Here is a 46,685-nt window from a genome sequence, read left to right as displayed (position 1 = left end):
GCAATATATAGGTTTCAATTCCTTATAGGTATTCTATAAACCAATTTTATTATCAACTACGGTATTTTTCAAATGCATGTTTCAATTCCTTATAGGTATTCTATAAACTTAAAATGTATGAGATAAGTAAGGATAATGAGTTTGAGTTTCAATTCCTTATAGGTATTCTATAAACCATAACAGAAGTTAAAAAATTAAGCAGAGATGAATGTTTCAATTCCTTATAGGTATTCTATAAACCCAATTCAATGTATATATCCTTAGTACCAGTTTCTTGTTTCAATTCCTTATAGGTATTCTATAAACATGTTATAATAAGTACATAAGATAAAGAAAGGAAGGTTTCAATTCCTTATAGGTATTCTATAAACGGATGGAGACACAGCAGGAAACTTACTCAACAAGATGTTTCAATTCCTTATAGGTATTCTATAAACCCTTCCAACTCCCATTATATCAGGGCTTGCTATTTTGTCAATTTGTTACCCTTGTGTTAACAAAACCTGCAAGTCCTCTAGCTGGCTCATTATAAATTTCGTTGACCTCCCGGTGTCTTTGCACTACTGGAGGTCGACGAAAGATTATAATGTCCTTATTCGCTTTTCAACCCTCTTATAAATTCAACGCTCAAGCTTGTTTTTTCATTCAAAGTTTCTGCTTCCATTTTATCTCCAACATGGTCATTTTACCGTAACCTTTACTACCTTCGTGATAAATAAAACATAACCAGCGAAAAAATATATATTCCAGCTATTATCGCAACTATTGAAATATACCGCCATTTTCTTATAGCAATTACTCCTATAAACTCCCTTATAAAAGCACTGGGAACATAATAAAAGGCTGTCTTTGACCCAATGCCTTTTGTCCTCTTAATTTTGACCTTTCTAGCAAGAATACTTGCCCTAAAGACATGATAATTGTTAGTAACAAAAATACTATTCTTCTTTCCCCCATATTGCTCCATAATAGCTTTAGAAAACAAGAGATTTTCAAAAGTATTTCTTGATTTGTTCTCCATAAGTATATCTTCTTTGGGACATCCTTTTGAAATTAGATAGTCTGCCATTGCCTCTGCTTCAGAAATCTCTTCACCCTTTCCTTGTCCTCCAGAAACTATTATCTTAGCACGTTTTCCTTTCTTTTTCACCTGTCTATTGTAAAAATCAAGCCCCTTGTCCAATCTGCTGGCTAAAAGCGGAGAGACTTGATCTCCTCTTAAGAGTCCTGCACCGAGAATAATTATAAAATCTTTGTTATACCTTGTTGGCAGATACCTGTATACCACAGCTGAAATCAAAAAGTTAAACATAAGAAACAGTACAAACATAGTTATCATAAAACATGTGGTTAAACCAGTTATAATAAAACTGACTTGAGGATACACCGTGGATATCACAGCACAAACAATAATTAGTACAATCATTCCAATTATCCCTGCACCCATAAGTAAGGAGAGCATATTTGATAATCGCCTTTTTTCACGCCGCATCATTACCATTCCATTGTGAATCATATAAACTATAAAAGCTACAAAGGCAAGAAAAATCAACAGCATGGTTACTAAAAGAATCCATCCCGATACACTCCGCGGCAACATAAATACAATTGCTAAATAATAGATTGAAAAACTCATAAAAAATAAAAAGCCATTAATAATTCTGCTAGGATTCTGTATTTCCGATAAAATGAATAGTATTAAAAAAAAGCTTCCAAAAATTAAAGTATAATTCATAGTATTTTCCCATCCCGTCCCATAAGCATTAATAGTGAACCTTACCTGCAAAATTCTATTATCAAACTTTGCAATGGCATATCAGTAATTTGCATTCACACATTTATTTTATCATCCTAAACCTGTAACAGTAAAACATTATTATTTTTTACCCAATTATACCTCAATGTATAATCTCTCAGTTAAGCAATATATAGGTTGGAGACATTCGAAAGATTCCATAACTCTCCATATGCTAAAAGGCACTTTATCTTTCAAAGATTAAGTGCCTTTTTTCAATGTAATTCCTTGTAGGTGTTCTATAAACAATCATTTAACAATGCTTATCATATTGGAGACACTGGTTTTAATTCCTTGTAGGTATTCTATAAACTTGCCTCCTAGCCTTGCCAAGCCATCTATATTAGCACGTTTTAATTCCTTGTAGGTATTCTATAAACCTTCCAACTCCCATTATATCAGGGCTCGCGATTTTGTGATTTTGTTACCATTGTGTTAACAAAACTTTCAAGTCCTCTATCTGCCCCATTATTAATTTCGTCGACCTCCCGGTGTTTTTACACTACTGGAGGTCGACGAAAAAATATTTTATAAGGCTATATTTATTTTTCAGTTGGCAAATCAATTTCAAGTACATTGCAAACTTTTTCTATTCTCTTATAATCTTTATTTACTTTTTTCCCACATTTCCATTTATTATTATCCTTAAGATATTTCATCAAATATTTAGCCAATTTTTTTCTTTCTTCATCACCTAATATATCAATATTTTGATTAAATAACTCCATTATTGCTTGGTTCTTTTCTAATTTTCCATTTATTTTTTCTATATAATAAATATCTTTTTCTAATTCAGTCATGCCTTTCATAAGTTTATCAATCTTCTTTTTTTCTTCAAGCTTCGCTAACATTTCTATATCTTTTCTCAATGTATTCTCCAATTCTACCCTACCTACATTGAAATATCCATAGCCTACCGATGTTTTAGCGCCTAACCCTTGAAGTTCCAAAGCATCAGATAAATTTTTAACTAAAAAATACGCAAATTCATAGCTACATTCTCTTTTCATAATATCAATATTTCTTTCAATACCTATGGTAATTTTAAATTTTGCTTCTTTCACTACGGGAAATTTAACTAAATCAACTTTATCAGTATCTAACGGAAACTTGCATTTATCACTGTAATAATCTGCATGATGTTTTGCTATTATGTCATCTTGTATAGCATATTTTTGTTCAGGGAAAGCATCTAAAAATATCACTTTACCTTGATTAGTTTCATCGCCAAATATTCTTTTAACTTTATCATTATCTAGAGATCCAATTTCTTGTTCTAGATAATTTCTGAAGGTTCCCTTAATGGCTTGGGCTGGTATAAATGGAATTCCATATATATTATGTAGAGTAATATTAGCTTCATGAACTGAAGGTTCACCAAGACCTATTACCATTTTATCATTTACTTCACATTCAAAATTAATCCAAAAATATCTTTCCCAAAGACTACCTTTAATACTTTCAATGTTTTCATTTGCTTTTCTGCAGAGTTCTTGTTCCTTCTTACTTGCTGTATATTTAACGTTTTTTTCTTCATCAATATTCTTTGCAGCTTTTATGTTCTTAAATTTATCTCTTAAAAGTTTATAATTTCCATCTTGACCAACATTTTTCTTTAATCTGTTTACATAACTTCTTATAAGGGTATCAATAGAGTTTTTTGAATTATTATCACTCATATCTATTCCTCTCCCTCAATCATTCCATCAGCAAATCTTTTTATCCATCCAAATAATACAATCATCTCTCTTGTCACCAGAACATATTCTCTTTGGGATAATGAAGTTATTTTTTCTATAAACATGCTATTATCTATTTCCTGCTTTCCATCAAATATTCTAGTAAGCTTATAATTATTCGTACACCAATTTCTCATTTGTTCTAAGACTTTTCCATGTTCATTATTAGTTCCTTTAGAGAAAACAAATGCAAGCGTAAGTATAAGACCATTCCTTTGAATCAATGCAGACATTTTTTTCACTAAAGTTTTATATTTTTTCTGATTGGCCTTTTCTATAGAATTTACACATGACATAGCATATTGAGCCACATCTAGGTTTGTGTTCTTAATACTATTCATTCTCAGTCACCTCTTTATGATTTAGTAATTTAACAAAACCCTTTCCTATTGTAGCATCTCCACCTGCCTGGAATACCTCACCAACATTGCTATTGAAATAATCCATGACTTCACTTGCTGTCTTCTTATTAGCTTCATCAAATGAATCTGACCCTAGTGCTATAAAATATAGAACAGATTCTGAAGGCAGATACTCTTCTGTAAAAAGTCCAGTTTTTTCAGCAACACCGGTTTTTACATCTATCTTATTTCTGGTTATTATTTCTGTATACATTGAAACTAAATCAATATAATCCTTATCTGAAAGCAGTACAACTCTGTTAATATCTATACCTTTTAATTTATTTTCAAGAATAATTTTAATTCCATCTTTAACCTCATTGTCAGTGTTGTCAATATCAAACACATATTCCTCCAAAATCTGTTGTTGTTCTCCTTTAAAATCTTTAAATTGCCCATCTGCAACATCTATAAATCTTAGAAAATCTGATTCTTCTTCTATTTCTCCATCTGTCATTTTTAAATCTTCTATCCATCTCTGAATAACATATTTGCAGGTTATTAGTTTAAATATATCTGTTCCAGATTTTATGGGAAATAGCAATAACCTTGCATCTGTAAAACCAATAAGACTTGCATGATCATCTCCGTTTTCTGGACCAAATATTGAGTACATATCTTTTCTGATTTTTTCATCATTTTTGCAATTCAATTTGTCATATAAATGATGTTTTATTGATCCTTTTAAACTTGAAGCTTCTATCTTTGGTATATTTGAATGTTTTTCTCTCTGTATTGGCATATCCACAATTTCAAGTCCATCACCTGCACCTGCATGCAAAGGTGTTAACGCTTTAATATATACTATTTTTTTTTCTTTATACATTATTATTCTCCTTACATTTATTTTAATTATTTATATCTAATAATTTCTTTAATCTATCCTCAATTTTATCAATTGGCCAAACCTCAATTTCTGCGCTTTTAGCTGCTCTTACAGCTTGCTTTTGAGTTTGTAAAATAGACTCTTCTTTCAGTATTTCACCTTCATTTAATGGCGATAATACTATAGGCATTCCAAAAACTCCTGATAACCTATATGTTGTATAATTATGGCTCTTTGCATTGTTTCCTGTCATTCCACCTGATTTGCATTCAAAATTTATCAATTTCCCAGTTTTCGTTAGAAGAGCAATATCGAGCTCATCTACCATAAAGTTATAATCTTTGTCTTTTTTATCTTTAAATTCAGTTTTCAAACTTGACTGCATTTGAACTATTCTTTCATCGCTTTTTATAATATCAAAAATTTTATGAGACATAACTTTCTCAAATATATATCCAGCTGGAAACCCTTTATTAAGTTCCTCAGAATTATAAATGTCATATGGCTTTTCTGATTTTAGCAAACTGGTTTTTAATTCTGTTTTATTATTTTCTAGCATACAAAACAACTCTCTTATCTTCCTACATCTTTCATCTTTAGTTTGCAACTGATTTGTCTTTATCACATCTTCCCAAAAGCCACCTTTCTTCAAACCTTCAGTATCCATTTCATCTTTTATAATCTCATATAATTTTTGGTAATAATTATGTTCTTTCAAAAAATCAGTATTTGTGCTCAAGTTTTCTGCTTCAGCAACTTTATATATATGTGACCTGTCTAATCCGGCAGTGTTAAATCCTACAAGATGTAATGCAGTTTCAAATGTAAGCTCTTTATCAGCATAAGATCTGTCACATGTTATAAATTTACCTTTGTTATCATTTTCAATCAACTTCTCATTGTTTCCATCAATATACAGCAGTCTATCATTATTTCTTCTCTTTACAAAATCATATATTGCAAGGCAAATTAATCTTTGTCCACCAGTAATATGCCAATATATAGGTTCATTATTATCGCTATTATTTTTGTGTATACTACTGCTAATTCTATTTTTTATTGTGCTTAAATTATAAATTTCCTTATCTTCAAGTTTTATATCATTTATTTCTAAACTTAATGACTTCAATTCATCCTTCAACCATGTATCCCATTGAAAATTATCTATGTTATCACTCATTTTCCTTCTAGCATCTTCAGAAAATGTTATATTAAAAATTCTTTCCGGTTTTAATGCCCTTATAACAAGATAATTTGTTATCTGATTTAATGTAGAACATATAACTAAATTCTTAACCTTCGATTCTGCCATTTAAACTTCCTCCAATACTACATATCTATTAAATCCCTTAGCGTCATGAAATTCTTTTTTTAGTTTCATAGGTGTCTCAACTTCAAGTAAGGCTACGGTTCCAGCACTATACCCCTTGTACATTTTTCTTACGCTCCCTTTACCATTGTTTTTCATATCATATCCTCCAATATATATTGGCTTATCTGTTGCAAGTCCTAGAACTTTTACCTTGTTCTCAAAAATCTCTTCTATACCTTTTTCAAAAATCACTTCACTTATAAACAACACTTTAACTATACTTTTTTCATGCATTTCATATTCTCTGTTAAATTTTTCTACAGAATCATTCTTAACTTTTATGTATCTTGCTGCTTTGCTTTCTCCTCCCAGCTTTAAATATCCAGATGTCAAATCTTTTATAGTCATTCCATACTTCTGCTTAAGATAATTCATATTAATTTTATATTCAACAATATAAGTCCAATCATTATTTACAAATTCTGTTTGTTCTATTCTATACAAGCACTTATCCTGTGCTGTTCGTTTCAAAGTCTCAATTTTTAATCCAATTTTTTTATTCTTAACAAATATATCCCCCTCATCTATTAAATTAATAATAAAACTTTGATGCTTTGCATATGCATGAAACACGTCATCAACATTTATGTACTTTTTATCTGCTTTTTTATAATCTCTATCGACAGGCGATTGCAATATTTTATCAAGTGTTATAGATTTAAATTTTGCATCTCTCACCTCAAAATCACCAAATAAAACATTGCTATTAGAATTTACAAACAAATCCTTAGGTGCTTTTATATATGCCTTTTCAATTTTTTCATTATATAAATACACATTACCAATATTTAGAATATTTTGATGGTCATAATTTCCTTTTTCAAAAAACAATTTTCTAAATTCATTATTTTCACTTAATAATACACTATAAATGGCACCAAAAAAAACTGATGGATACGGAGTATTCTTACTACAAATATAATTATTTATCCCTTTACCGTAAGCACTTCCATCCCTAAAAAAGGTGTTATCGCATGGTTTTATACTTAATAATTCCATTACTACACCCCCTTCTCAAAATGGAAATTCAAACTGCACAATTTTTCATAAAGCTTAAAGGTATTTAATATATTTAGGAAATCTATAGTTATATGATTAGACCTATTTTCTGTATAATTTTCTAAATATAACTTATTAAGTAGTTCTATCATTCCGTTAATATAATGCACTCTATTTTCCTCTGAATTTCTTCCTTTTATACTTCTTCCAAGGAGTCTTTTCATTTCACATTTCATAATAGTTTTCAACGACAGTAAATTTTCAAAAGAAATATCTGTATAATTAAATTTTGAAAACTCTGTCTCATACCAATTTATATATGAGAATGATCCGTCTTCTTCAATATTCTCGTACTCTTTAACAAGGCTGTAAAATAGTTTAACTGTATTTCTCCTTAAATAGCAAACTATCTCTTTTCCATCATTTATAATATAGTTAAAGCTCACACCATTTTTATTATCTGCTTCCCTATTAAACCTAGTCTTAACACGCTCCAATTCTTCTCTACTTCTTTGTATAGAGTATCCTAACGGGTTATTGCACTTAGCTATAGTTGCACTTATTGAATATGATATTTTTCTAGTAATATCAAAATATTTTTTCATTTTATTCCATACTAATTCTTCGAATATTTTATCTATATTATCTAGCGCATACATTATTTCTTCAGTAGGTAATATTATGAGACTATCATCCCCACCTGAGTATACAACCTGACATTCAGACTTTTCAAAAAAACTCCTTAACTCTAGACCAAATTCAATCAAAAATGCCGAAAGCTTCTTCTGAAAGTTTTTCAATTCGTCTGTATCTTTATTCTTGAGAAATTCCCCCCTTATCCATTTTCCCAAATCATCTACATCTAGTTGCATAAGACAATACTCATAATCTGGAATTTTGATATCGTTTTTTTCATTATAGACTTTTTCTAATTCCTTTTTTATTAATATCAGCTTTGATTCAATCTTTTCATCTTTTCCTTTAAACTTTTTAATTAAATTACTCAACTGATTTACATCATAATATCTGTCTACTTCTTCAAAGCTTACTTTATTTACTTGTTTGAATACATCTAATAATTCAGAATTTATTTCCTGTAAAAACTTCTCATTGTTTTTCTTCCATACATTTATTGAAATAGAATAAATGGAGCTACTAAATTTCTGGTTTAATTTTTTATCTAAATATTCTCTTTTAAACAAACATGTTGGGCATAAATTCTCATCTTCTGCTACTCCTTTTTTTCTTTTAATATCATCAGTTAATCTAACAATATTTCTTTTACCACATATTGAACATTTTTTTCCTCCCTCCTGGCAGCTTTGAGTAAACATATATGTATTCTTCAGGCTTCTCATCAATCTTTCAAGTTTCAAATATGTACTATGATAGTTATCAACTGCAAAATCTTTTATTCCCCAAAACAAATAGAAATCATCTTTAAATTGCTTTACCAATTTCTCATTACCCTGAGCAAGTTTATTATAGACACTTTCTTCTATATTTTTCATATCTATTACGTTTTCAGCTTCAAACACCATATAATTCGAACAGTCTCCTGTGGCATCAATATCTAAGACATCATAGTTAGGATATATGAGCCTCGCCTCCGCATCCTTTTCCTTAATAAACTTAATTATATTTTTCATAATATCCGACATTATTTTGCTACTAACATATAGATCACTTAACTTTCTAGATTCTTTTATATACGCCTGTATAGGTCCCACTGTGACTCCAATCAAACAACTCATTTCGTTTTTCCTTTCACAATTTCTATTAATTTTTCAATATATGCTTGTACATACTTCTCGTTATATACTCTTACATTTTCCTTCTGAGTTTTATCTAAACTTTTCATAATATAATCATAATTAAGTTCCTTTATAACCATACACTTTTCTCTTGCATATTCAGAAAAAGAAACACAAACTGGAAACGCAAACCTTTGGTTTTCGCCTTTATAAGACTTCACTGTATCTCTTTCTCTAATTTTTTTATCTGCATAAAAACCAAAATCATCTTTAAGCCTGTCATGTGTCAATTGAGATATTTCTTTCAACAAAACCTTGTAATTACTTCCGTCATTGAAGGGAATTACCTGTATAGCTTTTATGTATGGATATTTCAATCCTTCACCTTTTCTCTTCAACTTTCCTTTAACTGCATTAAATTCAAATATATCTTCATTATTTAATTGTAATAAAATCTCTAGTGTCGATTTTTCCAATAAGTTATAAGCTTCCTTCTCACATTTAACATCGGTAACTGTAAATGAACCAAATCCTTTCCTTGAACGGCCTCCAAGCCCACCTAGGATTGATGCTTGAATTAAAAGCTTTATGTAAAAATACATATCAATATTATCTTTACATGTCATAAGTAGTTTTACTATGGATTCTTCTTTTACACAGGGCCTCTTCGACCTATCTTTTTCCTCTGTTTTATGTGGTAACATATACTCTGATATCTCATCAATTTTTATCTCTTTTATCCTAAAACTTATAGGTGATTTTATACCTCTACTATCAACCTCTGGAATCTTTAATATAGTTCCAAACGTTTTTCCTTCTTCAACTTTCATACTTTGTAAATCTTTAAAGCAGCCTAATTCTCTAAATGTGCTTCTTATAAGCGATTTCAATTCAGTTATCCTAAATTCTACATTTTCCTTTTCCTTACTTAGCTTCTTATCCCTATTTCCATAGCTAAACATCGGAGTTATTATTTTTATTTCTATTTCTGCTTTCTTCAAACTTTTCATCGCCACCTTTTAATTGTTACCAACTATTTTTTATTAACAAATCCTAAATTTAAATGCACTATATACTAGGTAATGCCCTAATTTTATATTTCTACAATTTTATTACCATTCCTCTAAAAATTTACACGATATTGTATCTTTTAAAAACAGATAAAAAAATAAGCACTTCATTACAAAATGCTTAAGATTTTTCCATTTTTTAAATCGGGTTAATACCCAACATTCTTTTAAAGCTATTATAGTTTTACCGATAGGTAGTCTATAACCCTTGGTTACTCTGTTTGATATCATGACTTCTTACTAGTTTGATTCATTATAGGTATTCTATAAACCCTTTCAACTCCCATTATATCAGAGCTTGCCGTTTTGTCAATTTGTTACCCTTGTGTTAACAAAACCTTCTCTGATTGAAATATGATATGTCTTATTGTACCAAAGATGATTATGTCCCAAATATAGAATATGTAGTATAATAAAACCTCATTAGTAGGAGATGGGGTGGACATAATTAGAAAGGTAGTTTTAAGAATGAACGAAGAGATGAAGTTTAGAGTGATAAAGAAGTTAGTCGAGAATAATGGTAACAAGTAGAGAGTAGCAATAGAGGAAGAAAGCCAGCTATAGCACTTGATGACACAGTCAAACAAGACATTGTCGATTTATATAGAACTAAATATGAAGATTCAAATCTTACACATTTCTCAGAACTCTTAGAAGAATTTGAAGGAATAAAGGTTTCAGCAACCACTATACGTTCCATCCTTATGAAGGAATTCATCCTGTCACCTAAGGCAAACCGCTCTTCTAAGAAGGCTTTACACAAGAAGTTAGAAGCTATGAAAAAGGATACTAGATCAAAAAAAGAAGCCACGATTATTCAGAGTGCTATTCTTGATATTGATGATGCCCATCCTAGACGCCCTAGATCAGCTTATTTTGGTGAGATGCTTCAGATGGATGCTTCTCTTCATCTTTGGTTTGGACAGGATAAATCTCAGCTTCATATTGCTGTTGATGATGCTACAGGTACAATTGCTGGTGCTTATTTTGATACTCAGGAAACGCTTAATGGCTATTATAACGTACTTTATCAGGTACTAACCAATCACGGAATTCCTTATATGTTCTACACTGATAGGCGTACTGTTTTTGAGTATAAACAAAAAAAATCTCCTTCTGTCGAAGAAGATACTTTTACTCAATTTGGATATGCGTGTAACCAGTTAGGTATTGAGATTAAAACCAGCAGCATTCCACAAGCCAAAGGACGTGTGGAACGCTTGTTTCAAACCTTACAATCACGACTACCTATCGAATTGCGTCTTGCCGGTATAAGCTCAATTGAACAGGCAAATGAATTTTTAAACTCCTACATAAAAAAATTCAATGCTCAATTTGCTTTACCTGTTGATAATATCAAATCTGTGTTTGAAAAGCAATCCAATTTGAAAAAAATTAACTTAACTCTTGCAGTGCTTGCTAGCAGAAAAGTAGATAACGGATGCTGCATAAAATATAACAAACAGTATTACCTGCCTGTGGATACTAACGGTTACCCTGTGTACTATCATAAAGGCACCTCTGGTGTAGTAATTAAGGCATTTAATAATGAACTGTATTTTTGTGTGAATGAAAAAGTTTATGCGCTTGAACTTCTTCCGAACCATGCTCCTTCATCAAAGAACTTTGACTTGGTTGAGGCTCCAAAGGAGCCAAAGAAACGTTACATACCACCAATGAGTCATCCGTGGAAACAAGCTTCATTTGAGCAGTATTGTAATCAGCAAGTTCACCATAAAAATGAAATCACAGCTTAAAATTCTTATTGTTTTTCTAGCTTAGAAATTAATTTGATTCTAAGGTTTGTTTTCCATGCCTTAAAATTTAGGTTTCAATGTAATAAAGCACCAGCAAAAACTGGTGCTAATGTTTAACGTTTTTCGGGACATTTTCAAAAATGGTTTACATAGCTAATCACACCATAATATTCCACTACGTATTCATCTATAATCATGATAACATATTCATGTAAAATATTTAATATCCACAGAAGGATGGCTGTGGAGGTTTTGAACGTTTTGTCTTCGCCACTGGGCACCTTAACCATGCTCGCTCTCACTCGCAAGTTGCCCGTAAAAGTCCATTTAGGACTTTTACCTTCTGTGCTATTAGTGAAGTCCATCATAGCTAAGAAGGTGGTATTGTATTGATTATACTATTTGTAAAGTTATTAAAATACATAGCAATCATATATATTGTTAGGTTAGTCTTAACTCACAATCTATTTATAGATCATTTAAAAATTAGTGTAAAGCTGTTAGGACTTGATATAGAAGTTTCAAGCAAAGAAAAAAGCACCACATCCAGCAAAGATTAAGTACATTTTTCTATAACCCTAAAAAAACATTCTAGGTTATACTTAGTGTTACCAGCACTAAGCATTTCTTATTTTTATTATATCAAATTTTTTATAAAAATAGACATCAATTTTTTGATGCAATTCCTCATAGGTATTCTATAAACACACAGCTCGGTAATATATCCAATTTACAAGAGTCGAGTTTCAATTCCTCATAGGTATTCTATAAACAAAACCATAGATTTCATAGAAAGAATGTTGACTAGGTTTCAATTCCTTATAGGTATTCTATAAACTGATATGGCAACAAAATATAATGATGATGTTCTGAGTTTCAATTCCTTATAGGTATTCTATAAACCAGAACTTAGAAAGGCGTTAGGATTATGAAAAGGAGTTTCAATTCCTTATAGGTATTCTATAAACTACAACGGAACACTGGAACTCTTCTCTGCTAGACTCGTTTCAATTCCTTATAGGTATTCTATAAACATACTTTATATGCGATAATGTATATGATTTATATAGGTTTCAATTCCTTATAGGTATTCTATAAACAGAAAAAAAGAAAAAAATAACCGGTACAATGGCTAAGTTTCAATTCCTTATAGGTATTCTATAAACCAAAATATAGAGATTTGTTAGAATCATATGTATTTGAGTTTCAATTCCTTATAGGTATTCTATAAACTAGTTTAATTGAGTATTTATATGATTATTATTGAATGTTTCAATTCCTTATAGGTATTCTATAAACATCCATCTATCGGTACGCCCTAACTCATGAAGTTCTTGTTTCAATTCCTTATAGGTATTCTATAAACCTAAAGCACACCTATATTGCGTTGCAGGCTTTTTTAGTTTCAATTCCTTATAGGTATTCTATAAACTATCAATATCACTTGTACGTTCTATACCGTAGTTTGGTTTCAATTCCTTATAGGTATTCTATAAACTAACACCAATTCATAACTCGTCTCCTTCCTAATGCAAGTTTCAATTCCTTATAGGTATTCTATAAACCGGAGGCTTTCAAACCGAATGATCGTATTGCACTTGGTTTCAATTCCTTATAGGTATTCTATAAACTAGAGGAAGTGATAGCATGAATAAATACGTTAAAGATAGTTTCAATTCCTTATAGGTATTCTATAAACTGGTCGTAATATCTGCCATTTGCGTATTAATATCAGGTTTCAATTCCTTATAGGTATTCTATAAACTCTCACCTCGTTCTCTGAAATACTCTTGCACAGCTTGGTTTCAATTCCTTATAGGTATTCTATAAACGAGAACCCTTTTTCATCTATATAAACGAAATGCTGTAGTTTCAATTCCTTATAGGTATTCTATAAACATTTTGTTCTTAGCGTAGTAGACTGCTTCCATTTCATGTTTCAATTCCTTATAGGTATTCTATAAACTATCAATCTGGCGGAGAAGGAAAAAACGTGGTTTTGTTTCAATTCCTTATAGGTATTCTATAAACCCAAACAAAGCTTCTTTATCCGTATAGCCATTGTAGTTTCAATTCCTTATAGGTATTCTATAAACTACAGCAACGAACATATGTGACTTTATAGTATTCGCGTTTCAATTCCTTATAGGTATTCTATAAACATCTAAAAAGAACTATTGGACTGAGCACTATTATAGTTTCAATTCCTTATAGGTATTCTATAAACCATTAAATATCGAGAGATTGGCAGAGCGTTGTAAATAGTTTCAATTCCTTATAGGTATTCTATAAACCAAAATCAAAGCACCAGCTATAGACAGCAAATGTGAGTTTCAATTCCTTATAGGTATTCTATAAACGATGTACCTAAGAATTTCAATGTGTCTGATGGTATTTGTTTCAATTCCTTATAGGTATTCTATAAACTTCATATCCACAATAAGGGCAAATAAGATTGTTTTCGGTTTCAATTCCTTATAGGTATTCTATAAACCAATCTCATTAGCACTTATTTTATTTCTTTTTAAAGGTTTCAATTCCTTATAGGTATTCTATAAACCACCAGCCTTATAGAAGATATCATACAATCGGTTGGTTTCAATTCCTTATAGGTATTCTATAAACCAAGCTTCTTTCTCTTTCCCCAATAAGCAAGCATTGTTTCAATTCCTTATAGGTATTCTATAAACCCTACGGAAGTAAACTTAATGTCGGAACTCAGAGAAGAGTTTCAATTCCTTATAGGTATTCTATAAACGCTGCATATCCGACTACTTTTCCACTGCCCTCGATAGGTTTCAATTCCTTATAGGTATTCTATAAACGAAAGTCTCAATAGGTTCAGAGCTGTAGCAATGGAGTTTCAATTCCTTATAGGTATTCTATAAACAATATCAAGTAAGGCTATGAAAGAAGCTCACAAGTGTTTCAATTCCTTATAGGTATTCTATAAACGCTATTTCTCTGGTTATCTTCGTTTTAACTTTTTAAGGTTTCAATTCCTTATAGGTATTCTATAAACTTGCGAGATAGTGCAGGAGCATGGCAAGGAGGAAGGTTTCAATTCCTTATAGGTATTCTATAAACAAGATAATTAACAATGCAATCCTTATGGATGATGAGTTTCAATTCCTTATAGGTATTCTATAAACAAGCAGTGAATATGACAGAGTTGCAGATGTTTTTTGTTTCAATTCCTTATAGGTATTCTATAAACCTTTCTTTGCTTTCAGAATCTTTTTTGCTCCAATACTGTTTCAATTCCTTATAGGTATTCTATAAACACAGAATACCCAAAGATACACCCAGCTCAAAAGCCAGGTTTCAATTCCTTATAGGTATTCTATAAACAAAAATATTGAAAGGTTGGCAGAGTACTGCAAGTAGTTTCAATTCCTTATAGGTATTCTATAAACTATCAATCTGGCGGAGAAGGAAAAAACGTGGTTTGGTTTCAATTCCTTATAGGTATTCTATAAACACTCCTCCGATAATCCCAATTTGTCATTGAATACAGTGTTTCAATTCCTTATAGGTATTCTATAAACCAGAAAGTCTCAATAGGTTCAGAGCTGTAGCAATGGAGTTTCAATTCCTTATAGGTATTCTATAAACCCTTCCAACTCCCATTATATCAGGGCTTATTATTTTGTCAATTTGTTACTGTTGTGTTAACAAAACCTGCAAGCCCTCTATCTGTCCCATTATTAATTTCGTCGACCTCCCGGTGTTTTTACACTACTGGAGGTCGACGAAAAAAATAAATTCTTAATTTTTCAGTTTTCAGGCTATCCCCTAGGAAATCTCCTTCCATTGACTGATAAGCCATTTACCATTAGTATGGATAAGAATAAGCTTGCTAGTGGTCCTAGCTCCTCCAGCTTCTTCTCCTTCCAGTGTAACTTTCACAGATTTATTAACATAACTTTTGCTTTTTACTGTTGCTTTACTTAAATCCACGATACCAATTTCAGGATCGCCAACGCCTAGATAGTAATTACCTTTATACAAAACAATCATGTCCTGCAAAATTTTATTCTTAAGCTCTTTAGTAAAATAACTGTCAAGATGAGTTTCTTTTTCTACATAAGCTTTAACAGCTTTTTCGCTTTTAAGCTTTACAGGTAATTTCCCATAATCTATTCCGTTGACCTTTATTATTTTATCCTGATATGGACTGCCTAATCCATATAGCTTGCGAAAAGCAGTATATGCCTTAGCACTTATTTCCACTATTTTTTTGTTAGAAATAGTTGCTGTTTTTGATTTTGTTGAAGCAGATGCCGTGTATCCAAATACAGATGTAAAAAATAATAGTGTTACAACAAAACTCAATATGCTCTTTCTGATTTTTAAATGTTTCATATATAACTCGCTTCCTTTAAAAATAATTTGTAGTATCACCTTCATATAAGTATAGCATTGTACACAAATATATGTACCGCTGACTTATGTCCAACGAACTTTCCTCAATTAAATATACGAAGCGTATTAGATATAGTTTTAAATTACATTAAAGCCGTATAAACACTATAAATTCATTTTATTTGTATAATTCGTAAGTGGTTGAATCACCCTTCATCGATGCAATAGTAGCTGTCCCTTTTGTAAAGTATAGAACTGCAAAGATTCCATCATCGATGTTATACATGTTCTTAAGAAATGGATTGCTTTCAAGTGCAGCTTCTTTTGCTTCACGTCTATCATCATTTGCTAACTCTCCAGTAAGACGAATCCATTGGCCCTTCTTGTTCATGCCAGAGATTTCAACTTTAGGATTTGCAATCATCTGTTTAAAGCATTTCTTTGTATTATTAGTTACAATATATAATTTTCCTTCGTATTCAAAAACAGCACCGAAAGGTCTTACTCTTGGTTGATCGCCCTCCGTAGTTGCTATATAGAAAGTTCCTGCTTCTTTTAAGAATTCTAAAGTTTCCTTCATTATATGTTGCTCCTTCCATGTACACATGTTAAAATTTTAATATATATCAATAATAGCATGTGTAATTAAAAATACAAGTACGATTATTTCGCAATGTAAGTATCCTAAAAGATACTATAGAAAGGATATGAAGTATTGGATAACAAAAGTTTATTTGGTAAATGCCCGTATTTTACAGCTCAGAAGGTTTTTTCAGGGAAGTGGTCCATACTCATAATGTATCATTTAAGTGATGGCACCTTGAGATATGGCGAACTTATGCGAAGGATGGAAGGGATTACCCAGGCAACGCTGACGAAACAGCTGAGAATGCTTGAAGAATATGGATTAGTCAGCCGAAAAGTATATTCAGAGATTCCACCTAAAGTCGAATATTCTCTTTCGGAATTAGGCAGAGATTTTCAGCCTGTTTTAGAGCAATTCAAAATATGGGGGGATAAGTACATCACTTCCCTGAAGGATAAGAAATCTCCAGAAGAATAGCATATAAAAAATTCAGCCTTATCAGCTGAATTTTTTATATTTCTCTACTATTTAACTACTCAAACACTACCTTCAAATAATTCTTCTTTCCTCTTTTCAGCATCACATATCCATCTCGAAGATCTCCTTCATTAACTATCTTGTTAAAATTTTGTACCTTTTCATTGTTTATACAGATTCCTCCTTGAGCGATAAGTCTCCTAGCTTCTGATTTTGAAGATATAAAACCACTTTCAGTAAGAAGATCAATTATATTTATGCCCTCAGCTATAAACTTTTTATCAAGTTCTTTCTTTGGCATATCCTCCTTGACTGCTCCAGTTTTAAATAGACCTTTTGCTGCCTCTGCTGCTTTGTTTGCTTCCTCTTCTCCATGAACAAGTTTTGTAATCTCATAAGCCATAAGTCTCTTAGCAGCAATTATGTCATCTTTGCAAAGAGTTAATATCTGCTCCAAAGGTACCCTTGTAAATAACCTTAATAGCGTTTCTGTATCCTCGTCTTTTACATTATAGAAGTACTGGTAAAAATCAAAGACGGTAGTCTTTTCTCTGGCAACCCATAAAGTACCGTTTTCCGTTTTCCCCATCTTTTTGCCTTCCTTTGTCATAAGCAATGGGCAGGTTAATCCAAATATCTTATCTACCTCATCATCATTTTGAAAGTTCATTTTTCTAAGAAGATTTACTCCTGCTACAATGTTTCCCCATTGGTCACTGCCGCCTATCTGCAGCTTACAGCCGTATTTTTTATTTAGGTATACAAAGTCATAAGACTGCATCAGCATGTAGCCCATCTCAAGGAAGGTTAAGCCTCCTTCTTTTAATCTGTTAGTGTAAATTTCTGAAGAAAGCATTTTGTTCACATTAAAGTGAATACCAATATCTCTCATAAAATCAACGAAACTATAATCATGCATCCATTCATCGTTACTTAAAATTATAGCTGGATTATCCCCATCTGTCTTTATAAACCTTTTTGCTAGAGCCTTAACCTCTTCTACATTATGCTGCACTTGTTCCTTACTAAGCATCTTTCTCATGTCACTTTTCCCTGTAGGATCGCCTATGAGCGCAGTAGCTCCGCCTACCACAAGTATTCCCTTATGGCCTGAATCCTGAAGATACCTGAACATCATAAGTGCAAAGAAATGTCCTATATGCAAACTGTCAGCGGTTGGATCTATACCTAAATAGAAGGTTATAGGTTCCCCGTTCAGTGCTTCCCTTATCATATCTTCATGAGTAGCTTGGTAGACATATCCTCTTTCCTTCAATATTTCAAATAGATTACCTGACATTTTAATCACCTCTTAATATAATATTTTTTATCATATTTCTCAGACAAGTTATCTGTTCAATATGTAATTAAACGCAACAAAAAAGCTTTCATCCTAATCAAGGACGAAAGCATAACTCACGTGTTACCACCTATTTTCATTGCCGTCTCACAACGACAAACTCACTAAGTATCGCAGCTGCAACTTTCTGCATCTGGTAATACCTTGCATTATAACCTATGCAACGAAGGGAAATCGCCTACTCGCTGTACGCTTTTGGGACTCAGCTCTAAGATGTATTCAAACCATTTCGTTTTGCTCCTCTCACCACCCGGAAACTCTCTGTAAAACTACGTTGGCTCTACTCCTTCTCTTCAACGCTTTTTTATGATTATATTATATTGTATGCATACACTTTAATTTTATATAACAATTTTTATTTTGTCAAATATTAAAAATATTATAGTTCTTGACATGTATATTGAGCGATGATATATATAATAATCAGGAACTATCTAAGGTAGCCGGAGAAGAAGATAGAAAAAAGATTTATAAAATAACCAGCAATGGAATGGAACTTTTAAAGTCTGAATACAAAAGGCTCCATGAGCTTTATAAAAATGGCACAAATATTTTGGAGGAGATAAAATGAGCGAAATTAAAATTCACAAATTCTGGTGGATGTGGCAGCATAAAAAAATTGAACGTTGGCTTGAAGAGAAGGAATTAAATGGAAAAAAGCTTACAAGAACAGATTATATGGGTAGTGTTTTTTATTTTGAAGAATGTGAACCTCAGAAGGTAACTTATTGCATAGATTATGCTAACAAAGTTACTGAACAATATACACAGTTTGTGTCTGAAGCTGGTTGGCAGCTGTTTGAATTGGGTTTTGGATGGGTAGTTCTAAGAAGAGAATATGCAGCAAAAAAGCCTGAGTTTTTTACGGACTATCATTCGGCTATTCGCAGGAATAAAAACTTCATGTCAGTCTTTGTGATATTATTTTATTTTCTTGTTATTCAGCTGCCTGGTGATATCAGATATTTATTTGAAGCTAATAGCGTTTTGTTTTCTATCATCAGATTTGTCATCTTCATGATTACCCTTACTTTAGCTTCTATTCTAGGTATAGCAACTGCTCAATTTCTAGGTACTAATATAGTTCTTGCAAGAAAGAAAAGAATATAATAAATATTTTAGTAATGGAGCTTAGCGGATAGGACTTATATTTACCGTTGCAATAACTTCTATTTTTGCTATGATGCTTATCCCATTCATAGGGATTAACATAGCTCTTACCAAAAATAGAAAAATGCAAAACAAATAAATTCCTATGAACTTTTGTTTTACAAAATTGTTGTTACAAAATCAGAACGGCTAGTCCAGTTTCTTATGCAAACTAAACTAGTCGTTTTCAGAAATATATGTGCGACTTTTTTTACAGTGCATTGAAAAAATCCTTTAGCTCCTGATTCATTTCCTTTGACAGGTAAGTATATCTTATCCCTTCAACAGCTCCTTGTAAAGCATAGAGCTTGTGAAGACAGCAAGTATCGTCTCTCATCTTGAGCCTGATAAAAGCCTCTTTACTTCCCATTTTTCTCAGCGCCTCAGGTGTATCTACACCTGCATCAACAAGCAGCTTCGCAAGCACATTTCCGATATTAGGCAGATCAGATAGCGTACTCATTTTATCCTACCCTCTTTGTATAATCAGTTATTCCTAATCTATTGCCAAATGGATCTTCAAATTCTGCTACCATTCCAGTAAAAATCTCGAAGGGCTTTGATAGAAATTTGACACCATTTCCTTTTAATCTCTCGTATTCCTTCTTAACATTCTCAACTTCAAACCATATAGTTGGTTTTATCTCAGGAAACATCTTTTCATCCTTCAATATAATTGCAGGCTCCTCTTCTCCAACCTTAAAAGCAATCATGCCTTTGCTGGAAAAATCAAATTTTACCGGCAATCCAACAACATTTTCGTAATACATTTTTGCAGCCTTTAAATCCTTTACTCCAAGAAAAAAATTATCGTAATTTTTCATATTACCTGCCACTCCAAGCTGGCAGTTTAGCCATCATTGCTTTTGCGGCAGCTTCAGCAGCATTTTCATCAAGTCCCTGTGTTTTTATTATAAATCCAGTCATACCTTTTAATTTCTCTTCATAGGATTGCATTGTTCCATCAGGTCTAGCACAAAATTTGCAGTAATCCTTAGAAGTATCTCCCTGAGCAAAATCCTCTATATTTTTCATTGGCATTCCACAAGCTATACATTGTTTCATAATAACTTCCTCCTCAATTTTATTTAGAAATAAGTTTTATATAATGATTAATTAATTCTTCTCCGTATCTATCTAATACAGAGCCATCATGAGAAAACAAGTCTCCATTAGTAATATAATAATGAATAAGTCCTACCCATGTATTATACAGAAGATGTAACGGAATATCTCGAATGGTACCCTTCTTGATTTCCCTTTCTGCAGCTATTCCCATATGAAAGGATATGGTCGACTGAATCATTATATATGTAGCATTAGCAGCCTCCGGCAGCATTGTTCTTTCAATTACAAGCCTAGTATAAAATTGTTCAAATTCCATTAATCCATTAAGATGTGCATGTAAAATATCCACAAGGCTTGAATTTGTATCAACAAGTTCATGAAGTTTTCCACAAATCCTGTTATCAAATGCTTCTATAACAGAACATATGAGTTCTTCCTGAGTAGAGAAATGTGCAAATACAGTTCCGTGAGAAACGCCGGCTTCTTTTGCTACATCGGAAGTACGAGTTGCCAATATTCCCTTTTCCCCAAAAAGTTTCATTGCTGTTTCTATCAGCTTGTTTCTTGTTAATTTTTTCTGTAATTCTCTTTTTGTCTCCGCCATGTTCTCTTCTCCTTAATTGACTCTTTACTCAATGACTATATGCTCATTATACAATTCATTGAGTGAAGAGTCAATAAATTATATAAAAAAATTTTTCTGTTTATAAAAAATAGAATGTTAAATTCCATTCCATTCATTAAAAAACTCTGCTAAATAATCCTCCATAAATTTATGTCTCTTCTCTGCTATCTTTCTGCCAGTCTCTGTATTTATCAAATCCTTAAGCAGCAGTAGCTTCTCATAAAAGTGGTTTATACTAGTACCTTTGTTGTTTTTATATTGATCAAAATTTTCAAAATGGCAAGCTTTTATTTCAGGATCATATATTTCTCTTCCTTTATGTCCCCCGTAGGCAAATGTCCTAGCAATTCCTATAGCTCCAATAGCATCAAGTCTATCTGCATCCTGGACAACCTTACCTTCCATGGTAGACTGTGTTGAATCTACAGCCCCGCCTTTAAATGACATTGTTGAGATTATCGTGGTAACCTTGTTAATTTCCTCGTCGGGCACACTTAAACTGCTGAGCCATTCTGAAGCCAGCTCTTCTCCCATGTCTTCACCCTTTTCATTAAGCTTCCAGTCACCAATATCATGAAGGAGCGCTGCAAGCTCTACTACAAACATATCTGCATTCTCTTTTTCTGCTATGTATTTTGCAGTTTTATGTACTCTATATACATGGTACCAATCATGTCCGCTGGACTCACCATACATTTTATTCTTCACGTATTCTAATGTTTTTTCTATTATTATCTTTTTATTCATGCCTCCACATCCTTTCTAACAAACCCTGGAGCTATGTTTTACAAAAGTGTTGTTTGAGGACAAGCTCTCACTAACAACACTTATGTAAAACAATAATCACACTCTCCCAACAACATTTATGTAAAACAAACTAACAGCCATATTCTTATATAAACATAACACACACATAGAAGCTCGTCTTGCACAATATTTACCTATAACAAAACTTTACCATAAAATTTATAAGTTATACACATGCTATATTATATTTGTCATATTTATGTGCTATACTCTACGTAATAAAAAATTAAAGGAGGAATAGCTGCCATGGCGATAGCCTGCAATGACATAAATATTTTAGTAGTTGACGATGAACAAAGCATATTGGATTTTATCCAAATGGGACTTGAAGCTGAAGGGTTTAAAGTATATACTGCGTTAGATGGAATCAGCGCTGTAGAACTCGCTACAGAAATTAATCCGCCAATAGTAATACTTGATATAATGCTTCCTGATATGAATGGTTTTGAGGTCTGCCGGGAAATTAAAAGATATGTTAACACTTCCATTATCATGCTTACAGCAAAAGACGAGATTGATGATAAAGTTTTGGGATTAAATACTGGAGCAGATGATTATATGGTGAAACCTTTTAGTTTCAAGGAACTTCTAGCCAGAATAAACGCCAGACTCAGAAGCAGTTATTCTCTTAGATATAATGTTCAGTATATTGGAATTTTCAAAATAGATGATAGTACTCATGAAATATCTATGGATGAAAAATTGCTGGCACTTTCGCCCACTGAATATAATCTGCTCAGATATCTTCTTATAAATAATGGTATAGTCTTAAGCAAACAAAGCATCTTAGATAACGTGTGGGAAGATGACTTTGAAGGAGATGAAAACATCGTTGAAGTATATATTAGATATCTTAGAGATAAAATAGGTGATAAATCTCATTCCATAATTAAAACTATAAGAGGCGCAGGCTATAAGGTGGTATTATGATGAAATTGTTTAACAAAAGATATAGTTCTATAAGCTTAAAGTGGAAAATCCTTCGCAGGCTTCTTATTGCACTGCTGCTGCTTTTTATATTTGTTGGTGTTTCACAGCATTTTAGCATGAAATCCTATCTCATAAGATCTCAGGTACAGCTTCTACAATCAAAGCTTCATTCATTAGATGAAAAACAATCCAAACATGATAATGATGATGATAACAACGAATTAAATGAAATTTATAAAAAAATAATATCAAAGGTTGTGGATAATTCAACCGGAGCAGCAATAATTGATTCTGAAGGAAATGTTATATTTAAACAAAATAACATTTCAAGAGAATATAATTATAACGTACCTGTACTTTCATCAGAAGATTATAAAAAAATGATGGTTTTAGCAGTAAAGCCAAAGTTTTATACAATAATAAAAGATAATGAAGGTTACAGTCATGCAGTAATATGGTCAAATTTTAGAATTTCAGGTTCAGAAACAATTTTACTTCAGCTAAATGCCCCTCTGGGTCCTGTAACTAGAATTTTATATAGACAGACACTAATGTTTGTCCTAATTGCCATTACTGCAGTCTTTATATTTATGCTATTGAGCAGTTCTATTTTTAAGCATACTTTAGCACCATTATATGCTATGACGGATACAGTAGCCAAAATAGATATAGGCGAATTATCACTTAGGCTTCCAGAGAAAACACATATTAAAGAAACAGATAAGCTCTCATCCTCTTTTAACGGGATGCTGGAAAGGTTGGAAACTTCTTTTGAAAATGAGCGTATTGTAAAAGAAAAGATGAAAAAGTTTATTGGTGATGCCTCTCATGAACTGAGAACGCCTCTAACCTCTATTCATGGCTTTATTGAAGTACTGCTGAGGGGTGCTGCAAAAAATGAACAACAATTGGAGAGAGCCTTAAACAGCATGTTAACCGAAAGTGAACGTTTGGGTGAACTCGTAAATAATCTTCTGCTGCTAACGAGATTAGATGAGGATGTTAAATATGAGACGAAAAAAGAAAATGTTAAAGATATAGTTAAAGATATTAAGCTGCAGCTTGAGGTTATGGTAAAGAATAGAGAACTTAAGTTGGACGTAAATGAAGATTGTTTTATCTTAGCTAACCGAGATCAAATTAAACAGGTTATCTATAATCTTATCCATAATGCCGTACAGCATACAGATGAATATTCGGGTACTGTTAGTCTTAGTGTTAGAAAAAGTTCTAATCCTTCAATAATTGAAATAAGCGTTAAAGATAATGGAACAGGCATTGATAAAAAAGATTTAGATAATATCTTTGACAGGTTTTACAGAATTGAAAATGATAGATCAAGAAAAAGCGGCGGCTACGGCCTTGGGCTTTCCATTGTTAAATCCATTGTAGATGCTCATGGCGGAACTGTTGAAGTTGAGAGTGAGCTTGGAAAAGGCACTGAGTTTAAGATAAGATTTAAAAATGTTGAGATGTTATAAAATTTGATACTGGTTATTCAGCTTCATTATGTCATACAAAAAATTAAGAATTAAAATTAGAAATGCTGGAAGAAATTCTGAATATTAGAATTTCCTCCAGCAGCAGCTTACTATCTCCGCTGGTCTAATCTCATCCGAAATCTCTTCTGAAACAGGTTCCTCGAGAAGGTTACATTTTTCTGCTGTTCTTCCGTTAATATTTATATTAAACTTCTGAAGCTTATCTGTCATATTATATCCTCTTGTGATTATCTCATCAGAATTTTCCTTTTTCTTGAAGGCTGTGAGCATAAATGCTTCTCCCTCTATTGAGGCATACTGGTAATCTGCTTCGTATGTTCCTGTGTGAATATCCGTTTGATAAACGCTGAACGGAATCTGAAAATTAACAGCCTCATGAAAGGTTCTGAGCTTATCCTGCTCATCACCATGAAAGGAGATCGCAAACTTTGCAGTATGTTTTCCTAAACACTGAGCCTCCGGTGTAGGAAAATATCCCCAGTCTCCAAGCTCTCCTACGCAGCGCAGCAGCGTCACAGCAATAGTACTTCTGTCTTTTAATATCTCATATTCATTCAAACCATAATTTGCCACAGTAACACCATGGTTTTCATCACTTATGTTTACAAAAGACTGCTGATGCTGAGCATTAGTTGGGTTCTGCCAAGTATCGCTGACACTGTTACTTCTCTTTATTACTTCATATATGCTTTCAGCCTCATGTTCGCTTCCGATTATTTCAGTATTGAACAATACTCTTAACCTGTGATCCTTCATCTGATTGTCAAAGGAAGTCTCAAGCTTAATCTGCTGACTGCCTCTCTCTAGAATAAGCTTTGTTTTTAATATAAGCTCAGCTGTAATTTCCGATCTTGAAGCCTTACGGTTACGAAATTCTACTATTGATTTCTGCTCCTTTTCCAAGAGTTCATCTGCTGATACAGGTATATTTATCCTATGAGTTATCTCAATTTCTCCGTACATATAGCTATTTGCCTTAACAGTTATCTCTGCCTTTGTGTTAACTGTGGTTATAGTTTCATCTCCCTCAGGCTGCTTGAAGATATATTCGTTGCCTATATCTCCTGTATCTTCAAATACCATAAGCTTTGAATAAGTGTTTCCATTTTTCTTATCCGTGACGTTAAGACTACCATCCTGCGCAACCTTTATCCTAAGGAATTCATTTTCAAGCAAAGCTCCAGCATTTTTTACTATATTTTCTTGCTCATGTATATCTGCTTTCTGTTCAACTAATGCAAAACTCTTCCAGGACATAGGAAGCATATCTTTCATTATTACACGAATTCTTATATACTTAGCCATAAAAGGCAGCCTGAATTTATCCTTAGGTAAGTCGTAGCCAAAGCTAGATCCTCCATCTGTAATCTCAGCTTCAACTGTATTTCCATTAACATCAATTACAGCTAGTTCCGGTAAAGCTTCCTGTTCAAGCCTATCGTAAAGTTTCTCAATATACTCACCTGCAAAAGGTATTCTTTTATATTCCAAGAATATTTCAGCAATGCCTGTTTTTTTATATCCTGCTGTATTGAATACTACGAAAGGCTTTAATTTCGCTGAAAACTTTGATGTATCTATCTTGGTAAGTAATTCCTTTGCTGCTGCTTCTGCAAGGAACTTCCCAACTTCCTTTGCTTTTTTAAATCTAGTCACCATTTCACTGTGAACCTCATCAACACTGCAACCGCATATGCTGTCATGAGGATGGTTCTGCATAAGGGTTTTCCACGCATACCTAAACTCATCACTAGGATACTTGTCTTTTGAATCATAAGCCATAGCAGCTAAAGGTTCTGCTATATTTTCAAGAAGGCGTTGAATTTCTGTGTTCATCTGCTTTAGATAGATACGAGCAGATGATGTATTGGCCAGTGTATACCATCCATCAGTTTCTTGACTTGTAAGTTCTCCTGACACAGTACTTAGATCCTCTGGTAAACTTTCTTTCACAGCAGCTATATAGTCTTCAAAATTGCTATGCACAAATTCTATATCTGGATACAACTCATTAGCAACTTTGATGGCCTGAGAGATATTCTTCTGTACAGGCTGATGATCACAGCCATTCATCATAAGCAGATTATCTGTAGAAGCATACTTTGAAGCGTCTGAAAGCTTCTTATCCCAGAAGGCTTTTGCTTCCTGCCTATCCACAGGAATCTCGTTTCCGTTGCTATACCAGTTAGCAAATAATATTGCCAATATCTTCGATCCGTCTGGAGCCTCCCACCACATCTCTGAAAACTGAGATGCATACTTCTTATCTGTTAAAACCTCATTATTAAACCCTGTAGGGTTAACCCCCCTTCCGAAGGCCACTGCTTTAAGTCCTGCACCCAACATCATCTGAGGTGCCTGCCCCATATTTCCAAATGTATCAGGGAAGTACCCAAGGTTTACTGGTGCTCCCCACTTCTTTGCTTCATCTATACCAATTAGCATGTTTCTTGTATTAGCTTCGCTGCTTATTAAAAAATCATCCTGAAGAATATAAAAAGGTCCTATTCTAAGCTTTCCCTCTTTTATGTACTTTTCGAGCAAGTCTCTTTTTTCTGGCCTTACCTGCAGATAATCATCAAGTATAATGGTTTGACCATCAAGATGAAAGCTGTTAAAACCAGTATCTTTTTCAAATAACTCAAGCAAATCATCCATTAATTGGATTAGCCTCATGTGATGCTGCTCATAGGGAAGATACCATTCTCTATCCCAATGACTGTGAGAAATAATATATACTTTCTTCAAACCGTAAGCCCCTTTCGCAATTACTACTTTGATATAAATTATTTTCTAACTCGTATATCAAAATAATCCATTACAAGCTCACAAAACATCATGTTTGCCCATGAGAACCACTCTCTTGTATACTTCGTAGGATCATTTACATCGAAGCCTTCATGCATAAGCTTTGTTCCTGCATCACATTTTACAAGCAAGTTTAAAATTCTTTCTTTTTCAGTTTTATCATCAGTAGTCATACCTTCCATGGCCAATGCAATCGGCCAAATATAATTTTCTGGTGTATGCGAACTTCCAACGCCCTTAGCATGTTTTCCTTCATAGAAAAAAGGATTTTCCTTGCTCAGCACAGTATTTCTTGTTGCTTTATAAATCTCATCATCATTTTTACAGTAACCTATATACGCTGCTGAAAGGAGATTAGGAACATTTGAATCATCCATAATACTGTAGTTCCCTAGTCCATCCACCTCATAAGCATATATCTCTTCACCTTTAGCATTCTTGACTTTGGCATATTTCTGAATTCCTTCTTCAATTTCTCCTTTTAACTTTTCTACCTTTTCCAGCAAAGCATCATTTATTAAAACCTTTGTGAAAATCTCTTTTAAATAGCCTAAAACTACTGTTGCAAACATATTTGAAGGTACCAGATAATTGTATTTACAAGCATCGTCACTAGGTCTGAAACCTGACCAGGTCATTCCTGTAGGCGCTGTATTGCCTCCTTTTCCATTATTTATTAGAGTATCCTCTAATCTTGTAGTATCTCTAACAAAGCTGTAATGAGAATTTTTATGGTTTTGTTCTGTTTCCCATACATTCAATATCTTTTTTACTGCCTCAGTAAAGGTTGAATTGAACTGTTTAGTTCTTCCGCTTGCCTTCCAAAGCAGATAACTCAATTGAATAGGATAGCATAAAGAATCTATTTCGTATTTTCGCTCCCATATCCAAGGCTTCATCTCCGTATGATCCTGTTGATAACCTGCTCCGTTAGCTGCCTCGTTAAATGCATTAGCATAAGGATCTATATTGATGAACTGAAGCTGTCTTTCTACAAGTCCTGCAATCATTTCTTCTATTTCTTTATCCTCTTCAGCCATGATTAGGTATGGACGTACCTGTGCTGTAGAATCTCTGAGCCACATAGCAGGAATGTCACCTGTTAATAGAAATGTTGTACCGTCTTCTAGCTGCTTTACTGTCGTAAGCAATGTATTTGCAAAGCATGAATTAAAATTTTCTGCCCAAGCCGCATGTTCCTCACCACATTTTTCAGTTATTTGTTCCATAAACTTCTTTACAGAAGCAGGTATTTCCTTATAAGCCATAGTAAAACCTCCAAATTTGATATATCATTTTATTATTAAATATATTATATGATATATCCTTTTTAGTTACAATCATTTTTATGCCATGCCATTATCATTTTATGTTATTATTTTAAATAGAATATATCATTATAGTAAGTAATAATTAAGGAGAGTTGTTATGGAATCTGTTCCTTTATATAAAAAAATTGAAGACGACCTAAAAAATAAAATTACTACAGGTGAGTTAGCTCCAGGGGATCAGATACCTACAGAGCTTGAATTATCTGTACTTTACAATGTTAGCAGGATAACCTCAAAAAGGGCTCTTTCCGACTTAGAAAATGAACATCTGATATACAGAATTCAAGGCAAGGGAAGCTTTGTAAGTAAAAGCGGTAAACTAGCCTCTGGAGAGCAAAAATCAAATGACATTTTATTTATACTTCCATTTCCTGACAACCTTGGTTTTGGTGATTACACTAAAGGTATTATTAATTGCCTTAAACATACAGACTATAAACTTAGTATACAGCCTTCAGCTTTTATAAACCATGATAATTTACAGTCAATCATCTGCCAGTATGCGGGACTTATACTTTATCCAGAAACAAGCAGTTCAAACCTTGATACGCTGTTTTCTATACATCTCGATGAATTTCCTACAGTCATTATAGATAAAAAACTCAGCGGCATAGACTTTAATAATGTTTCTGCTGATAACTTTTCCGGAGGCTATACTGCTGCTGAATATCTTATAAAAAATAATCATACAAAAATAGCATTTATAGCTACACATGAGATAACTCATTCCACCTCAGTAAGAGATCGCTATCTTGGATATCTAAAAGCTGTTCATAATTATGGACTAGATTTTTATTCAAAAAATATTTATCCTGATGTTTTTGATAAAACTACTCTGGAGGACTATATTACTGATTTTCTGAAATATGTATCTAAGAACCATATAACTTCCGTAATAGCCGAAAATGATCTTTGTGCTATCCACCTTATGAAACTAGCTAAGAATATGGGTTTTGATTTGCCTAAAGATCTCTCCATTGTTGGATTTGACAACATTCAAGCCTCTGCTTTTGTTGAACCTGCTCTTACTACTATTTCTCAGGACTTTGAGAAAATGGGGTTTCTGGCTGCTGAACTGCTTCTGAAAGATATAGAAAGTACCAGCCGCAGTGAAAAACCTTCTGTTATCTCTGTAGATATAAACTTAATCGAGCGAGAGTCTGTCTATAAGATAAACTAAAAAATATTAATTTCATGAAACTTAATTAAGTTTGAGTGGCCTTTTGGATTACTTTCTAATAACCAGAGGTCACTCAAATTTTTTAGTCTCTAGGAATTTATGATTTTTGCCAATTATGGATAACTCTTAATTAATATTAGGATAGACCACTAAATAGGAGAAAAGATGGTTGCTAAATAAAAAAACGGTACAGCATGCTTGCGAAGAAGTTAAAAAGAAACGGTAATATATTTTGAAGTTAGCGAATTAAGATAAGAATGCAACAAAAGCAATATAATAAAAGCATTTTGTGAATATTAAGAGTTAGGGCATAAAAAAGATTGCATCAGAAGTAGGCATTTGAAGTGAGTTTAGTAATTACCTATGTCTTTGAGGGAAATTTCCGTTAAGATGGCGAATTGTTTGAGGCGCAGCCGAGTTATGAGCCATTAGAAAATTTGCCTCAAAGATGTGGTGTAATTACTTAATGAATGGAATTAGCCTACGTAGGATGTAATCTTTTTTTATTTTTCTCAGCTTATTTTCAGTTTTGTCTATTACAATAATCCCATAGAATAAATAACCTTTGCAAAAGGAGGATGAAATATGACCAATGTAACTGCTTTACCTTCAATAAGCTTTTATGCGCTTGGCACTGATAATATAATACGAATTTACGACGACAGCTTCCCTCATGAATGTTTAAAGAGTGCTAGAAAAAAAGTACTAGAAATAGACGATACCTTTTCCGTATTCAAACCGTATAGCAAATTTTCTGAAATAAATCAAAACGCTGGTAAAACTCCAGTAAAAGTATCAAATGAGTTAATTTATGTAGTTGACTCTGGAATCAAATACAGTAAAGAATCCAATGGAGCTTTTAATATGCTCACTGGACCGCTCATAAAACTGTGGACTGATGCGAAAAAAAATGGCTGTGTTCCCGATGAATCTGAAATAGAAAAAGCTATTATTCTATGTGATTTTAATCAGATAAATATAGATAACAATAGCAAAACAATTTTATTGAAAAATGAAGGACAGATGATTGATGGAGGAAGTATAGTAAAAGGTTACGCAGCTAATGAGGTAATAAATATATTGCACAGCAGCGATGTAAAAAGTGCAATCATAGACCTCGGAGGGAATATTTATGCCCTTGGAATGAAGCCAGATGGCTCTTTATGGAGGGTTGGAATTCAAAATCCGCTATCTGAAAGAGGAAAGATAATGGGTGCCGTGTATGCATCTAACCAAGCTGTAGTAACCTCTGGGAACTATGAAAGGTTTTTTATTGCCGGTGGTAAAAAATATCACCATATAATAGACCCTAAAACGGGTTATCCAACTGATAATGAAATTATTAGCGTAACAGTAATAAGCTCAAACTCTATGGCTGCTGATGCACTATCTACTTGTGCTTATAATCTAGGAATAGACGATGGTTTTGATTTCATTGAAAGTAAAGAAGATGCAGAAGCTATATTTATAACAGAGGATAGAAGAATTTATGTTACATCGGGAATGAAGAATGATTTTAAGCTAATAGATGACACATTTATGTACATTAACAAATTTTGAGGTGATTATATATGAACAAGAAAATACACAAAATACAAGTTTTCAGACTAGTTGTCCAACTATTATTTTTGTTTTTGTTTCCAGGTCTATTTAGCCTTACTTTTCATGAAATAGGTCAGATATATAAAGCGTTGATAAACGGTAGTTTCAGTATCAAAGAGCAATATGCAAATATTATTGAGGCAGTGGCTTTCATTCCACTTACAATCCTCTTTGGAAGATTTTTTTGCGGATGGCTATGCGCTTTTGGTACTTATAACGATTTAATATACCTGCTGTCTAGTAAGTTCTTGAAAATAAAGTTTAAAATTGACGAAGAGACAGATAGAGTTTTAAAATATGTTAAATATGCAGTGTTAGTTTTTATAGTTATTTTCATCTGGTCTCTTAGTATTGATGCCTTTTCATCTGCCAGTCCTTGGGACGCATTTGCTCAGATATCCAATATTAAATCCGCCGCTGCCACATATATAATAGGCTTTATATTGCTAATATTTATTACCATCGGCGCCTTCTTTGTAGAGAGATTTTTCTGTAGATATTTATGTCCTCTTGGTGCCATATACTCAATTATATCTAAACTTAGGATCTTTAATATAAGCAAACCTAAAGATCACTGCGGAAAGTGCAAAATGTGTACTTCCAATTGTGCTATGGGTATAGATCTTTATAAGAGAGATAAAGTAACTAGTGGTGAATGTATAAATTGTATGAGATGTACAGAGGTCTGTCCAAGGAGTAATGCCAGTGCTTCAGCTGCCTTTACAAGAGTTAACTCTGCTGCCTTAAGCGCTGTCGCTATAGCTATTTTTACTGGTTTCTACGGATTAAACTATTTACTTGGAAGCAAACTTGCAGCTGCCAACATAATTACAGCGTCAAGCAATTCGAGCTCTACTTCTAAATATAAAGATGGTACTTACTCTGGAGAAGGTACTGGTTATATGCCGGGACTTCAAGTATCCGTAAAAGTTGAAAATGGAAAAATAACCAAAATAGATATAGTTTCTGACAATGAAACCCCTAGATTTGCTCAAACTCCTATGCAGGTTATACCCCAAGAAATAATAGCTGCTCAATCCACTGATGTGGATACTGTGTCTGGTGCTACAAGAACAAGCAATGGAATAATAGAGGCTGTTAATGACGCTTTAAGCCAAGCGTCAAAATAAAAAAGATGCATCCTGCGCAGGCCATTATATTTCAATATAGCTTTCTGTTATATTACCAGCTATACCACCAACTTCTACCGATTTTATATTATCCCCGCGAAATGAAAGCCTAGCTTTTATTTCAGATGGTTTGCCCATAACATATCCCTGCTCAAACACTAGGCTTTTAGCCTGGTGTTTTTCTATTAATCCATGTCTGTAAAGATAACAGGCTAAAGCCGCATTAGATGTACCTGTAGCTGATTCTTCGTTTATGTCATATAGCGGAGCAAAATTCCTGCATTGAGCCGTATCTAAATCTGAAATAGTATCCATAGTAAAAACATGCATACCTACAGTGCTCTCTGCTTTGCTTATTTCAGATATCATATTAAAATTAGGCTTGATTTCATTTAATACATTAATAGATTTCACAGGTATGATTATATCCTTAAGTCCTGTAGAAACAACCTGTATAGGTATATCCTCCCTAATAGAGTTTTTATCAACACCTAGGGCCTTACTTATACGTTCTGCATCCAGCTGCTGATAAAATTCCGGTAAATTCTGATGCATGAAGATAGTTCCATCCTCATATACATCAATTTCCATTATTCCAGCTTTGGTTTCTTCTGAATATTCTCCCGAATGTATTATGTTTAAAAGCTTCATAAGATAAAAACTTCCTATCGTAGCATGTCCGCATAGGTCTACCTCTGCCCTCGGAGTAAAGAATCTTATTTTGAAGTCCGCTTTTTCTGATTTTTCGATAAATGCGGTTTCAGAAAATCCTATCTCTTCTGCTATGGACTGTTTTACTTTATCCGAAATATCATATTCATTAAATACTACTCCTGCACCATTTCCTCCTTCATCGTTTTTAGCAAAAGCATTAAGTTTATATACCTTTATTTTCATATCATCAACATCCTCTTTTTATGTTGCTTACTTATCATTGTTAAATTTCTGAAGCAGATTATGGTTTAATATAGTATCAGAGTATTCTAATTTTTTCTCAGCTTCTTTCTTCTTTTCACTCAATTCAGCTGTCTCAGAAATCTGCTTTCCTGATGCTATATCATAGTACTTATTTGATGGAGCCAAATAGAATATTTTTCCATCAGTGAAGGATCCATTTCTAAAAATTACTCCCTGTTCCTTTGAATTAAATATGTCCTTACCCATCATATATTTTGTAGGTAAATCATATAAATTAGCTATAGTAGGGTACAAATCCATTTCTCCGCCATAAGTATGTCTTACTCCCTTATTTTCATCTTTAGGAAAATGTATAAACAATGGAACCTTCTGAAGTTCTGCCCATGTCAGTTCGTTTCTCTGCGTAGCATTAAGAAAACTGTATAAATTCTTCTGCTGATTTTGCGGTATAGCATAATGATCTCCATATATAGCAATGATTGAATTATCTGTTATGCCTTCTTTGTCCAACTTATCAAGGAACATTCCAAGCTGCTGATCTGTATAATGTATAGATTTTAAATAATCCCCAAAAAGACTGCCCTTATACTCTCCTACATTAAAATCTCCATATTTCGATATAGCATTAAAAGGGTAGTGGCTTGTTAATGTTGTTAGAAAGCTAAAATATGGCTGATGTGTTTTCTTTAGTATATTAAAAGATTGATTTAAAAATGATCTATCACTAAGACCCATTCCTATAGTTTCATTGATTTTAAAGCTTCTTTGACCATAGAATATGTCATAACCCTCTGTCTTATTCATAACACTTCTATTCCAAAAATCCTCTCTATATCCATGAAGAGCTATCGCTTTGTAATTCTCTTTCTTTAATGCTTTTGGAAGAGAGTTCAAATCATTTCCACAATATAAGTAAGCCGCCGCTCCCTCCGCTGCCGGAAAAAGAGAATTGTTTGTCATAAATTCAGCATCTGAAGTGTTACCTGAAGCTACTTGATAATAATAATTGTCAAAATATGCACTTCGCTTAAGCCACTTGTTTAAATTAGGAGTGATCTCTTGACCGTTTATACTATTGCCTATTACAAACTGCTGAAGTGCTTCAACCTGGATCACTATGAGGTTTTTACCCTTTCCCTTGCCTTTCAAAGCAGTATAGCCTTTAGACTTATTGCTGTTTAAAAATGTTTTTATTGCTTTTTCTTTATCCTTAGAGAGTTTAGTATGCTTCTGAAGTTCTCTCTGGAAGAAATTATATACATCAAGTCCATGGTAATTTATGCCACCAAGCATATCTGCTATGTATATTCTGTTGAACATTGTGGTTAACAACCTAGGCTGCTGTTCATTTAAATCATATATGAAAAAGGCGTTTCCACCAGTTCCAATTAAAAATACTACAGCAAAGGAAACCAATCTTCTTTTAAACATTATGCTTTTATCAAGCATAAGTTTATAAGGTATTGATGGTATTATTAAAATATCTATATAGTATAGTAGATATTGCCATTTAAATAGACTTGCTACACTTGATTTAACTGGCCCAAGCAATATACCGTTTTGTATTACCGGTATTGAGAACATGTCCCTAAAATATCCATAATACACAGAGTCCACCAAAATCAGTGTACTAATTACTATATTCACAATATAAAAAAATCTAGTTCGCGCTCTCTTGTTAAACAAAAAACCTATTCCGCAAAATATTAAAATCGATGATGCAGCAGGTCCTAGTAGAAAAAGCAGAGCATAAATGTTTTTGTCCTGTATTTGTAAACCGAAACCCAATAGTTTCGCAAAGACACAAACAAAAAATATGAGAACATCTAAGTTGTTTAGCGCTATTTGTTTTATTTTTTTCATTAAAATTCTCCTTAACCCCCATTGTCCGAAGTATCCCAAACTATTTAGTCTTATACATATTATAAAATTGGTTAATAAGATTGTCTATTGTATCTATTAAGAATAACATAAATTAGTTGACTAACGCCACCTCTCTTTATAATATACTATTTACTTATATTAAAAGTTCTCTTGAACATACAATAATTCCTCATTCCTCATTTACAATTTACAATTTGACTTATCTATATGAGAAATTTTATAAATCCCTAGACAATGAAAAAATAGGGATTACTCCCTATTCATATGTTAATAACTTTTAAATATTTTTTTATCGGCTCCGCACACTGGGCATTTTTCTACATTGTCTCCAATCTCAGTATAACCGCATACAGGACATATATAAATTGTTTCACTGCCTATATCCTGTCCTCCTTTAGCAGCATTCTGAGCATCCTGAAATAATTTTGCATGTATTTTTTCTGCCTCAAGAGCAAAATGAAATGACTTTTCTGCATCCTTTTCCTGTTGAAATCTAGCAGTTTCTAGATATACCGGATACATCTGATTTACCTCATGAAGCTCACCATCTATTGCTCCTTGAAGATTCTGTACTATATCTGTATTGCCAAATACAGCTCCTGCTGTTACTGTGCTATCCCCTACTTGTTCCTTAAGTACGTTAAAATGGTTTTTGGCATGAGCCCATTCTGCATAAGCTACTGCTTTAAATAACCTTCCTATGTTTGGGAAATTACTGCCAGCTGCCGCATCTCCCCATATTAAATATCTCATATGTGCCATACTCTCTCCACCGTAAGCCGAACGTAAAAAATCAGCTGTCATAGCATTATTTACTGCCATTATCAATTCCTCCTCTAAAAATATTTACGTTTATATTATTCTTATTATTAGCTGGAATAATTCATTATATAAATATATTACGAACTAAATGCTCTAGACGGAATAGTTAAGAGAAAGTGCATTAAATAGGTATGAGAGTTAAGAGTAAAGAGAAAAGAGATAAGAGAAAAGTGAAGGTTAAAATTCAGCTATGCTGAATTTTGATTGTATAGAGACTCCTAATTATTTTGATAATCCTTTTGTAATACTAGGTATAGTCTTAGTTTTTAAAAAGTTATCGCCGATAATCAGATTTAAATTCTCTGAAATTCTGCACAGCAGAATTTCTTCCTTCACTTTTCTCTCTACTCTTTACTCTTTTCTCTTATCTGTTTAAAGCATAATCTAACTGCTTAATATTATCTTCATTTAATTTACTTGCTTAGTTCGCAATTTATTTACCTGCTAAACATACATGCCCAAGTTTTTTTATCCATGACACCGTTTACTTTAAGTTTTCTAGATTTTTGAAATCTCTTAACTGCATCTAATGTTTTTTCACCGAATATTCCGTCAGTTTCACCTGCATTGAACCCGAAGTAATTCAATCTGTTCTGAAGTAATTTAACATATTCATTTTCACTGCCTTCTTTAAGAATGGGTTTATCCTTATATTCTAAAATATTATCTACTTTTTCCTTAGGAGTTCTAACCTGCCGCATAAATTTTTCTTTAGAGATTGAACTTCCTGGGCAAGTCTTATGGCAGTTTTCCTTGTGAAACCTTATATAACAGCCCTTATTATAAAAATATCTCGCAAGCTCTATCACACTCTCCTCTTGCGCACCCTGAAGTTCCTCTTTACCAACATCAAAATTACCTAGTATTTCGCACGAAAAAGCATCTTTATTGTACATAGATATACTTACAGGTGTTTTCCCAAAATCCCTTCCTGTTACAAATCTTCCATCGGGGAGCAAGGTAACATGTTGTCCTATATCATCCCATCCTTTAGTGTGTGTATGATAATATTTTATGGCTTTTTGAAGAAATATACCGTTAGTACCGTCGAAATTGGACTTGTTAGGTTTATACGTATGATGTATATGCAGTTCCATATAGTCATACCTGTCTAATGTCTTCAAGAGCTTCTCTAGCGTAATAATTCTAAACATATTTCAACCCTCCCCCTAATTTTATATGCATTTAATAGTGTATTGGTCATTATATTTATATGTAAATAAAAAAATAAAAATTCTACTCAAAAATTAACTTTTCGTAGAAGTTCAATATTGACACACATTCTCCATAGAACTATAATATGTTTAATATAAAAACTGTGATAAGGAAGAGTATGCAAACTACTGTCTTAAGAGAGAGAAACTCACCGGCTGAAAAGTTTCTTAGATAAGTTTTGTTGAAAACCACCTTTGAGTTGAGTATTGAATTGAATTAGATATCTCCGCTTCCAGCGTTATCGGATTGAGACACAGATGCTTTTTTGTTGTATCTGTAATTTGGGTGGAACCACGGCAACCTCGTCCCTTGTATAGGGACGGGGTTTTTATTTTGTGGAGCTTCGCGAATTACTAAGCCAATAATTGGGGACTTTCAACATGAATTATGTCCCCTTAAATATAAAGGAGGACTTGCTATGATAAAAATAAGATTAAAAGACAACAGCTTTATAGAGGTTGAAAATAACACCACCGCTTTAGCTGTAGCTGAAAAACTTAGTCACGGATTAGCCAAAAAGGCTTTAGTTGCAAAAATAGACGAAAAAGTTACGGAGCTATCAACAACCATAGATAAAGATTGTTCTCTTGAAATTTTAACAGCAGATGATGCTGATGGTCTAGCAGCCTTAAGACACACTGCTTCACATATACTTGCTCAGGCCGTTAAAAGACTGTATCCAAACGTAAAACTTACTATTGGACCTTCTATTGAAAATGGTTTTTACTATGATTTCGACTCAGAGGAACCTTTCACTATGGACACTCTCGAAAAACTAGAAAATGAGATGAACAATATAGTTAAAGAAGATCTTAAACTTGAAAAGTTTGTCCTTCCAAGAGCGGAAGCAATAAAACTTATGGAAGAAAAAAATGAGCCATATAAGGTTGAGCTGATAAATGATCTTTCTGAAGAATCCGTTATATCTTTTTATAAACAGGGAGACTTCATTGATCTATGCGCCGGACCACATGTGCCTTCGACTTTCTATGTAAAAGCCTTTAAGCTTCAGTCTGTTGCAGGTGCTTATTGGCGCGGAAACGAAAAAAACAAGATGCTTCAGAGAGTGTACGGGACTGCATTCCCTAAAAAGAGTCAATTGGATGAGTATCTTAAAATGCTTGAAGAAGCTAAACTTAGAGACCATAGAAAACTGGGCAAAGAATTAAAGTTATTTGCATTAATGGATGAAGGTCCTGGATTTCCTTTCTTTCTGCCTAAGGGCGTAACATTAAAAAATCTGCTTATTGATTATTGGAGAGAGCTTCATAGAAAATATGGATATATAGAAATAGAGACTCCAATAATTCTTAACCGACAGCTTTGGGAAACTTCTGGACACTGGTTCCATTATAAAGAGAACATGTACACTGTTAGTATCGATGATGAAGATTATGCTATCAAACCGATGAACTGCCCTGGCGGAATGCTCGTGTACAAATCTGAAGTTCATTCGTACAAAGAATTTCCAATAAGAGCCGCCGAAATGGGAAGAGTCCATAGACATGAACTATCAGGGGCATTGAGCGGTCTTCAACGAGTAAGATCCTTTACTCAGGATGATGCTCATATATTCATGCTGCCTGAACAGATAACTAGTGAAATAAAATCCGTAATTGACCTTGTCCATGAGATATATACAAGATTCGGCTTTGAATACACAGTAGAGCTTTCTACAAGGCCTGAGGATTCTATGGGATCTGATGAAGACTGGGCATTAGCTGAAAGTTCGTTAAAAGCCGCCTTAGACGAAACTAACCTTGAATATAAAATAAATGAGGGTGATGGTGCCTTCTATGGTCCAAAGATAGACTTTCATCTTAAAGACTGCCTCGGCAGAAGCTGGCAGTGTGGTACAATTCAGCTTGATTTTCAGCTTCCTCAAAGGTTTGATTTAACTTATATAGGAAAAGACGGAGAAAAGCATAGACCTATAGTTATACACAGAGCTATCTTTGGAAGTCTTGAGAGATTTATCGCTAGACTTATCGAACAATTTGCTGGTAAATTTCCTGTATGGATTTCTCCTGTTCAAGCGAAACTACTGCCTATATCCGATAAATTTGAGCCTTACTGCAATGAAGTAGCTGAAAAGCTAAAAGCTGAAGGCATAAGGATTGAAATTGATAACAGTGATGAAAAAATCGGTTATAAAATAAGAGTTGCCAGAAATGAAAGGGTGCCTTATATTGCTGTAATAGGTGAAAAGGAACAGAACGATAAGAGCATCTCATTAAGAAGCCGTGCAGGCGATGAAGGCGAAGTTTCGGTAAATGGATTTATCGAAAGAATTAAGAAAGAGATAAAAGAAAAATCATTATAAAGGCCATTAACAATAGAAAAATTAGTAATGATAAATTTTGATTGTAGATATAGAAATTCTGCATTGCAGAATTTCTTCCTTAATTCCTAATTCCTAATTATCTAATGCTGCTCATTAAAAGCATGTATATTGGTACAGTAATTAATGAAAGTACAGTGGTAACAACAGTCATAACCGCTGAGTACTCAGCATCAGCATCGTATGCTTTTGCTATTATACTTGTATTTGTCATAACCGGCATAGCAGCCTGAATTATAAATACTTCCCTCATAAGTCTTGGAATAGGTATAACTATTGATAACAAAAATACTGTAAGAGGTGAAATTATAAATCTTCCTATGATTATAGCTACCATATCTTTAGTGAGTTTTACATCTTTTATAGATACAGAAAATATACATATTCCTATAAATATCATAGACAATGGCGTAGTCATATTCCCCAAGTACTTAGCAGTATCCATAATAAACTTTGGCAGCTTTATATTTAATAAAAGTAGTATCAAAGCTAATATGTATCCCATCAGCGGCGGCGACATTATTCTTTTTATACTCTGAATGCTGATCAACTTTTGTTTCTTTATCTTACTTGATGTATTTGCTATATAATAGACTCCAAGCGTCCAGAAAAAAGTAGTATTTGCAATATAATATAGCAGCACAAAGGGCACACTCTTTTCTCCAAACAGTGATAGGTTTACCGGCAGACCTATAAATATAGTATTGGAATTAAAAAACATAGAAATAAAAAGTCCTCTATGCTCTCTGTTTATTCCGATCATTCGAGATAATAACACCGAAATAATATAGCATATACTTATCGAAAGCAAAGGAACAACTACGCCTTTACCCATAGTTATAAACTCGTTCCGACTGAGATTAGTAAGCACTGTGGAGAGCATTAACGGCGGCAGCGCTACAATAATTACAAGTCTTGATATCAGTTTCGAAGATTCCTCACTGAACCAACCCTTGTATTTCAGTACATAACCTATAGCAATCATTATTACAATACTCAGTACTCCGCTTAATGAATTTAATAATACCATGTTCATACCTTCTTAATTTTTGCTTTAGCATTTTATAATGCTCGTACATATTCTAAATAAATAACAAAAATGGATAGCTAAAATTCATCCTAGCTATCCACTAAATTGCTTAACCAATTTTTATTATACAATAACTGAATAGTAAATTATATAACTATTTTTTACTAAAAGGAAAATAAAATTCTCTTGTTTCGTCTTTTATAGCTTGAAAGGTATAACCATCGTTTCTATAGTAATCAATTATGTTCTGAAGTGCTTCACAGGTATTTTTATTTGGTTGATCACAATGCATTAACATGAATATGGTATTAGGCTTCTTCTTTTTGGAAGTAGCCTCCCTAAATAGTCTGTATGGTGGAATTTTGTAGTTTATTCCATCAGATACGCTCATATTCCAATCATAGGTTCTGAAATTACACAGATGTAAAATTTCCAGCATATTTTCATTAAGATGGCCTTTACTCCCACTAGGAAACCTTATTACATTATACTTCTCACCAGTTATTTTACATAATGCGTCCCTTGTCATATACATTTCTTTAATAAAATCTTCTTTATCCGAATATATCTTTCTGCATTTATGTGTGTAGGAATGAAGTCCTATACTATGCCCTTCTTTTTTTATTCTACGAATTACATTCTCATTACCTTTTATTTTACATCCTATAATGAAAAAAGTAGCCTTTATATCATTGTCATCTAGTATATCTAATATTGTATTTGTTGTACTGCTTGGTCCATCATCAAAAGTAAGATATATAACTTTATCATAGTTAGCCGAAGGTCCTTCATTAGCACTTATCTGTAAGGGAGGACCCAGTACAAGTATGATTACCATAACTAATATTATTCTTGTTTTATACATAATATCGCCGCATTTCTTTAACTTGTTTTATTATTATAATGTGTATAAAACAGTATTTTATAAGTAAAATTTTATAATATCTACATTTATTGAAAATACTATGGATAGCCTGTATAATTAAATTAAGATCAACATGGGTTATAAGTTAATTTTAACCAAATAGACTTATAAGAGGTGTCATTATGAATAAATCATTTTATAAAACTAATTTAACGGATATTTTTTTCATATTCCTCGGCAGCATATTAGGTGCAGTCGGTATAAATATGTTTCTAGCCCATGCTAAACTCCTAAGTGGAGGTGCCAGCGGCATAGCATTAATTTTCCAATATCTTTTCGGTATAGACGCAGGTTATCTTGTTTTATTGATTAATATACCTCTATTTGTTCTAGGATTTATGAAGCTTAATAAAAGATTTATGATATATACATTTGTAGGAACTATAACCTTATCTGCAGCTCTTGTGATAACTAATCCCATATCTAATATACTGCATATAAATGATAAACTGCTGTATTGTATATATGGTGGTGTTGTAAACGGGATTGGTTACGGACTTGTTTTTACTCATCACGGTTCTACGGGCGGACTAGATATTATTTCAATGGTTATAAGAAAACATAACTCAAACTTTAATGTTGGAAAAACAAATTTCTATATTAACTTTTTCATCGTAGCTATCAGCGCTTTTATTTTTGGACTTCCTAGTGCGCTGTATACTCTTATTGCCATGTATATTTCTTCTTTCGTTCTGGATTATGTAATAAAGGGCTTTAACAGATCAAAATGTGTAATAATAATAACAGACAAGGAAAACGAAGTAAGAGATTATATAATGAATAAAGTTAAACGCGGTATAACTTACCTCTATGGCGAGGGTGCATTTACACACAAGGAAAAGCGAGTAATCTTCTGCGTAATATCTCTAGCTGAACTTCCAAATTTGAAAAAGGCCGTATCATATATCGATGACAAAGCCTTCTTTACTATTTTCGATACCTCTGAAGTGCGAGGCCTTGGTTTCAAATCAGATTTATAGTTTCTATTTAGCAGCCTAAATCCTTAAGCTGCTTTTTTAATTCACATATTTGCTGCTTTATTTCATTCTTTTTCTTCTCATTTTCGTTTTCAGTCTTAATAGCTTCATCCTGAACAATTATAGTAGCCATAGCGGATGAAACAGCTGATAGGAAAGCCGCCACTACCTCAATCTGATCCTGATTTAAATTTTTTGCTAGTAAAACTGCTACAACGGAAGCTAATATAGCTAGTTCTCCTCCCGTTACAGAGTTCTTGCTACAGTCCAAGCGTTCCACCCCCTCATATTATATTATATGAGAGCATTTTTTTATTGTGTCAGTTACATCAACAATAGAATACCAGAAGCTCCTAGCAAGAGCAGTGTAATAAAGTTATATATGCTAAACTTAATTAAGTATTTAATGCTGGAGTTTGAGTCATACTTTGTATATATTTAGTACAAAACTTTATATAAAGCAAAAAAACAGTGAAGAATCTTTACACTGCATCCTTCACTAAGTTTCACTTAATAACATACTTCATCGTTTCCAGCCGATGAAGGTTTCCTATCCCTCATCTACTCTACAATAAAACTACCTGCTATATTGTCAAGCTTTTCTATCATATTCGTAATTTCTGCTGCATTTAATTCTATCTGTTTCATACCTTGAAGCTGTTCCTCTACACTTCCATTTATATTCTGACTCACTTCAGCCGAGCTGGATATATTAGAAGCTATATCATCCATAGCTTTATTTATTTGATCTATATTAGATGCTTGTTCATTTATATAGTTATCAATTTTCTCAACTTCTGTCATAACACTTCTCATGCTTTCAATTATTCCTTTAACATTCTCATTTGCTGTTCTTGTTTTATCTACACCACTAATGATAGAGCTATCCATTTTCGAAACTGCATCTACAGCCTTAACCGCATTTGATTTGTTGTCCTTTACCATATTTTCAATAACCTTTGCTGCTTCTGAGCTTTCATCAGCTAGTTTCCTTATCTGCTCTGATACTACCGCAAAGCCTTTTCCATTTTCTCCTGCTCTGGCAGCTTCAATTGCAGCATTTAACGCTAGCATATTAGTCTGCTCAGCTATAGACTCAATAAGTTGTACAGCAGCCGATATCTTATCAGAGGATTTATCTAACGAATCTATAAGTGTCTCAACCTGTTCCGCCGACTCTTTTATATTGTTCATCGCTCCATATATGCTATCCAGCTGTTCAATACTTTCACTAGCTGATACTGTTGCTATTTCACAACTTTTACTCGTAGTACTGCTAATCTGTACTGTCTCTTCCGAAAACTTAGCTATCTCAGCTACATGTGATGTAATCTCTTCTATAGCAGAGGTATTTTCACTAGCTCCATCTGCAATAGTTTCGGTTGATGCTGAGATATTATCAAGTGCTGCAGTGGATTCCTTTGTCGTCTGTGACAGCACCTGTGCTGAAGTTGAAATTGAACCCGTTGATACTGAAATATCCTTTATCATAAATTGTAGTTTATTCATAAATAAATCAAAGGAATTACTTAACTCTCCAATCTCATCTTTACTGTCGTAATCTATACGCTTTGTTAAATCTCCTCCGCTGCTGGAGATCTCTTTTAACTTTTCTGTGACTTTCTTTAATGGTCTTGTTACAGATATTATCGTAAATAGGCAGATAACTAGTGATATTAGTATTACTAAAACTATACTCATTATGGTACTTGCTATAGCACTATTGAATATCTTTTGGCTTGCACTATATGCCGACTTAGAATTCTTTATATGAACCTTAGTTAAGCTATCTATTTTCTGTGTGAGCTTTTGGCTATTACTTCTAAACTTGTCCATTTGCGTAAATGTTCCCTGCTTACTCTGACCCTTGGCACTAGGTTTTAATTGCTGCATAGTACTACCGTTTTTCTGGTAATAAGTTATAAGATTATTTAATGCTGTTTCATAACTAGCATATGTACTTTTTAATCCTTTTGTATCGCCGCTTATCTTTATGTACTTATTTATATTATTTAATAAATCTGTATTATATGTCGATGTAGTCTGTTGAAGATTATTTTTAGCAGATGTACTTGAATTATTGAAGCCCATTAACTGTGAATTTATACTTTCAATGCTTGACTTTGCATTTTCCAGATACCCGATAGGCGTTACTTCTCCCGTGTTTAGCTCTTTTATGTTCGTATTTAGTGTAGATATAGAAATTATTGCTGTAAACCCTATCAAAATTATTGATGCTGTGAAAACTATTAACGGAATTAATATTTTATTTCTAAGCTTAAGATTCCTATATAGCTTTATCATGACTGTTTTCCCCTTCCTTACTCTGTGGTTTATTTTTATTGTTCCTTTACTTTGATTTATATTCTAATACGGCTCTATGACACCTGAGTATATATATTTTTAACAAAATATGAATTCTAATTATCCACAATTGGCAAAATACATAAATTTCTAAAGAGTAAAAAAGAACGTCCATTTTCTATCATTTGATAAAAACGAACGTTCTCTATGTTGCTATATAAAAGGTTTTATGGGATCATACTCTTTATCCTTTCATTGCATTCTAGGAATGAGTCGACCGAGATATCTGCTTCACTGATATCTTGCTTAATACCTGAACCACAATATGCTACAACAAATGCACCAGCACTTTTCGCTGCACGAATTCCCACAGAAGAATCTTCAATAACAATACATTCTTCTGGTTTTGCATCAAGTATGTTCATAGCCTTTAAATAGCCCTGTGGATCCGGCTTACTTTTTGTGCACATATCACCGCATATAATCACATCGAATAATGACATCATGTTCATACGATTCAATGCAATAATAATGAGTCGTGTTGACGTTGATGTTACAATCCCAGTTTTAATTCCCTTTCGTCTAAAATCTTTAATAAGAGAAACTAATCCTGGCATAGGTTCAATATAGCTATTTTCGTATGTGTTACCTATTTGTCTGCGCTTATTTGTAAATTCCTCTAATGTAACTTGATTTGATGCTCTTGACAGCAATCTAACTAAAATAGAGCGATCACTTGTCCCAATTAAATTATTACGATCTTCCTCTGTTAGATAAATACCATAACAAGCAAGTGCTTGTTCAAAATATTGAGCATTGCTTTCTTCTGTATTTACAATAACTCCATCAAAATCGAATAGGACATACTTTTTATCCATATTAGCCCCCTTTTATTTTTCGAAAAGTTTACGAGCATTTGTCTGAATATATTCAATTTCTTCCTTTGAAAGATCACAAAAGTCGCTATTTTCCATTGAGCAATTGGAATCCTGAACATACATCATCTTAGTGTCTTTCTGTGTTATTGAATAAAACCAGCATTCAGCAGGTACATTATAAACTTTTCCCTTTTCCATTAATGTTAATTGGATTTTAAATTTGTCACATTCGCGTTCAGCAGTAATCAAAATTGCTTTACCAGCAGAAAGAATAAACTGCTCATCTGTAGAATGGTGAATTTCTAAATGGGCAATACCCTCAATATCATTGTCAGGCTTCCAGTTTTTAATACTTACTAACCATTTTTCATTTTTATAAACACAAAGAATTCCTTCATTTTTATTTTCATATACATCTGGTTTCATTTTTATTTCCTCCATTAATTCTTAATTATACTTCTGTTTTCCCTACAATCGCGGTGCTATATCCAAATGCACCTTCCATCGCACATACATTTGCCGAAAATACTGCTCCTTTGTTCATTGCAGCTTTCAAACGCTCTAACATTACCTCATCAGGACCTTCTAAAAGTGCTCCTGTTTCTGAAGCTTCCATAAGTGAACAAAGAAAAGTCGCAAAATAAGAATCACCTGCTCCCATAGTATCGATGACATCATCTGCATGAACTGCTGATGCATAAATAAATTGATTTTTATATAGAACATAAGAACCATCTTCACCAATTGTACCAAGTACA

At 33.0% G+C, this 46,685-nt stretch carries 39 protein-coding genes, 1 pseudogene, 2 CRISPR repeat arrays and 1 other annotated feature (1 of these 43 only partly in view); of the genes and pseudogenes, 11 read left to right on the top strand and 29 right to left on the bottom strand.

Going from position 1 to position 46,685, the window contains the following annotated elements:
• Positions 1–11: 11 nt before the first annotated feature.
• A CRISPR array of direct repeats spans positions 12–437; the repeat unit is 30 nt; unit sequence GTTTCAATTCCTTATAGGTATTCTATAAAC.
• A gap of 263 nt (positions 438–700) precedes the next feature.
• From CLORY_RS08305 to CLORY_RS08270, 8 genes are all read right to left on the bottom strand, one after another.
• Positions 701–1,735 (bottom strand): YdcF family protein, encoded by a 1,035-nt coding sequence (locus tag CLORY_RS08305; RefSeq protein WP_079423180.1) that lies wholly within the window; start codon positions 1,733–1,735, stop codon positions 701–703.
• A gap of 602 nt (positions 1,736–2,337) precedes the next feature.
• Positions 2,338–3,474 (bottom strand): type III-B CRISPR module RAMP protein Cmr6, encoded by a 1,137-nt coding sequence (gene cmr6, locus CLORY_RS08300; RefSeq protein ID WP_079423178.1) that lies wholly within the window; start codon positions 3,472–3,474, stop codon positions 2,338–2,340.
• A gap of 2 nt (positions 3,475–3,476) precedes the next feature.
• Entirely contained in the window at positions 3,477–3,875 is a 399-nt protein-coding gene (cmr5, locus tag CLORY_RS08295; RefSeq protein ID WP_079423176.1) for a type III-B CRISPR module-associated protein Cmr5, read from the bottom strand.
• The gene (gene cmr4 / locus CLORY_RS08290) at positions 3,868–4,761 is read right to left on the bottom strand and encodes a type III-B CRISPR module RAMP protein Cmr4 (protein ID WP_079423174.1); all 894 of its coding nucleotides are present in this window, start codon (positions 4,759–4,761) and stop codon (positions 3,868–3,870) included. Before cmr4 ends, cmr5 begins: the two co-directional genes overlap by 8 nt.
• A gap of 22 nt (positions 4,762–4,783) precedes the next feature.
• On the bottom strand, positions 4,784–6,073 hold the full coding sequence (locus CLORY_RS08285) for a hypothetical protein (RefSeq protein ID WP_079423172.1): 1,290 nt from the start codon (positions 6,071–6,073) through the stop codon (positions 4,784–4,786).
• Positions 6,074–7,132 carry a type III-B CRISPR module-associated Cmr3 family protein gene (locus CLORY_RS08280; RefSeq protein WP_079423170.1) on the bottom strand — a complete coding sequence of 353 codons (1,059 nt, stop codon included), beginning with the start codon at positions 7,130–7,132 and terminating at the stop codon, positions 6,074–6,076.
• A gap of 2 nt (positions 7,133–7,134) precedes the next feature.
• Positions 7,135–8,886: a Cas10/Cmr2 second palm domain-containing protein gene (locus CLORY_RS08275; protein ID WP_079423168.1), complete on the bottom strand. Its 1,752-nt coding sequence runs from the start codon at positions 8,884–8,886 to the stop codon at positions 7,135–7,137.
• Complete coding sequence (locus CLORY_RS08270) at positions 8,883–9,887, bottom strand: RAMP superfamily CRISPR-associated protein (RefSeq protein WP_079423166.1); 1,005 nt, start codon at positions 9,885–9,887, stop codon at positions 8,883–8,885. Before CLORY_RS08270 ends, CLORY_RS08275 begins: the two co-directional genes overlap by 4 nt.
• A gap of 608 nt (positions 9,888–10,495) precedes the next feature.
• Between CLORY_RS08270 and CLORY_RS08265 the strand changes: the two are divergent.
• Together CLORY_RS08265 and CLORY_RS23240 are read left to right on the top strand one after the other, a co-directional pair.
• Positions 10,496–11,713: pseudogene (locus tag CLORY_RS08265) on the top strand (ISNCY family transposase); the annotation flags it as partial.
• 389 nt (positions 11,714–12,102) lie between these two features.
• Complete coding sequence (locus CLORY_RS23240) at positions 12,103–12,273, top strand: hypothetical protein (protein ID WP_169911563.1); 171 nt, start codon at positions 12,103–12,105, stop codon at positions 12,271–12,273.
• 116 nt (positions 12,274–12,389) lie between these two features.
• A CRISPR array of direct repeats spans positions 12,390–15,328; the repeat unit is 30 nt; unit sequence GTTTCAATTCCTTATAGGTATTCTATAAAC.
• A 180-nt stretch (positions 15,329–15,508) separates the two neighbouring features.
• Here CLORY_RS23240 and CLORY_RS08260 read toward each other — a convergent pair.
• Complete coding sequence (locus tag CLORY_RS08260) at positions 15,509–16,078, bottom strand: DL-endopeptidase inhibitor IseA family protein (protein WP_169911567.1); 570 nt, start codon at positions 16,076–16,078, stop codon at positions 15,509–15,511.
• Positions 16,079–16,256: 178 nt separating this feature from the next.
• A complete protein-coding gene (locus CLORY_RS08255; RefSeq protein WP_079423162.1) occupies positions 16,257–16,658 on the bottom strand; it encodes a pyridoxamine 5'-phosphate oxidase family protein in 402 nt (133 codons plus the stop codon).
• A 135-nt stretch (positions 16,659–16,793) separates the two neighbouring features.
• Here CLORY_RS08255 and CLORY_RS08250 point away from each other — a divergent pair, with 135 nt between their 5' ends.
• Positions 16,794–17,141, top strand: coding sequence for a winged helix-turn-helix transcriptional regulator (locus CLORY_RS08250; RefSeq protein WP_242954372.1), 348 nt, complete (start codon positions 16,794–16,796; stop codon positions 17,139–17,141).
• A gap of 55 nt (positions 17,142–17,196) precedes the next feature.
• On the opposite strand, the gene tyrS is transcribed toward CLORY_RS08250, so the two are convergent.
• Entirely contained in the window at positions 17,197–18,441 is a 1,245-nt protein-coding gene (gene tyrS / locus CLORY_RS08245) for a tyrosine--tRNA ligase (protein WP_079423160.1), read from the bottom strand.
• A gap of 627 nt (positions 18,442–19,068) precedes the next feature.
• Between tyrS and CLORY_RS08240 the strand changes: the two genes are divergently transcribed.
• Positions 19,069–19,611, top strand: coding sequence for a DUF2812 domain-containing protein (locus CLORY_RS08240; RefSeq protein ID WP_079423158.1), 543 nt, complete (start codon positions 19,069–19,071; stop codon positions 19,609–19,611).
• A 250-nt stretch (positions 19,612–19,861) separates the two neighbouring features.
• Here the strand turns inward: CLORY_RS08240 and CLORY_RS08235 are convergent, their stop codons facing one another.
• From CLORY_RS08235 to CLORY_RS08215, 5 genes are all read right to left on the bottom strand, one after another.
• Complete coding sequence (locus tag CLORY_RS08235) at positions 19,862–20,113, bottom strand: TfoX/Sxy family protein (protein WP_079423156.1); 252 nt, start codon at positions 20,111–20,113, stop codon at positions 19,862–19,864.
• Between the two features lies 1 nt (position 20,114).
• Entirely contained in the window at positions 20,115–20,474 is a 360-nt protein-coding gene (locus CLORY_RS08230) for a VOC family protein (RefSeq protein ID WP_079423154.1), read from the bottom strand.
• A gap of 1 nt (position 20,475) precedes the next feature.
• A complete protein-coding gene (locus CLORY_RS08225) occupies positions 20,476–20,715 on the bottom strand; it encodes a zinc ribbon domain-containing protein (RefSeq protein WP_079423152.1) in 240 nt (79 codons plus the stop codon).
• Positions 20,716–20,734: 19 nt separating this feature from the next.
• Complete coding sequence (locus CLORY_RS08220) at positions 20,735–21,322, bottom strand: TetR/AcrR family transcriptional regulator (RefSeq protein WP_079423150.1); 588 nt, start codon at positions 21,320–21,322, stop codon at positions 20,735–20,737.
• Between the two features lie 117 nt (positions 21,323–21,439).
• Entirely contained in the window at positions 21,440–22,090 is a 651-nt protein-coding gene (locus CLORY_RS08215; RefSeq protein WP_079423147.1) for an HD domain-containing protein, read from the bottom strand.
• A gap of 306 nt (positions 22,091–22,396) precedes the next feature.
• Here CLORY_RS08215 and CLORY_RS08210 point away from each other — a divergent pair, with 306 nt between their 5' ends.
• Positions 22,397–23,080: a response regulator transcription factor gene (locus tag CLORY_RS08210; RefSeq protein ID WP_079423144.1), complete on the top strand. Its 684-nt coding sequence runs from the start codon at positions 22,397–22,399 to the stop codon at positions 23,078–23,080.
• Positions 23,080–24,561: a sensor histidine kinase gene (locus tag CLORY_RS08205; RefSeq protein WP_169911566.1), complete on the top strand. Its 1,482-nt coding sequence runs from the start codon at positions 23,080–23,082 to the stop codon at positions 24,559–24,561. The genes CLORY_RS08210 and CLORY_RS08205 overlap by 1 nt, the downstream gene beginning before the upstream one ends.
• A gap of 84 nt (positions 24,562–24,645) precedes the next feature.
• Here CLORY_RS08205 and CLORY_RS08200 read toward each other — a convergent pair whose 3' ends face one another.
• Both CLORY_RS08200 and CLORY_RS08195 read right to left on the bottom strand, forming a co-directional pair.
• The gene (locus CLORY_RS08200) at positions 24,646–27,330 is read right to left on the bottom strand and encodes an alpha-mannosidase (protein ID WP_079423139.1); all 2,685 of its coding nucleotides are present in this window, start codon (positions 27,328–27,330) and stop codon (positions 24,646–24,648) included.
• A gap of 38 nt (positions 27,331–27,368) precedes the next feature.
• Positions 27,369–28,658, bottom strand: a complete 1,290-nt coding sequence (locus CLORY_RS08195; RefSeq protein ID WP_079423137.1) for a glycoside hydrolase family 125 protein — start codon at positions 28,656–28,658, stop codon at positions 27,369–27,371.
• Between the two features lie 160 nt (positions 28,659–28,818).
• Here CLORY_RS08195 and CLORY_RS08190 point away from each other — a divergent pair, with 160 nt between their 5' ends.
• The 3 genes from CLORY_RS08190 to CLORY_RS08180 all read left to right on the top strand — a co-directional run bounded on the left by CLORY_RS08190 (position 28,819) and on the right by CLORY_RS08180 (position 32,633).
• Entirely contained in the window at positions 28,819–29,901 is a 1,083-nt protein-coding gene (locus CLORY_RS08190; protein ID WP_079423135.1) for a GntR family transcriptional regulator, read from the top strand.
• Between the two features lie 585 nt (positions 29,902–30,486).
• Entirely contained in the window at positions 30,487–31,461 is a 975-nt protein-coding gene (locus CLORY_RS08185) for an FAD:protein FMN transferase (RefSeq protein ID WP_079423132.1), read from the top strand.
• Between the two features lie 11 nt (positions 31,462–31,472).
• The gene (locus CLORY_RS08180; RefSeq protein ID WP_079423130.1) at positions 31,473–32,633 is read left to right on the top strand and encodes an FMN-binding protein; all 1,161 of its coding nucleotides are present in this window, start codon (positions 31,473–31,475) and stop codon (positions 32,631–32,633) included.
• Positions 32,634–32,657: 24 nt separating this feature from the next.
• Here CLORY_RS08180 and CLORY_RS08175 read toward each other — a convergent pair whose 3' ends face one another.
• From CLORY_RS08175 to CLORY_RS08160, 4 genes are all read right to left on the bottom strand, one after another.
• On the bottom strand, positions 32,658–33,530 hold the full coding sequence (locus CLORY_RS08175) for a PhzF family phenazine biosynthesis protein (RefSeq protein ID WP_079423129.1): 873 nt from the start codon (positions 33,528–33,530) through the stop codon (positions 32,658–32,660).
• Positions 33,531–33,557: 27 nt separating this feature from the next.
• The gene (locus tag CLORY_RS08170; protein WP_079423127.1) at positions 33,558–35,414 is read right to left on the bottom strand and encodes an LTA synthase family protein; all 1,857 of its coding nucleotides are present in this window, start codon (positions 35,412–35,414) and stop codon (positions 33,558–33,560) included.
• Positions 35,415–35,702: 288 nt separating this feature from the next.
• Positions 35,703–36,257, bottom strand: a complete 555-nt coding sequence (locus CLORY_RS08165) for a rubrerythrin family protein (RefSeq protein WP_079423125.1) — start codon at positions 36,255–36,257, stop codon at positions 35,703–35,705.
• Between the two features lie 437 nt (positions 36,258–36,694).
• Positions 36,695–37,411, bottom strand: a complete 717-nt coding sequence (locus tag CLORY_RS08160; protein ID WP_079423124.1) for a peptidoglycan recognition protein family protein — start codon at positions 37,409–37,411, stop codon at positions 36,695–36,697.
• Positions 37,412–37,566: 155 nt separating this feature from the next.
• Positions 37,567–37,785, top strand: a binding site (T-box leader).
• 105 nt (positions 37,786–37,890) lie between these two features.
• Here CLORY_RS08160 and thrS point away from each other — a divergent pair.
• Positions 37,891–39,795, top strand: a complete 1,905-nt coding sequence (gene thrS, locus CLORY_RS08155; RefSeq protein ID WP_079423122.1) for a threonine--tRNA ligase — start codon at positions 37,891–37,893, stop codon at positions 39,793–39,795.
• A gap of 97 nt (positions 39,796–39,892) precedes the next feature.
• Here thrS and CLORY_RS08150 read toward each other — a convergent pair whose 3' ends face one another.
• Both CLORY_RS08150 and CLORY_RS08145 read right to left on the bottom strand, forming a co-directional pair.
• A complete protein-coding gene (locus tag CLORY_RS08150; RefSeq protein WP_079423120.1) occupies positions 39,893–40,843 on the bottom strand; it encodes an AEC family transporter in 951 nt (316 codons plus the stop codon).
• 154 nt (positions 40,844–40,997) lie between these two features.
• The gene (locus tag CLORY_RS08145) at positions 40,998–41,708 is read right to left on the bottom strand and encodes a polysaccharide deacetylase family protein (protein WP_079423119.1); all 711 of its coding nucleotides are present in this window, start codon (positions 41,706–41,708) and stop codon (positions 40,998–41,000) included.
• A 182-nt stretch (positions 41,709–41,890) separates the two neighbouring features.
• Between CLORY_RS08145 and CLORY_RS08140 the strand changes: the two genes are divergently transcribed.
• Positions 41,891–42,748 carry a YitT family protein gene (locus CLORY_RS08140; protein WP_079423117.1) on the top strand — a complete coding sequence of 286 codons (858 nt, stop codon included), beginning with the start codon at positions 41,891–41,893 and terminating at the stop codon, positions 42,746–42,748.
• A gap of 7 nt (positions 42,749–42,755) precedes the next feature.
• On the opposite strand, the gene CLORY_RS08135 is transcribed toward CLORY_RS08140, so the two are convergent.
• From CLORY_RS08135 to CLORY_RS08115, 5 genes are all read right to left on the bottom strand, one after another.
• Complete coding sequence (locus CLORY_RS08135; RefSeq protein ID WP_079423115.1) at positions 42,756–43,016, bottom strand: hypothetical protein; 261 nt, start codon at positions 43,014–43,016, stop codon at positions 42,756–42,758.
• A 290-nt stretch (positions 43,017–43,306) separates the two neighbouring features.
• Positions 43,307–45,049, bottom strand: a complete 1,743-nt coding sequence (locus CLORY_RS08130; RefSeq protein WP_079423113.1) for a methyl-accepting chemotaxis protein — start codon at positions 45,047–45,049, stop codon at positions 43,307–43,309.
• 227 nt (positions 45,050–45,276) lie between these two features.
• Entirely contained in the window at positions 45,277–45,927 is a 651-nt protein-coding gene (locus CLORY_RS08125) for an HAD family hydrolase (RefSeq protein ID WP_079423111.1), read from the bottom strand.
• 12 nt (positions 45,928–45,939) lie between these two features.
• Positions 45,940–46,353, bottom strand: coding sequence for a cupin (locus tag CLORY_RS08120; protein WP_079423109.1), 414 nt, complete (start codon positions 46,351–46,353; stop codon positions 45,940–45,942).
• 25 nt (positions 46,354–46,378) lie between these two features.
• On the bottom strand, positions 46,379–46,685 hold the 3' portion of the coding sequence (locus tag CLORY_RS08115; protein WP_079423107.1) for a fructoselysine 6-kinase. The gene runs 581 nt beyond the window's last position; the window shows 307 of its 888 coding nt (coding positions 582–888); the start codon falls outside the window, past its right edge; it ends in the stop codon at positions 46,379–46,381.

Source organism: Clostridium oryzae (genome assembly GCF_002029235.1).
GTDB classification, from domain to species: domain Bacteria; phylum Bacillota; class Clostridia; order Clostridiales; family Clostridiaceae; genus Clostridium_AE; species Clostridium_AE oryzae.
The sequence above is the reverse complement of the archived record's forward strand: the minus strand, read 5'-3'. Positions and strand labels throughout refer to the sequence as shown.

Bases quoted from the DNA above. Each gene is read 5' to 3' on its own strand.
- CLORY_RS08180 (WP_079423130.1), top strand. From the start codon at position 31,473: ATGAACAAGAAAATACACAAAATACAAGTTTTCAGACTAGTTGTCCAA.
- CLORY_RS08240 (WP_079423158.1), top strand. From the start codon at position 19,069: ATGAGCGAAATTAAAATTCACAAATTCTGGTGGATGTGGCAGCATAAA.
- CLORY_RS08185 (WP_079423132.1), top strand. From the start codon at position 30,487: ATGACCAATGTAACTGCTTTACCTTCAATAAGCTTTTATGCGCTTGGC.
- CLORY_RS08285 (WP_079423172.1), bottom strand. From the start codon at position 6,073: ATGGCAGAATCGAAGGTTAAGAATTTAGTTATATGTTCTACATTAAAT.
- CLORY_RS08150 (WP_079423120.1), bottom strand. From the start codon at position 40,843: ATGGTATTATTAAATTCATTAAGCGGAGTACTGAGTATTGTAATAATG.
- CLORY_RS08230 (WP_079423154.1), bottom strand. From the start codon at position 20,474: ATGAAAAATTACGATAATTTTTTTCTTGGAGTAAAGGATTTAAAGGCT.
- CLORY_RS08275 (WP_079423168.1), bottom strand. From the start codon at position 8,886: ATGAGTTGTTTGATTGGAGTCACAGTGGGACCTATACAGGCGTATATA.
- CLORY_RS08280 (WP_079423170.1), bottom strand. From the start codon at position 7,132: ATGGAATTATTAAGTATAAAACCATGCGATAACACCTTTTTTAGGGAT.
- CLORY_RS08130 (WP_079423113.1), bottom strand. From the start codon at position 45,049: ATGATAAAGCTATATAGGAATCTTAAGCTTAGAAATAAAATATTAATT.
- cmr4 (WP_079423174.1), bottom strand. From the start codon at position 4,761: ATGTATAAAGAAAAAAAAATAGTATATATTAAAGCGTTAACACCTTTG.
- thrS (WP_079423122.1), top strand. From the start codon at position 37,891: ATGATAAAAATAAGATTAAAAGACAACAGCTTTATAGAGGTTGAAAAT.
- CLORY_RS08140 (WP_079423117.1), top strand. From the start codon at position 41,891: ATGAATAAATCATTTTATAAAACTAATTTAACGGATATTTTTTTCATA.
- CLORY_RS08120 (WP_079423109.1), bottom strand. From the start codon at position 46,353: ATGAAACCAGATGTATATGAAAATAAAAATGAAGGAATTCTTTGTGTT.
- CLORY_RS08215 (WP_079423147.1), bottom strand. From the start codon at position 22,090: ATGAATAAAAAGATAATAATAGAAAAAACATTAGAATACGTGAAGAAT.
- CLORY_RS08205 (WP_169911566.1), top strand. From the start codon at position 23,080: ATGAAATTGTTTAACAAAAGATATAGTTCTATAAGCTTAAAGTGGAAA.
- CLORY_RS08305 (WP_079423180.1), bottom strand. From the start codon at position 1,735: ATGAATTATACTTTAATTTTTGGAAGCTTTTTTTTAATACTATTCATT.
- CLORY_RS08190 (WP_079423135.1), top strand. From the start codon at position 28,819: ATGGAATCTGTTCCTTTATATAAAAAAATTGAAGACGACCTAAAAAAT.
- CLORY_RS08175 (WP_079423129.1), bottom strand. From the start codon at position 33,530: ATGAAAATAAAGGTATATAAACTTAATGCTTTTGCTAAAAACGATGAA.
- CLORY_RS08260 (WP_169911567.1), bottom strand. From the start codon at position 16,078: ATGAAACATTTAAAAATCAGAAAGAGCATATTGAGTTTTGTTGTAACA.
- CLORY_RS08160 (WP_079423124.1), bottom strand. From the start codon at position 37,411: ATGTTTAGAATTATTACGCTAGAGAAGCTCTTGAAGACATTAGACAGG.
- CLORY_RS08235 (WP_079423156.1), bottom strand. From the start codon at position 20,113: ATGAGTACGCTATCTGATCTGCCTAATATCGGAAATGTGCTTGCGAAG.
- CLORY_RS08145 (WP_079423119.1), bottom strand. From the start codon at position 41,708: ATGTATAAAACAAGAATAATATTAGTTATGGTAATCATACTTGTACTG.
- cmr5 (WP_079423176.1), bottom strand. From the start codon at position 3,875: ATGAATAGTATTAAGAACACAAACCTAGATGTGGCTCAATATGCTATG.
- CLORY_RS08195 (WP_079423137.1), bottom strand. From the start codon at position 28,658: ATGGCTTATAAGGAAATACCTGCTTCTGTAAAGAAGTTTATGGAACAA.
- CLORY_RS08125 (WP_079423111.1), bottom strand. From the start codon at position 45,927: ATGGATAAAAAGTATGTCCTATTCGATTTTGATGGAGTTATTGTAAAT.
- CLORY_RS08255 (WP_079423162.1), bottom strand. From the start codon at position 16,658: ATGAAGGAAACTTTAGAATTCTTAAAAGAAGCAGGAACTTTCTATATA.
- cmr6 (WP_079423178.1), bottom strand. From the start codon at position 3,474: ATGAGTGATAATAATTCAAAAAACTCTATTGATACCCTTATAAGAAGT.
- CLORY_RS08220 (WP_079423150.1), bottom strand. From the start codon at position 21,322: ATGGCGGAGACAAAAAGAGAATTACAGAAAAAATTAACAAGAAACAAG.
- CLORY_RS08165 (WP_079423125.1), bottom strand. From the start codon at position 36,257: ATGGCAGTAAATAATGCTATGACAGCTGATTTTTTACGTTCGGCTTAC.
- CLORY_RS08210 (WP_079423144.1), top strand. From the start codon at position 22,397: ATGGCGATAGCCTGCAATGACATAAATATTTTAGTAGTTGACGATGAA.
- CLORY_RS08170 (WP_079423127.1), bottom strand. From the start codon at position 35,414: ATGAAAAAAATAAAACAAATAGCGCTAAACAACTTAGATGTTCTCATA.
- CLORY_RS08225 (WP_079423152.1), bottom strand. From the start codon at position 20,715: ATGAAACAATGTATAGCTTGTGGAATGCCAATGAAAAATATAGAGGAT.
- tyrS (WP_079423160.1), bottom strand. From the start codon at position 18,441: ATGTCAGGTAATCTATTTGAAATATTGAAGGAAAGAGGATATGTCTAC.